This window comes from Acidovorax sp. K2F, from assembly GCF_025246485.1.
In the GTDB taxonomy this organism is placed as follows: domain Bacteria; phylum Pseudomonadota; class Gammaproteobacteria; order Burkholderiales; family Burkholderiaceae_C; genus Acidovorax; species Acidovorax delafieldii.
The window spans coordinates 57,672-112,860 of sequence record NZ_JAOBSQ010000055.1; the positions used below are offsets into that span (position 1 = coordinate 57,672).

The window sequence follows — 55,189 nt, forward strand, 5'->3', positions numbered from 1 at the left end:
TGGGCTGGGGCTTTCAGCTGCAGTCGCCCGCCGTGGTGGCATCGCTGGCGGCGCTGTTCACGCTGATCGCGCTGAACCTGGCGGGCGTGTTCGAGTTCGGGCATTTCCTGCCGTCCTCGGTGGCCAGCCTGCAGGCACGCCACCCGGTGGCCGACAGTTTTCTCACCGGCGTGCTGGCCGTGGCCGTGGCCTCGCCGTGCACGGCGCCGTTCATGGGCGCATCCCTGGGCCTGACCGCCACGCTGCCCGCACCGCAGGCGCTGGCCGTGTTTGCAGCACTGGGCCTGGGGCTGGCGCTGCCATACCTGGCGGCCAGCTTTGTGCCCGCCGTGGCGCGCGCCCTGCCGCGCCCCGGCGCGTGGATGGACACCTTCCGCAAGCTCATGGCCTTCCCCATGCTGGCCACCGTGGTCTGGCTGGTGTGGGTGCTGGGCCAGCAAAGCGGCATTGACGGCGCGGGTGCACTGCTGATCCTGCTGGTGGGCCTGTCGCTGGTGGTGTGGGCCCTGTCGCTGGCCGGGCGGGCGCGGGTGTGGATGGCCACGGTGTCCATCGCGGCCATGGCCTTGCTGGTCTGGTCTTTTGCGCCGCACATCACCAACGTGCCCACCACGCAAAGCGCTACCCAGGCTTCGTCGGCCACCGGCTGGCAGCCCTGGGCACCCGGCGCGGCCGAGCAGATCGTGGCCGGTGGCCGCCCCGTGTTTGTGGACTTCACCGCCGCCTGGTGCGTGACCTGCCAGTACAACAAGAAGACCACGCTGGCGGATACCAACGTGGTCGCCGACCTGCAAACCAAGAACGTGGCCCTGCTGCGCGCCGACTGGACGCGCCGCGACCCCGCCATCACGGCCGCCCTGGCGTCGCTGGGCCGCAGCGGTGTGCCGGTGTACGTGTTCTATCGCCCTGGCAAACCGCCGGTGGTGCTGACCGAGGTGCTCAGCGTGGACGAGGTGCGCGCCACCATCGCCCAGCTGTAGATCGCTGCCAGCCCACCTTTCCGCTTTCGACCACCCGCCAACCCTTCAGGAGACCCCGCCATGAAGCTGCTTCGCCGTACGTTGATTGCCACCGCCGCCCTGGTTGCCCTGGGCGCACAGGCCGCCGCCACCGTGGGCCAGCCCGCGCCCGACTTCATGCTCAAGGACACCAACGGAAAGACCGTGCGCCTGTCGGACTTCAAGGGCAAGCATGTGGTGCTGGAGTGGACCAACCCCGGCTGCCCCTTCGTGCGCAAACACTACGACAGCGGCAACATGCCCGCCACGCAGAAGGACGCCACCAGCCAAGGCGTGGTGTGGCTGTCCATCAACTCCACCGAAAAAGCCAGCAGCGACTACCTGGAGCCCGCCAAGCTGATGGCCTGGAAGCAGGAGCGCAAGGCCGTCCCCACCGCCGTGCTGATGGACGAGGAAGGCACCGTGGGCAAGAGCTACGGCGCCCGCACCACGCCACACCTGTACATCGTCAACCCACAGGGCCAGCTGATCTACGCGGGCGGCATCGACAGCATCCCCTCGGCCCGCCCGGCCGACATCGAAAAGGCCACCAACTACGTGAAGGTGGGGCTGGGCGAAGCGCTGGCGGGCAAGCCGATCTCGGCGGCGACGACGGCGCCGTATGGGTGCAGCATCAAGTACAAGTCGCCGGCCTGACCGGCTGCGGTGACGCTGGTCCACGGTCCCGGGGCATGCGTACACTGTTTGCATGCTCCACACCCCCGACACCATCAGCACCCTGCGCCACCTGCTCACCGCCTGCCGCACCATTGCGGTGGTGGGTCTTTCGCCGCAGTGGCACCGCCCCAGCTACTTTGCCGCCAAGTACATGCAGGCGCATGGCTACCGCATCGTGCCGGTCAACCCGCTGGTGGCGCGTGAGGGCGGGCAGATTTTGGGCGAGACGGTGTACGCCAGCGTGACCGAGGCGGCCGCCGCGCTGGTCGCGCAAGGCCAGAAGATCGACATGGTGGACTGCTTTCGCAAGAGCGAGGACATCCCGCCGCTGGCCGACGAAGCCGTCGCCATCGGCGCACAGTGCCTGTGGCTGCAGCTGGGCGTGTTCAACGAGGCCGCCGGCCTGCGCGCCGAGGCGGCGGGCCTGCAGGTCATTCAAAACCGCTGCGTGAAGATCGAACACGCGCGTCTGTTTGGCGGCCTGGGCTGGATGGGCGTGAACACGCGCGTGATCAGCGCCAAGCGCTTGCGGCAGCTGCCTTACTAGCAAATTGATAGCTGCCAGCGCATATTGCACTAGCGCTTGCGGCCGATTCCATTCAAATTCCTTCACCCAACCCCCTGCGCAGCACTGCAGGCTGCGCCACCGCCATGACCGAGCCCACATCCAACGGTGCCGACCGACACTTCGGCTTTGGCACCCGCGCCATCCACGCTGGCGCGCAGCCCGACCCGGTGACCGGCGCGCGCGCCACGCCCATCCACCAGACGACCAGCTTTGTGTTCGACAACGCCGAACACGCGAGCAGCCTGTTCAACCTGCAGACCTTTGGCAACGTCTACAGCCGCATCAGCAACCCCACGGTGGCGGTGTTCGAAGAGCGCATCGCCAGCCTCGAAAACGGCCGCGCCGCGCTCGCCTGCGCCAGCGGCATGGCCGCGCAGATGGCGGCGCTGCTGGCCATCCTCAAAACCGGGGACCACATCGTGGCAGCCAGCACGCTCTACGGCGGCACCGTGGGGCAGCTGGGCGTGGGCTTTTCGCGTCTGGGTATTGAGACCACATTCGTGGACCCGGCCGACCCCGAGAACTTTGCGCGTGCGGTGCGGCCCAACACCCGTGCGTTCTATGGCGAGACCATCGGCAACCCGCTGGTCAACGTGCTCGACATCGCCGCCGTGGCCGAGGTGGCGCATGCGCAAGGCGTGCCGCTCATCATCGACAACACGGTGGCCAGCCCCTACCTGTGCAACCCCTTGCAACTGGGCGCCGACATCGTGGTGCACAGCGCCACCAAGTACATCGGCGGCCACGGCACCACCATGGGCGGCGTGGTGGTGGAAGGCGGCAAGTTCCCGTGGGACAACGGCAAATTCCCCGAGATGGTGGAGCCCAGCCGTGCGTACCACGGCGTGAAGTTCTACGAGACCTTCGGCGACTTCGGCTACACGATGAAGGCGCGCATGGAGGTCAACCGCACCTTTGGCGGCGTGCTCTCGCCCATGAACGCGTGGCAGCTGCTGCAAGGCGCCGAAACACTGCACCTGCGCATGCGCGAGCACTGCCGCAATGCGCTGGCCGTGGCGAAGTTTCTGCAGAGCCATCCGCAAGTGGCGTGGGTCAACTATCCGGGTCTGGCGGATTCGCCGTATTTCGACCTGGCGCAAAAACAGTTCCGCGCGGTGGATGGCGCGCCGGGCGCCTCGGGCATCCTCACGTTTGGCGTGAAGGGCGGCGCGGCGGCGGGCGAGAAGTTCATCGACGCATGTGAATTCTTAAGCCACCTCGCCAACATCGGCGACGCGAAGACGCTGGTGATCCACCCCGCATCGACCACCCACCGCCAGCTGAACGAAGAGGAACTGGCCCGCGCGGGCGTGAGCGCGGACATGGTGCGGCTGTCGGTGGGGATTGAAGACCTGGACGACATCCTGTGGGACGTGGACCAGGCGCTGGGGCGCGCAGCGGGCTGATCGCCCAACAACCTACACGGGGCCGACCGGCGCGCCCAACCGCTGCGACAAGCTCCGCGCCGCCTCGCGCAGATGCTGCGCCGCCGGGCTGGCCGGCCCGGTCTGCAGCGTGGCGCTGGGGCCGATCACGGCGATGCACAGCACCAGCTGCCCAAACCCATCAAACACCGGCGTGGCCAGCGCGCTGATGCCGGGCAGGAGCTGGTCCGTCACCTCGCTGATCTGGTGCTGGCGCACAGCCTCCAGTTCGGCCGCAAATGCAGGCTCGTCCAGTGCTCCCGCAAACCCTTCGGCCGCTAGCGCAGCCGCAGCGCGCTCGCGCGGGCCGAAGGCCGCAAACACCTTGCCCGTGGCCGTATGCCGCACCGAGGCCGTGGTGCCGTGGCGCATGGCCACATACACGGCGGTGGGGCCCTCTTCCACACGAATGATGGTGGGGCCGTTGTCGCCCCAGACCGAGGCCGACACGGTGTAGCCGATGCGCTGGGCCAGCGCGGGCAGCTCAGCAATGGCCAGGCGCACCGGGTCCACCTGCTGCAGGCTGATCAGGCCCAGCTGCATGGCCAAGGGGCCCAGGCCGTAGTGGCCGCTCACGGCGTCCTGCTCGATCAGGCCCAGCTTGCCAAAGCTCACCAGGTAGGGGTGCGCCTTGGCGGCCGTCATGTCCGCCGCGCGGGCCAGGTCCTTGAGCGCCATGCGCCGGCCGGTGCGCGCCAGCACCTTCAGCAGCTGGCCGCCCACCTCCACGCTCTGGATGCCGCGCGGGCTGCGGGGCGTGTCTTCGTCGTCGGCGGGAGGCAGGTCGGGGGTCGTCATGGGCATGGGGCGATTGTCCACGCAGCACAGCATCCACACGCCCTTCGGGTTTACACCTAAACAAATGCGTTAGACATGAACGAATTTCTTGCCTAACATCAACGCATTCCGTTTAGATAAACGCATTCACCATTAACAAATCACCACCATGAGCACCGTCAAAACCTTTGCCTCTGCCGCCGACCTCGAAGTGAAGAAGGTGAGCTTCGACAAGCTCTCCGACCACGCCTATGCCTACACGGCCGAGGGCGACCCCAACACCGGCATCATCATTGGCGACGACGCAGTGATGGTCATCGACACCCAGGCCACGCCCGTGATGGCGCAGGACGTGATCCGCCGCATCCGCGAGGTGACGGACAAGCCCATCAAGTACGTCCTGCTCTCCCACTACCACGCGGTGCGCGTGCTGGGCGCAAGCGCTTACGGCGCCGAGCACATCATTGCCAGCGAGGACACGCGCGACCTGATCGTGGAGCGCGGCCAGTTCGACAAGGACAGCGAGATCGGCCGCTTTCCGCGCCTGTTCCAGAACGTGGAGAGCGTGCCGGACGGCCTGACCTGGCCGACCATGACCTTCAACAGGAAGATGACCCTGTGGCTGGGCAAGCTGGAGGTGCAGATCCTGCAACTGGGCCGGGGCCACACCAAGGGCGACACGGTGGCCTGGCTGCCGCAGGAAAAGATCCTGTTCAGCGGCGACCTGGTGGAGTTCGACGCCACGCCGTATGCGGGCGACGCGTATTTCCAGGACTGGCCGCAGACGCTGGACAACATTGCGGCGCTGAAGCCCGAGAAGCTGGTGCCCGGCCGGGGCGCCGCGCTGCAGACGCCCGAGCAGGTGCAGGCGGGCCTGGCGGGCACGCGCGCCTTCATCAGCGACCTGTACGAGAGCGTGAAGGCCAGTGCGGCCAAGGGCGAAGACCTGCGCAAGGTGTACGAGGCCACGTTTGCCCAACTGCAGCCCAAGTACGGCCACTGGGCGATCTTCAACCACTGCATGCCGTTCGACGTGACCCGTGCGTACGACGAGGCCACGCAATACCCCGACCCACGCATCTGGACCGCCGAGCGTGATGTCCAGATGTGGAAAGCCCTGGAAGGCTGATCCGCCGAGGCTGGAGGAGACAAAAGATATGAACCCCAGAGACATTCCCACCGAAGCCTTCCACGCCAGTGGCGCCGAAGTGCAGGCCATCGACTTCGGCTATGTGCGCTCGCCCGACCAAGACCGCGCCACGCCTGCACAGCACCCCATCGTGGTCATCGGCGCGGGCCCTGTGGGCCTGTCGCTCGCCATCGACCTGGCCCAGCGCGGGCAACGCGTGGTGGTGCTGGACAACGACCACAAGCTCTCCATCGGCTCGCGCGCCATCTGCTTTGCCAAGCGCACGCTGGAGATCTGGGACCGCCTGGGCGTGGGCCAGCGCATGGTGGACAAGGGCGTGTCGTGGAACCTGGGTAAGGTGTTCCTCAAAGACGAGCAGCTGTATGAATTCAATCTGCTGCCAGAAGAAGGCCACGAGCGCCCCGCCTTCATCAACCTGCAGCAGTACTACGCCGAGGCCTACCTGGTGGAGCGTGCGCTGCAGTTGCCGGGCATCGACATCCGCTGGCACAACAAGGTCACTGCGGTGCAAAGCCGCGCGGACGGCGCGCTGCTGAGCATCGACACGCCCGAGGGCGCTTACCAGATCGATGCGCAATGGCTGGTGGCTTGCGACGGCGCACGCTCGCCCACTCGGCAGATGCTGGGGCTGGAGAGCAAGGGGCGCATTTTTCAGGACCGCTTCCTGATCGCCGACGTGAAGCTGGCGGATGAGGCGAACTTCCCCACCGAGCGCTGGTTCTGGTTCGACCCACCCTTTCATCCCAACCAGAGCGTGCTGCTGCACCGCCAGCCCGACAACGTCTGGCGCATCGACTTCCAGCTGGGCTGGGACGCCGACCCCGAAGAAGAAAAGAAGCCCGAGAACATCATCCCGCGCGTGAAGGCGCTGCTAGGTGCGGATGCACAGTTTGAGCTGGACTGGGCCAGCGTCTACACCTTTGCCTGCCTGCGCATGGACCAGTTCGTGCACGGCCGCGTCATCTTCGCGGGCGACAGCGCCCACGGCGTTTCGCCCTTTGGCGCACGGGGCGCCAACAGCGGCGTGCAGGACGCAGAGAACCTGGCCTGGAAGCTCGATTGGGTGCTCCAGGGCCGCGCCAGCCCCGCGCTGGTGAGCACCTATGGCCCCGAGCGTGAATACGCGGCCGATGAGAACCTGTGCAACTCCACCCGCGCCACCGACTTCATCACGCCCAAGAGCGAGGTGAGCCGCCTGTTCCGCGACGCGGCACTGCACCTGGCGCGCGAACATGCGTTCGCAAGGCGCATCGTCAACAGCGGGCGCCTGTCGGTGCCGGCCACGTTGCACCAGTCGCCACTGAACACGCCGGATACCGATCACTTCGCAGGCACCCAGGTGCCCGGTGCCGTGCTGCTGGACGCGCCGTTGACGAAGCAGGGCCAGCCCACCTGGCTGCTGCGCGAGCTGGGTCCGGACTTCACGCTGCTGGTGTTTGGCCCGGCTCCGGCATGGGCCCATGACCTGCCCGGTGTGAAGGTGCTGCAGATCGGCATCGACGTGATCGACCACCAGGCGCTGGCCGCCCAGCGGCTGGATGCGCTGCCGCGCACCGTGTACCTGGTGCGGCCCGACCAGCATGTGTGCGCACGCTGGCGCACGCCCACTGAAGCCGCGGTGCGCAGCGCGCTGGCCCGTGCCACGGCTGAAGCCGTCTGACCAGGAAGACGAAAAGGAACATGCCCATGCTGAACACCCAACCGAACCTGCAGGCCTGCGACGATTTTTATGAAGCGCTGATTGCGGCGCACCAGGGCCTGTCCACGCCCGAGAGCCACGCCATGAACGCTCGCCTGGTGCTGCTGCTGGCCAACCACATCGGCGACCAGGCCACGCTGCAGCACGCGCTGCAAATGGCGCGCGGCAGTGCCGTGCCCACGGTCGACCGGCGCACCACTCCGGCCATCACGCCCGTGGTGCCCACCCACGCGGTGGCGGCCTAGCCCGCACCTTTTCACCTGGCACTTCAGCACCGCGCAGACGGTGCGGGGTCCGACCCGCCTTGAACTTTGACCACTACGGAGACAACACCACCATGCAGCGCAAACATTTCCTCGCCACCTTTGCGGGCCTGGCACTGGCCACCACACTGCCCCTGGCCCAGGCCCAGGATTCCAAGCCGCTCGAATGGGTGGTGGGCTACGCGGCGGGCGGCGGCTCGGACATCGTGGCGCGCACCATTGCCGAGTCGATGTCGGCCACGCTGGGCCGCCCCATCATCATCAACAACAAGCCCGGCGCGGGCACCAACATCGCCGCAGAGTACGCCGCGCGCAACAAGGACTACGGCAACCTGATGTTCTCGGCCGACTTCGCCACACTGGCGGCCAACCCGTTCCTGTTCAGCAAGCTCGCCTACAACGCCGAAAAGGACTTCCAGCCCGTGGGCCTGCTGGTGCGCTTTCCGATGTTTTTGGTGGTGTCCAACAGCGTGCCAGCCAAGAACCTCAAGGAGTTCATGGCCTGGGCCAAGGGCCAGGCCGATGGCGTGAACTGGGCGTCGGCCGGGCCGGGCAGCCCGCACCACCTGGTGGGCGAGCTGTTCCGCGAGCAGAGCGGTCTCAGGCTCACGCATGTGCCCTATCGCGGCGCAGCGCCGGCCATCCAGGATGTGATTGGCGGCCAGGTGCCTGCGATGTGGATCGACAGCGCCACGGTGTACCCGTTCCTCGCGGGCAACAAGGTGCGCGCCATTGGCGTGGCCAGCCCGCAGCGCGTGACCACCATGCCCGATGTGCCCACGATTTCCGAGCAGGGCCTGCAAGGGTTTGAAGGTTTTGCGTGGCAAGGCCTGGTGGTGCCCACCGGCGCGCCGGCCGATGTGGTGGCGAACTTCAGCAAGGCACTGCAGACCGCCCTGGCCGATACGCGCACCAAGGCGCGCCTGCAGGCACTGGGTGTGGAGCCCATGCCCGGCACCGCCGCCCAGATGGGCAGCTTTGCGCGCACCGAGCGGGAGAAGTGGGGGCGGGTCATCACCAAGGTGGGCGTAAAACTCGACTAACCCCCCAAGCGGCTGCGCCCCCCCTGCGGGGGCGCCCACGTTGCGGGCCGAATACGGGGCTCAGCGGCTGCGCGCCAGCCTTCGCTTGCGGTGCAAGGCGGGCGCGAGCCACAGCAGCTGCACCGTCACATAACCCAGCACTGCGAGCAGCAGGCCCAGCGTGGGCAGGCCGATCAGCAGCGGCGTGCCCAGTGCCTGCATCCAGGTTCCCAGGGCCTGCACCGTGAACTCCCCACCCGGCGCCACGCTGCTCCAGGCGGGCAGGGTCTGCGCGCCGGGCATCACCAGCGCCCCGAGGTAGAAGGCCATGACATACAGCGGCACGGTGGTGAGCGGGTTGGTATAGAAGGTGGCCACGCCCCCGGCCACCACGTTGCCGCGCAGCCAGGCGCACACCAGCAGCGTGCCCGGGATCTGCAGCGGCCCTGGGATCAGGCCGCAGAACATGCCAGCCGCCACCCCGCGCGCCAGCGGCTGGCGCTGAAAGCGGAACAGCGCGCGCTGCTCCAGCCAGGGCTGGAACTGCGCCAGCCAGCTGCGGTCCAGCAGTTGCCGGGCCCGGGGTTCCAGGGCCCGCAACCAGCGGCGCAGGCGACACAGCGGCTGCATCATGCGACGAACGCTACCGCAGTGCCGGCGCCCCACAAGGTGGTGAGGCCCACCAGCAGGTTCACGTCGCGCGGCTCGTTCTCAGCGCGGTAGGCCATCGCAGTGGCTCCCACAAGGCCCAACAACATGCACAGCATCACCGATTCGATCAGATCCATGACTCAAGTCTCCGGGTTTGGCAGCGATCAGGCCTTGGGGGGCAGTGCGGGTGGGGCACCCTTGGCGGCCTCGCCCGAATTGCGCAGCGACAGGAAGATCGACCCGGCGATCAGCGTGGCCGTGACCAGCAACGCATAGCCAATCGGAATCTTCACAAAGTCGATGAGCAACATCTTGCCGCCGATGAAGACCAGGACCAGCGCCAGGCCGTAGGCCAGCAGGTGGAAGCGGTCGGCCAGGTCGGCCAGCAGGAAGTACAGCGCACGCAGGCCCAGGATGGCAAAGATGTTGGCTGTGAGCACGATGAACGGGTCGCTGGTGATCGCGAAGATGGCCGGAATGCTGTCCACCGCAAAGATGATGTCGGTCGTGCCGATCAGGATCAGCACCACGAACAGCGGGGTGTAGTGCTTGACGCCATTGATCATGGTCGAGAGCTTTTCGCCGTCGAACTGGTCGGTGATGCGGATGCGCTTTTTCAGGAACCTGAGCACCGGATTGGTGGCGATGTCAGGCTCCTGCCCGGCGGCAAACCACATCTTCACGCCCGTGACGACCAGGAACGCACCGAACACATACAGCAGCCAGTGGAAGGTGGCCAGCAGCCAGGCACCTGCCAGGATGAGCAGCGTGCGCAGCACGATGGCGCCGATGATGCCGATGATGAGCGCGCGCTTTTGGTACTGCGGCGGCACGGCAAAGTAGCTGAACAGCATCAGGAAGACGAAGATGTTGTCCACCGACAGGCTCTTCTCCACCAGGTAGCCGGTGATGAACTGCATGGACACCGTGTTGGCGATCTCGCGACCCTGGCTGCTGTCCAGGTACCACCACAGAATGGCTACGAACACAAAGGCCAGTGAGAACCACAACAGGCTCCAGCGCGCGGCCTCGCCCATGGTGACCTTGTGCGCGCCCTGGCGCTCCATGACCAGCAGGTCCACGCCTATGGCGATGACCACGAAGACGGCAAATCCCGCCCACATCCACCACGTTCCGATTGTTTCCATCGAGTTTCTCCAAAGATGCCCTCACACGCCCAGGCACGCCGGACGCCCAAGCCCCGGACTGTAGGGGCTGGGGTACTTCTTTAAAACCTGTGATCACAGTAGTATTGGTTCGGTTTTTACGAACCAAACACTTTTTTTACGGCCCCATCACAAAGAGATCATGAGCCAGAGCTTCAACTACCGCCATCTTTTCTACTTCTGGGTGGTCGCCAAGGAGGGCGGCATCGCCCGCGCCGCCGAGCGGCTGGACATGGCCGTGCAGACCATCAGCGCCCAGGTGCGCGAGCTGGAAAAGTCGCTGGGCGTGAGCCTGCTGCGCACCGAGGGCCGCAACCTGGTGCTCACCGATGCGGGCGTGGCCGCGCTGCACGAGGCCGACCACATCTTTGCGCTGGGCGAGCTGCTGCCCGTGCGCGTGCGCGAGGCCGCCAGCGGCCAGACGCTGCGGCTGAACCTGGGCATCTCCGACGGCATTGCCAAGCTGGCCGTGCACCGGCTGCTGACGCCCGTGCTGGACGAGCCGCACCTGCGCCTGCTGTGCCATGAGGGCGAGTTCCAGCCCCTGCTGGGCGAGCTGGCGCTGCACAAGCTCGATGCCGTGCTGGCCGACCGCGCCGCGCCGCCCAACCCGGCCCTGCGCACCACCAGCCAGCTGCTGGGCACGAGCGCCATTGCCTGGTATGCGCCCCCGCTGTGGGCCGAGGCGGCGGCCAACAACTTCCCGCACAGCCTGGCTGTAGTGCCCGTGCTGCTGCCCACCGACCACGCCGCGATGCGCGCACGCATCGACCACTGGCTGGAGCGCGAGCGCATCCGCCCGCGCATTGCCGGGGAGTTTGAAGACAGCGCCCTTTTGAGCACCTTTGCCGCCACCGGCATGGGCGTGATGCCCGCGCCGGTCTCGCTGGGCGAGCACCTGGCCCAGACCCACGGGCTGGTGCAGGTGGGTACCGCACCCGACGTGCAGGAGCAGTTCCACCTGATCTACAGCGCCCGCAAGGTGATGCACCCGCTGCTCACGCGGCTGCTGGAGGCAGGCCAGGGCGGAATGCTATTGAATTAATAGCTATCAGCATATACCGATCTGGCGCTTGGGGCCCAAAAGACGCAAAAATCTGGCGCAATGCCCTCGCAGGCCCCGTCAATCGCGCCCGGCCCGCTCGATGTGCTGCGCCGCCGATGCCGGGTCGGAAAAGCACAGTTCGTGGCTGCCCTGGCACTCCACCAGGCGGAACAAACCCAGCCGCTCCGACAGGCGCGGGTGCCACGGCAGGCTGTGGGGCAGCGCGGTGTCCTGCTGCGCGTTGAGGTAGCTCTTGCCCACCTCCAGCGCGGCCAGCGGCACGGGCAGCTGCGCCGGTTCGGTGAAGGTGCGATAGGGGTGGGGATTGAGCAGCGCATAGGTGCTTTGCGCCAGGGCCTCGTCGGCATCGTTGATGAAGGCCTCGCGCCAGATGGGGTACGGCAGCATCACGGCATTGCCACTGCTGGCTGCCACCTGGTCGAACAGCGCGCGGTAGTGGGGTGGCACCAGGTCGTTCAGGCACTCGCCCGGCTGCGGCACAAAGGCGTTCCAGTACACCAGGCGGCGGATGCGCCCGGGCAGGCGCGCAGGCATGTGGCTGATGACCATGCCGCCGTAGCTGTGGCCCACCAGCCGCACATCGGTCAGGCCCTGGCCTTCGATGAAGGCCGCCAGCGAATCCACCGCATCGGACAGGCCCGTGGCCGCGCGGTCGTCGCCGGGGTTGTTGCCCGCGAGCGTGGGGCAGTGCACGGTGTGGCCGCGCGCCCGCAGGTGCGTGGCGGTGGCTTCCATCTCGGCACCGGTGTGCCATGCGCCATGGACCAGGACATAGGTATCCGGCATGTGTGTGTCTCCTTGGGGTTGTGTTGCAGGACCGGGCAAACCGCCCTGCCGCTACCTTAGAAACACCGGGCGGCGCTGAATGGCCCGCGCGTGCCAGCCCGCTGTGCGGGGTGTGCCAAAGCTCCACCACCGGGCAGCACGGCAAGCCGAAGCCACAACGACCCAAAGGATGGGGAGACGGAATCAGCCGCCGCGCCGCCACTGCGCGGGCGACATGCCCATGGCGCGCTGAAAGGCGCGTGCGAAATGCGAAGGGTCGGCAAAGCCGCAGCGCCGCCCGATCTCGCCCACTGCCACATGGGCCAGCTGGGGGCGGCGCAGCAACTCGCCTGCACGCGCCAGGCGCAGTTGGCGCAACGTGCCCGCAAAGGTGTGGCCCTGTGCTGCAAACGCCCGGTGCAGGGTGCGCAGCGACACGCCCGCCTCCTGCGCCAGCGCGGGGGCTGAAAGGCTGGGCTGGTCGATGCGCGCCCGCAGCAGCGCGCACAGGTGGGCATGCAGGCTGCGCGCAGCGGTCGGCGCCGGTGGCTGGGGTGGCTCCAGCGCAGCGCACAGCAGCGCGCCCAGGTGGTCGGACAGCAATGCGGGCGGCAGGGCCTGCGCCGAGGCGGGGTCGCGCGCCAGCTGCACGGCCAGCGCCCCCAGGCTCTGGCCCCAGCCCTGGTCGCGCCAAGCCACGCGCGGCCCGGGCGCCTCGGCCTGCTGCAGCCACTGTCCCACCCAGGCGCGCGGCAGCTGCAGCGACACGCAGTGGACACCGTCGGGAAAGTGCAGTTCGTACGGTCGGGCCGAGTCCAGCAGCACCACATCGCCCGGCCGCAGGTGGGCCACATGGCCGTCCTGGCGCACATGCCATGCGGTCTCGGCCTGGCCGATCAGGTAGAAGGGCAGCTGGCGGCTGCGCGCAATGCCGGCGGGTGTGCGAAACACGTCCTGGGTAGAAGCCCGCACGCGGTTGATGGACAGCGTCTCCACCGGCAGGCTTTGCAGCTCGCCGCCAAACAGCGGTGCCTCGCGGGAGCTGCAGTCCATCTCCAGAAACGCCTCGCAGATCGCGCCCACCCAGTAGTCCAGGCGCGCGGGCGGCGCCACCACGTCGGTGGTCCACTGGCGCACAGCAGCGGGAGACGAGGGCGCGAAGGCGGCGGCGGGCATGGCGCCCAATCTACCGGCAAGCGGGCCGGGCAGGCAACAGGGCCAGCCCTCCCGCCCACACTCCTGACGACCTGCCCGCCAGGCTCAGCGCTGCGGCATGTCCTTGACCGAATACCCCAGGCTCACCGTGGCATCGTCAGGAATGGCGGGCATGGACACATTCCACGCCTCCCACGCGGCGCGCATGGTCTGCAGGCGTTCGGGCTCCACAGGCGCGCGGTTGGCGCGCTCGCGTTCGTCGTCGGCCAGGTTGAACAGGTAGTCGTTGCCATCCACGCGCAGGTACTTCCACACGCCCTGGCGCATGGCGCGCTGGCCCCGGTGGTTCATGCGCCAGAACAGCGGGGGCTCTTCGTGCAGGCTGGCATCGCGCAGCAGCGGCATCAGCGAGCGGCCGTCCAGCGGGTAGTCCGCATGCGCGGCGGCGCCTGCTGCGTCGAGCATGGTGGCGGACCAGTCCATGGTCATGCAGGTCTGCGCGCTCACGCCGCCCGGCGCAATCACCGCAGGCCAGTGGGCGATCCAGGGCACGCGGATGCCGCCTTCGGTCAGGTCCATCTTGCCGCCCACCAGCGGCCAGTTGTCCGAGAAGCGCTCGCCACCGTTGTCGCTGGTGAACACCACCAGCGTATCGCGCGCCAGGCCCTTTGCCTCCAGCAGCGCCATGATGCGGCCGATGCCCTCGTCCATGTGGTGGATCATGCGGCGGTAGGTCTCGATGTTGCCGCCGTGCAGGTGGAACAGGTTCGTCTTCACCTCCTGCGCCAGCGCCTCGTCGTCGCGCGTCTCCCAGGGCCAGTGGGGCGCGGTGTAGTGCAGGCTCAAGAAGAACGGCGTGCCGGCCTGCGCGCCCGGCGCCATGCGCTGCACATAGTCGAGCGCGTGGTCGGTGATGAGGTCGGTGAGGTAGCCGTCCTGCTGCTTTTCCTCCTCGCCCAGGTACAGGTCGTGGGCGCCATTGGAGCTGCAGTGGGTGAAGTAATCCACCCCGCCCGACATGGGCCCGAAGAACTCGTCATACCCCGAGCGCAGCGGCCCGAACGCAGGTGGATAGCCCAGGTGCCACTTGCCCATCAGCGCCGTGCGGTAGCCCGATGCGCGCAGCAGCGACGGCAACGTGGGATGCTCGGGCGGCAGGCCCAGGGTGGTGCTGCCCCGGCTTTTGCTGTTGATGGGTTCCTCGGCCGCGCCACGCAGGCGGTACTGGTAGCGCGCCGTCATCAGCGCAAAACGTGTGGGCGAGCAGACAGGCGAATTGGAATAGCCCTGCGTGAGCTTGAGGCCATTGGCCGCCAGCTGGTCAAGCACCGGCGACACGGGGCCAAACGCCGCGTCGCGCCCACCGTAGCAGCCCAGGTCGGCATAGCCGAGGTCGTCGGCGACGATGAAGATGATGTTCGGGCGGGGTGGTAGGGTCATCTCGAAATCCAGTTTCACTCAACATGGCGCGCAGTCTTCGCGACAGGCGGGGGCGGCAAGCAAGGGCCGCCCCACAGCGAGGCCGCCGTCTCCCTCCGGGGGAAGCGGCGCAGCCGCTCAGGGGGGCTTCCTTGCTATGGTTTGAAGCCCGAGCGCTGCACGACCGGCGCCCATTGCGCGCGGTAGGCCTTGAGCATGGCCTCGGTTTGCGCCATGGTCGCCACCACGGGCTCCATCTTGGCGGTCTCGAACTTGCGCTGCGTGTCCGGGTCTTTCATCACCTCCACGATCAAACCGGACAAACGTTCGGCCTGGGCCTTGGGCATGCTCATCGGGGCAAAGAAGGTGTTCCAGCCAGTGGCGGCCAGGTCCATGCCGCTTTCCTTGAAGGTGGGAATCTTTGCATCGAGCGGGCTGCGCTTGGCGCTCGACACGGCCAGGATGCGGATCTTGCCGGCCTCGTGCTGGGGCAGCAGGCTGTCAAACGTGTCGAACGCCACGGGCACCTGGCCGCCCAGCAGGTCGTTGAGCAGCGGCGCGGAGCCCCGGTAGCCCACCACCTCGGCGCGCACCTTGGCGGCGTCGCCCACCATCAGGCCAAAAAAGTGCGGCAGGCTGCCCGTGGCAGGCACGCCGAAGTTGGCCTTGTCGGGGTTGGCGCGCAGCCACGCCATCAGGTGAGGCAGTTCCTTGACCGGCACGGCACTGCCCACGGCCACGCCAAATTCATAGCTGTTGACATGGCTCACGGGGCGGAAGTCCCGCTCGGGGTCGTAGCCCGCATCGGGGAACACCAGGGGTGCCACCAGCATCACGGCGGGGTTGGCCAGCAGCAGCGTGGGCTGGTTGGCGGGCGCGGCCTTGACAGCCTGGGCCGACAGGCGGCCGCCCGCGCCGGTCTTGTTCTCCACGATCACGGGCGTACCGAGCTTGCTGCCCAGCTTGTCGGCCACGATGCGGGCCACGCGGTCGGTCGCGCCGCCGGGGGCGTAGCCCACCACGATGCGCAGCGGGGTGTCCTGGGCATGCGCCAGGGTGGCGCACAGGGCCAGCACGGCGGTCAGGGCAGAGGTGGCAAGGGTTTTCCACATGATCGGTTTCTCCAGCGTGGGCAGACGGGCCCGGCAGCAGGGCTGCCCGGGTTGATGGGCGCAATGTATTGGGCACACAATCAATTGATCTAATCAATCATCGCCCGGATATACCCTGATGCCCGCGCCTGCACCGGCCCCCCACCCACCCGCCGCACCCGGCCACCGGCTGGCCCACCCGCAGGCCGCCAACGACCTGCTGATGTACCGCCTCAATCGCCTGATCGCGGTGGCGGGCAGTCTGGTGGTGCGGCTGTGCGAAGGCGGCTACGGCATCACCCGCCGCGAGTGGGGGCTGATGATGATGCTGGCGCAGCACCCCGGCATGCCCCCGGCCGAGCTGGCCCAACGCCTCGGGTTGGACCGGGCGCGCACCTCGCGCGCCATCACCTCGCTGCTAGCCAAGAAGCTCATCACCCGCGACGCCATGCCTGGCGACCGACGCCAAGCCCGGCTGTCGCTCACAGCGGCGGGCCAGACCGTGCACGACGAACTGTTTCCGCAGGTCAAGGCGCTCAACCAGGAGCTACTTGCGGGCCTCAGTGCCGAGGCGGTGGCTGGGCTGGACCAGACCCTGGCCGACATGCAGCAGCGTGCCGAGACGCTGGTCGCCACCCGCACCGACGTGCCGCGCACCTACCGGCTGCGGGGCGGGCGGCATGTGGATTGAGGGGGTTTGCAGAATGGAGTTGCCCCAAAACGGGGAACCGGCGATATCCTCAAACCCGCCCTGAGCTACCCGCCCACGGCGCACCCGCGCTCCCCACGTCCCACAACGGCCCACGCACACCCAACGCCCACCCTCCATGTCCCAGCACTCGACCTCTTTGTGGAGCCCCTTGCGCCAACCCGCGTTCCGGGGCCTGTGGATTTGCGGCGGCATCTTTTTTGTGGGCAGCGGCATGCAGAGCATGGCGGCGGCCTGGCTCATGGTGGAACTCACGGGTTCGTCGTTCCTGGCAGCCCTGGTGCAGACGGCGGTGTTCATGCCCATGTTTTTGCTGGCCCTCCCTGCCGGCGTGCTGGCAGACACGACCGACCGGCGCCGGTTGATATCGGGCGCACTGCTGGCGCAGGCCGGGGCGTGCGCCTTGCTCACGCTGCTGACGCTGGGGGGCTGGAGTGGCCCGGCGTCGGTGCTGTTTCTGGTGTTCATCTGCGGCTGCTGCACGGCAGTGCTCACACCCGCGTGGAACTCGTCGGTCATCGACCCCGTGCCGCGTGACGAATGGCCCCAGGCCATCACCGCCGTGAGCATTGCCTACAACGCCGCGCGCGCTGTGGGGCCCACGATGGCGGGCCTGGTGTTTGCGCAGCTGGGCGCGGGCTGGGTCTTTGCCGTCACGGTGACCACCACGCTGGTGATGTGGGAGTCCATCCGCCGCTGGCCGCCCAAGGCGCACCCGCCCTCCAAGCTGCCCGCCGAACGCCTGTGGGGCGGCACCCTGAGCGGCCTGCGCTTTGCCTGGCACTCGCGCATGATCCTCGCTCAACTGGTGCGCGTGATGGCTTTCAGCGCAGCGGGCTCGGCCCTGTGGGCGCTGCTGCCGGTGATTGCGCAGCGCCAGCTCGGCACAGGTGCACAGGGTTTTGGTCTGCTCATGGGCTGCCTGGGCACGGGCGCTGTGGCGGTCGGCCTGGTGCTGGGGCGGCTGCGCGCGCGTTTTGGGCTGGAGGCCATCGTCGGCGCCGGTGGTGTGGTGTTTGCGGTGGCCATGCTGGTGGCGGCGCTGACCCACATTGCCTGGGTGGTCTACATCGCCATGCTGTTCGCGGGCGCTGCCTGGATGTCGGCCATGTCCACCTTTAACACCGCCACGCAGGCCAGCGCCCCGCAGTGGGTGCGCTCGCGCGCCGTGGCCATGCACATGGTGGCGGCGCTGGGCGCGTTTGCGATGGGCTCGGCCTTCTGGGGCGCCTCCTCGGACCTGATCGGACTCATGCCCACCCTGTGTGTGGCCGCCGCGCTCATGGGCGCGGGCCTGCTGCTGGCCCGCCCCATGCCGCTGCGCATGGGCGCGCTGCACGAGGTGACCCAGGCCACGCCCTGGGACGAACTCTTCATCGAGGCGGAGCCCCTGCCCGAAGCGGGGCCCGTGGCCGTGGAAGTGGGCTACCGCATTGCCCCCGGCACCGATGCTGCCTTCCTCGACACCATCAGCCGCATGAAGGCCCCGCGCCGCCGCGATGGCGCCACCTTCTGGCGCATCTACAAAGACCTGGGCGAGCCATCGCGCTATGTGGAGCGCTTCATCGTCGAGTCCTGGGCCGACTACTTGCACCAGCGCGCCCGCGCCACCATGGCCGACCAGGCCCTGGAGACCGAAGTGCGTGCGTTTTTGGCGCCGGGCGAAGTCGTGCGGATGTCGCACTACATTGCAGAGCGATAGATGCCCTTGAGCCGACCCGTCGTGGTTTCGGCTTGATGCGCGTCAATTTCCGCAGCCGGATCGGGTGCCGAGGCCGGCGGTCTGCCTGCGACAATCGCACCATGACCTTCGCCCCCCTTGCCAACGACACCTTCCTGCGCGCCTGCCGCCGCCAAGCCACCGACTACACGCCCCTGTGGCTCATGCGCCAGGCGGGGCGCTATCTGCCGGAGTACAAGGCCACGCGCGCCCAGGCGGGCAGCTTCATGGGCCTGGCCACGAACGTGGACTACGCCACCGAAGTGACCTTGCAGCCGCTGGAGCGTTTCCCACTCGACGCCGCTATCCTGTTCAGTGACATCCTGACCGTGCCCGACGCCATGGGCCTGGGCCTGTCGTTTGCCGAGGGCGAAGGCCCGCGCTTTGCCAAGGTGGTGCGCGACGAAGCGGCCGTGGCCGAGCTGGCCGTGCCCGACATGGACAAGCTGCGCTACGTGTTCGACGCCGTCACCAGCATCCGCAAGGCGCTCAATGGGCGTGTTCCTTTGATCGGCTTCTCGGGCAGCCCCTGGACACTGGCCTGCTACATGGTCGAGGGCAAGGGATCGGACGACTACCGCCTGGTCAAGAGCCTGATGTACGCCCGCCCCGACCTGATGCACCGCATCCTGGCCATCAATGCCGACAGCGTGGCCGCATACCTCAACGCCCAGATCGACGCGGGCGCACAGGCTGTGATGATTTTTGACAGCTGGGGCGGCGTGCTGGCCGACGGTGCCTTCCAGGAGTTCAGCCTGGCTTACACCAAGCGCGTGCTGGCACAGCTCAAGCGCACCGGCGTGGATGGCACCGATGTGCCGCGCATCGTCTTCACCAAAGGCGGCGGCATCTGGCTGGAGGACATGAAGGACATCGACTGCGAGGTGCTGGGCCTGGACTGGACGGCCAACCTGGGCAAGGCACGCACCATCGTCGGCGGCCAGGTGGGCGGCCCCGGCAAGGCGCTGCAGGGCAACATCGACCCCAACGTGCTGTTTGCGCCGCCTGCGCAGATCGTCACCCAGGTGCATGCCGTGCTCGACAGCTTTGGCAAGCCCCACACCGACCGCAACACCACCGGCCCCACGCACATCTTCAACCTGGGCCACGGCATCAGCCAGTTCACCCCGCCCGAGCATGTGGCGGCATTGGTGGAGGCTGTGCACAGCCACTCGCGCGCGCAGCGCCAGGGCTGACACCCCGGGCGAGGCATCCAGACCGCCCGGCACGCCGCGCAGGGACCAGGTGATGGCAACGGAACACCCCGTACCGCCGCCAGCGGAGTCCCCCACTGGCCCGCAGGCACTGCCCGCCTCGGCCCTGCAATCCCCACCCGGCGCGCTCGCAGACTGCGTGCGCGCCTTTTTCTGGCGCGACCTGGGCCGCCAGCCGCTATACACCCCGACGGACACGCGCGTGCCGCCCAGCCCCTACCCCGGCATCATCTGGCTCACGCGGGGCACGGCCCAGCTCGTGGAATGCGCGGGCGCGACCGCCGCAGCGGCCCTACCGGCCATCACGCTGTCGGGCGCCCACCGACATCCGTACCACTCGGTCTCCTCCCGTGATGGTGATTCGTTCTGCCTGGCGTTCCAGCCCGGCGCGCTCGGGCTGCTTACCGGGCAGGACCTTGCGCCGATGACCGACAGGGTCACGGACGCAACGACCTGGCTGCCCACAGCCTGGCACCCTTTCCTCGCGGCCGTCCACGCGGCGCCCGACCATGGGGTGCGCCAGGCGCTGTGCGTGGACTTCCTCACCCCACGCTGGGCGGCCGTGGCCGACCGGCATACTGCCTGGTTGGAGGTGTTGCGCCAGGCTTGGCAGCGCGGCGCACGCCAGGCCCTGGCCTCTGCGCTGGACTGGACGCCCCGGCACCTGCAGCGCCGCACCCGGCAGCTGGCGGGCCTGCGGCCTGGCGAGATCGAACGCATGCTGCGCGCCGAACATGCCCTGTTGGCCATGCGAGACGGCAACGCCGGTGCCCTCGATGCCGCCCTGCGCCATGGCTACGCCGACCAGGCGCATTTCAGCCGCGAGGCGCGCGCCCTGTTCGAAAAGCCCCCCGCAGCGCTGAAGGCCCACACCCAGCAGCCGGGCGACGATGCGGACTGGCTGCTGCGGCGCAGTTGAAGCCGCCGCCCGCTGGGGTCTGTCGATTACCGCTGGATCACCTGGGGCCGCTTGATCTTGGCCTGCAGCTGCAGGATGCCGTAGAGCAGCGCCTCGGCCGTGGGCGGGCAGCCGGGCACATACACATCCACGGGCACGATGCGGTCACAACCCCGCACCACCGAATAGCTGTAGTGGTAATAGCCGCCGCCGTTGGCGCATGAGCCCATGGAGATCACGTAGCGCGGCTCCGGCATCTGGTCGTAGACCTTGCGGATGGCGGGCGCCATCTTGTTGGTCAGGGTGCCGGCGACGATCATCAGGTCGCTATGGCGGGGGCTGGAGCGCGGGATGATGCCAAACCGGTCCAGGTCGTAGCGCGCCATGGCGGCATGCATCATCTCGACCGCGCAGCACGCCAGCCCGAAGGTCATGAACCACAGGCTGTCGGTGCGTGCCGCCTGCACCACCTCGTCCAGCCGGGCCAGCACAAAACCGTCGCGCTCCATGGTGGGCGCATCTGCCATGGGGGAAGAAGAGTAAGTAGCCATGGCGGCATCGTCGCCACAAGTCGCCGCGCCGTCTTGAAGCAAAGCGACATGGACCGCTGTGACACCAAGAACGCCAGACACTCCGGGCCCTGCGACAATCCCCGGGCATTTCGCAGCAGATCCGGCGTCCCCGCCAGCGCACTTATGCACAAAATTGGAGCATCCTCGTACCCGGCGCGACTTCGTACGGCGACTTGCAAACAAACCTCGTCACGACGCTAAGTGATTGATTTATATGGCATTAAATCCCCTGCTTTTTTGACAGGCAATCCAGCCAAAGCACGAATTGACAAGGACTTGCGGAGCAAACCCAAGGGATATCAACAAAGTTATCCACAGAAATTCTGAATTTCTTACAAATCCCCTGTCAAATCAAGCACTTGCAGGCCATATCGAAGAAACGCATGAACATGGACTCGCGCCGCTAGCACAAAAAGGGGGCAACCTGTCCTCTTGACGAAGTCCTGCTGTCCGACTTATGCACACAAAACGTGATGCAGCGCAACATGGAGACGCTGAATCGGCCTAGCACAAAAATCCGGGGCAAATTTCTTCAGATGATTGATTCATAACGATTTTTTTGGAGTGCTGTATTTCCGGGCAATCTGTTCGCAGCCAGCATTCATGCGGCTTGGGCGGGGGTCGGGACAGGATGTCAACAAAGTTATCCACAGAAATCCGGGATTACTCACACACCTACGGCAAATCAAGCACTTAGCCGCCAAAGCTCCAGATCACATCCACAACGCGCACTAAGCCTATCTCTCCTCCATAGCTCGTGTCTATGTCCTTCTCCCTCGTCCACGTTGCCCTGCAGACGCCATCGCACAGCGGGGTCGGCGACCTGCTGAGCTACACCAGTGAGCGCCCGCTCTCACCAGGTACGCTGGTGCGCGTGCCCTTGGGCACGCGCGAGGTGCTGGGCGTGGTATGGGACGCCGACGAAGCCCCCGGTGAGCTGCCCGATGGCGCCACGCTGCGCCCCATTGCAGGTGTGCTGGATGGCGTGGCGCCCCTGGATGCGTCCTGGCGCCGACTGGTGGGGTTTGCGGCGCGCTACTACCAGCGCGCCTTGGGCGAGGTGGCGCTGGCCGCCCTACCCCCCCAATTGCGGGACCTGGGCCCCGAGCAGTTGGCACGGCGGCTGCGGCGCCCGGCCAAGGGCGCAGGAGATGACTCACGCACTATTGAAAACATAGCACTCAGCGCAGAACAAGAAAGCGCCAGGGCCCGAATTTCCTCAGAAAAAGGGCCTTTCCTGCTGTTTGGCAGCACCGGCAGTGGCAAGACCGAGGTGTATCTGCGTTGCGTGCAAGAGATGCTGGAGGCCGACCCTGCCGCCCAGGCGCTGGTCATGGTGCCCGAGATCAACCTCACGCCCCAGCTGGAAGAGCGCTTTGCAGGCCGCTTCGCTCCGCGCTTCGGCCCCGGTGCCGTGGCGTCGCTGCACAGCGGCATGACCAACCCGCAACGCCTGGCCAGCTGGCTGGCAGCGCACAGCGGCAGCGCGCGCATCGTGCTGGGCACGCGCATGGCGGTGTTCGCCAGCCTGCCCGGCCTGAAGCTCATCGTGGTGGATGAAGAGCACGACCCCAGCTACAAGCAGCAGGAGGGCGCGCGCTATTCGGCCCGCGACCTGGCCATCTGGCGCGGACGCGAGCAGGGCGCGAAGGTGATCCTGGGCTCGGCCACGCCGTCGCTGGAGAGCTGGTACGCCAGCCGCCCGGCCACGGCCGAAGACCCAGAAGGTGGCCGCTACGTGCGGCTGCACATGCCCAGCCGCATTGGCGCCGGTGCCCTGGCCCGTGTGCGCCGGGTGGACATGAACCAGCAGCCCCGCCGCACCGTGTTCAGCGCGCCGCTGCTGCAGGCCATTACCGAACGCGTGGCGCGTGGCGAGCAGAGCATGATCTTGCTGAACCGCCGGGGCTACGCGCCCGTGCTGCACTGCGTGGACTGCGGCTGGAAGAGCGACTGCCCGCACTGCAGCGCGCACCAGGTGTTCCACAAGACTGACCGTACCCTGCGCTGCCACCACTGCGGCCACACGGTGCGCGTGCCGTTCCATTGCCCGGCCTGCGGCAGCCCCGACATCCACCCCATGGGCAAGGGCACTGAGCAGCTGGAGGAACAGCTCGGCACGCTGCTGCGGGAGGTGCTGCGGCCCGACCGAACGCCCGCCCGCATCGCCCGCATCGACGCCGACACCACCAAGGCCAAGGGCGCGCTGGAGGCCCAGCTGGCGCAGGTGCATTCTGGCGAGGTGGATGTGCTGGTGGGCACGCAGATGATTGCCAAGGGGCACGACTTTCGGCGCATCACACTGGTGGCTGCGGTGCAGCCCGACGGTGCGCTGTTCAGCAGCGACTTCCGCGCCGCCGAGCGGCTGTTTGCACTGCTGATGCAGGCAGCAGGCCGCGCCGGGCGCGACGCCGCCTACATGGCAGCACAAGCGGTGCATGGCACGCAGCCCGAGATGTGGGTGCAGAGTTTTCACACCCAGCACGCCGTGTTCGAGGCGCTGCGCAAGCACGACTACGAAGCTTTTGCCGCCCAGCAGCTCAAGGAGCGCGAAGAGGCCGCCATGCCCCCGTTCTCGTACCAGGCGCTGGTGCGGGCCGATGCGCGCACGCAAGAGGTTGCGCAGGGCTTTCTGACTGCGGCCACCGCCGCCGCCCACGCCACGCAGTTGCCGGGCTTGCCCGATGGCACGGTGATCCTGTTCCCGCCTGTGCCGCTCACGATCCAGCGCGTCGCCAATGTGGAGCGCGCCCAGATGCTGATGGAAAGCAGCAGCCGCACCACCCTGCAGCGCTTTCTGGCCGCATGGCAGCCGATATTGCAAGCCACACGCAGCCAGCCGGAGCACAAGGGGCTGATCCGCTGGCTGGTGGATGTGGACCCGCTGGCGATCTGAGGCGCACCCGCAGTCTGTCGCAGCGGCCAAAAACAAAGGGGGCTGCGCTTTTCAACGCGGCCCCCACGTCGTCAGAGCGTGGTTCGCCGTTTACAGCGCGCCGTCACCCAGCACGATGCCTTCACGGCGAGGGTCCACGCCGCCTTCCAGCCGGGTCTGGCCGTTGCGGTTGACCCGCATGATGGTGGAGACGCCGCTCGACTGCGCGGCATTGTTCACCGTGTGGCCCTTGGCCTTGAGGCCGTCGATCAGGCCGGTGAGGTCCAGCGCCGTGTTGGCACCATCCACGTTGGTGGTGGGGCTGTTGGTGGCGCCAAAGTTCACCAGCGATGTGGCTTGTTGAGCGTCTAGGTTCCAGTCCACCGCGCCGACCACGGTCTTGAGCACGTACTGGATGATGGTGCCGCCGCCGGGCGAGCCCGTAGCCATCACGAAATCACCCGGCTCCGTGCCCTTGAACACCAAGGTGGGTGCCATGGTGCTGCGGGGGCGTTTGCCGGGAGCCACGCGGTTGGCAATGGGCACACCCGCACCATCGGCCGGTTGCGCCGAGAAGTCGGTGAGCTGATTGGTCAGCAGAAAGCCGCCCACCATGTGGAACGAGCCCATGCTGGACTCAACCGTGGAGGTCATCGACACCACGTTGCCATAGGCATCCACGATGGAGAAGTGCGTCGTGCCGCGCTCCACCGTCTTGTCCGCGCCCAGAGGCACATCGCCCAGCGCCCCCGCAGACGCCGTTCCCAGCGACTTGCCGTCCGGCTGGATCAGTGCCGCGCGCTGCTTCAGGTAAGCCTTGTCCAGCATGGTGGACACACCCTTGCCGGGCAGTGGGATGAAGTCGGTGTCAGCCACGTACTTGTCACGGTCGGCATAAGCCAGGCGCTCCGCCTCGGATACCAGGTGCACACCCATCACGCTCGGCACGCCGCCTTCATTGGAGGGATTGGTGGGGCCGTGTTTGGAAAGGTCGAAATTCTCCAGAATGCCCAGCGCCTGCGCGATGGCGATACCGCCCGACGACGGCGGCGACATGGTGCAGACGTAGTAGCTCGCGCGGTAGGTGGTGCACACCGGCTCGCGCTTCTTGGCCTGGTAGTTCTTGAGGTCGTTCACCGTCATCAGGCTGGGGGTGATGGGCGTCTTGGCCGCATCATCGCCCACCGCCTGGGCTGCCTTGGCCACGATGGCCTCGGCCAGCGGGCCGGAGTACATCGCGTTGGCACCGCCGCTCGCCAGCGTGCGCAGTGTCTGGGCGTAGGGCAGGTTGGTCGTCACCGTGCCGGTGGCCTTGGGGGTGCCGTCGGCGTTGAAGAACGCGGACACCGCATTCGCGTCCAGCGCCAGGCTGGCGGCGTTGCCCTTGATCGCGTCGCCCATGCGGCCCGGAATGCGGTAGCCGTTGGTGGCCAGCTGGATGCCTTCGTCAAACAGCTTTTCCCAGCCCAGCTTGCCATGCTCCTTGTGGGCCATGTCCAGCATGCGCATCACACCCGGCACACCGATGGAGCGGCCACTGCGCCGGGCGCTGGGCACGGGCGCAGCGGACGAGGCATCACCCTGGTCCTGGCGCACCAGGTAGTAGCCGTTGGCGGCTGCGGGTGCGGTTTCACGGCCGTCGTACGCCACGACCTTCTTGGTGTTTGCGTCGTAATACATCATGAAGGCGCTGCCCGCCAGCGTGCTGGACTGCGGCTCCACAAGGCCCAGCACAGCCTGCACGGCTACGGCGGCGTCCACCGCAGTGCCGCCGGCCTTGAGCACGTCACACCCGGCTTTAGTGGCCAGCGGGGTGTTGGCCACCACCATGTACTTGCTCGATTGCTTGGCCTTGTAGCCCAGGCGGTAGCCCGATGCCGCCTCGGGCGCAGCCGGGTCGCCCGCCACGCCGGACCCCACCACCACGGCCGAGCCAGAGCTGGACACCACCGAGCAGCTCTGGGCATTGTTGTCCACGGCCAGGTCGTTGCCCGAGCCGCTGCCGCAGCCCGAAAGCACCAGCGCAACGGCCACGGGCGTGAGTGCCCACAGCGCGATATTCCTCTTCCTCATAGTGAATCTCCTGTTGTTGTCCGTTCGTGGGCATGGATTGACCACGTGGCATCGTCGGCGCAAAAAGCATGCCGTGTCGAATGTTTTTTCGTATCGTTTTCTCAAGGCAGCCATCTCAGGAAGGCAACGACAGGCAAGCCAAGGCGGCGGCACGACAGCGGCACGGCCACATTGTCTGGACGACGCCTGCGCGCGAGCCCCGCATGAAAAATCGAAGCAAATCCGGCGGTAGCGCTAGTGCATCATGCGCTGGTAGCTATCATTTTTGATAGTCCGAGTCCCCGCTCTGGCTTAGAGCCTGCACCTACACTGCCCCGTACCGCAGCAGGAGACCCCATGACCCCCGAACAATTTGCAGACGAACTGGCCCGCGAAGGCTTTGAGCCCGCCGTCACCGTGACCCGCGAAGCCGGGGGCATGCTAGGTGACCACACCCACCCGTTCGAGGCCAAGGCGCTGATCCTGTCGGGTGATATCCGCATCGCCACGGCTGCGTCAGAACGTGTGTACCAGGCGGGCGATGTCTTTCACCTGGCGGCCGAAGAGCCGCACTCGGAGTTCTACGGCATGCTGGGAGTGCAGTATCTGGTAGGGCGCAAGACACCCCCGGCGGCCTGACACCGCCGCACCGCAGCAGCCTGGCGGCTCAGGTCAGCAGCGCGACGGCGGCGGAGAAGCTCAGAAACGCCAGCGCAGTGGACACCAGAATGATGCGCGCCACCCGCCCGTTGTTGGCGCCGAATTTCTCGGCCAGCAGCGACACGTTGCTGGCGCTGGGCAGCGCCGCCAGCAGCACCATCACCGTGAGCGCAAAGGGCGTGAGCGGCACCCCCAGCGCCATGGCCGCCGTGCCTGCGCCCCACACCAGCAGCGGGTGCACCAGCAGCTTGGCAAGCGCCACCGGCACGTAGTCCCGTGCAGGGACCTGCTCGTGCTGGTTCATCTGCGAGCGGGCCAGCACGGCCCCAATGGTGAACAGCGCGACGGGCGAGGCCGCGTCGGCAAGCATGGCGATGGTCTTGTCCACCGGACCCGGCAACTTGAACTGCAGGGCCGATGCGAGCGCGCCCAGCGCAATCGACCAGGGCATGGGGTTGGTGGCCATGCCCCTGAAAGCGCTTTTCAGCGCCACGCCCACGCCGTGGGTGCCCGCCCCATCCAGGCGCGAGAGCGCAATACACAGTGAACTGGTGATGACCATGTCCACCACGATGGTGACGATGGCCGGGCCCGCGCTCTGGGCACCCAACAGGGCCACCAGCAGCGGCACACCCATGAAGCCCGTGTTCGGGAAGGCTGCGACGAGTGCACCAAAGGCCGCGTCGTTCCAGCCGATGCGCGCGTTGCGCGTAAGCGCCACCGTGGCGCCCACCATGACCAGCGCACACAGCACATACACGCCTGCCACGGCCGGGTCCAGCAGTTGGTGGATGGGTGTGCTGGCGCCAAAGCGGTACAACATGCACGGCAGCGCAAAGTACAGCACGAAGGCGTTGAGCCCCGGGATGGCAGGTTGCGGCAGCACGCCGCGCCGTGCGGCGAGGTAGCCACAGAGCACGAGAGCAAAGAAGGGGAAGGTGACGAGCAGGACGGACAGCACAGCCCGATTGTCCTTGTTGCGCCAGCAGCCAGGGTCTGCGGCGCCCGGGGTGGTCAGCGCAAAGTCAGGTGGGTGGGCTCGCGGGTGGCGAGCGCAGCCATCCGCTTTTTGTTATTGCTTGCGCTGAATGATGAGGTTGCGCTTGGCATCTTCCGGGTAGGCAAAGGTGATGGCGCCGTTCTTGACCATGCCCATGACCAGCATGTTGCGCGTGATCGCGTCCTTGTCCTGCGCGCTGAAGGGCTTGTCGTAGGTGGTGACCACGCCGTAGTAGGTCTTCATCTTGCCCTCCAGCGATTCCTTGATGGCCTTGCCGTTCAGGTTACCGTCGCGGATGCCGAGGAACGAGTACATCAGCAGATAGGTGGCGTCGTAGGCGTTGGCTGCCGCCATGGGCACGGCCACCTTGCCTTGGTACTTGCGGGTGTAGCTCGACAGGAACGATGCCCGGCGCTCGTTGCTGGGCTCGGCGATGAAGGTCTGCACCATGAGCGCGCCCTCGGCCGCGTCCTTGGCGCCTTCGAGGAAGAAGGGGAAGGACAGCGGCCACGGCCCCACCTGCGGCACCTTCCAGCCCAGCGCCTTCTTGCCGTTGGCAATGGTGGCGTTCTCCGGCCCCACGGTGTAGCTGTAGACCACGTTGGCACCCGCGTTGCGCGCCGCAGTCAGCTCGGCCGTCAGGTCCTTCACCCCCAGGTCAAAGCGCGCCACATGCACGGGCTTGAGGTTCTTGGCGGCCAGTGCGGCCACCACATCGTTGTAGCCGCCTTCGCCATAGCCGGTCTTGTCGGCAAAGATGGCGACCTTGTCCCAGCCGCGTTTGACGATGTCGTCCACCAGGAAGGGCGCCTGGATCGCGTCGCGCGCCTGCACGCGGAAGATGTAGCTGTCGGGCGCGGGATATTTGGCCGTCACGGCTGTGCCCGTGGCGCAGGGCACGATGAGCGGGCTTTTGGCGTCCTGGAACAGGTCGATGGCCTTGAGCGCCACGCCGGTGTTGCAAAAGCCAATGGTGGCGACGACCTTCTCGGCAAGCAGTTCCTGCGACACCTTGCGGCCTTGATCGGGGTCGGCCCTGTCGTCCTTGATGACCAGCTCCAGCGGGCGACCCAGGTAGCCACCCACGGCATTGATCTCGTCCACCGCCAGCTTTATGCCATTGAGCATGGGCACGCCAAAGTCGGCCGACGGCCCCGTGAACGGCCCCACCACGCCGATGCGCGCGGGGGCGTTGCCCCCCACCTGCGCATGCGCCACCCGTGGCAGCAACGCCGCACCCGCCAGCACACCGGCAGCCGCCAGGGCGGACCAGGCGGTCCATGCAGGCAGTGGCAACCGACGGCGACCCGCCCGGGGCGCGGCGGCAGTCAGAGCGATGAAAGGCGGGGTGGCAGGGTTCATGGCGGTGCTCGGTTCACAACACTCCCCTCCCGACAAAGGGAAGGACTCGCCAACCAGTATCAAATTGTGAAAACAAAGCCCCTAGCGGGGTTTCCCGGAGCACAGGGCCCGCGCGCGGGTCCGGCAGCGGCTCCGTCAGCAGCCTGTCAGGCGCTGGTCGCGCATGGGGCGGCGGCCGATACCCTCGCACCGTAGCCGCCGGGGGCGCGCCGGTATCATTGCGCCCTTGCGCGGCACACCCCTCGGTTTGCACCCCGCGCCCGTGGCGCCCACCGCCCCGCGCCCTGCCCGGTTTCCGCCCTCTGCCTCTTCCTGCCCTCACCCTCTCCATGTCTGCCGGTCTCAATCTCGCCCAGCTCCAGGCTGTCCACTACACCGACGGGGCCTGTCTCGTGCTGGCAGGCGCGGGCTCGGGCAAGACACGGGTGATCACGATGAAGATCGCCCACATGATCGAGAAGGGCATGGACCCCAAACGCATCGCGGCCATCACCTTCACCAACAAAGCCGCCGCCGAGATGCGCGAGCGCGCCAAGGGCCTCATCGGCCGGCGCGCCAAGGATGTGCTGGTGTGCACCTTCCACGCGCTAGGCGTGCGCATGGTGCGCGAGGACGGCCATGTGCTGGGCCTCAAGCCGCAGTTCAGCATCCTCGACGCCGATGACGTGACGGGCATCCTGAAAGAAGCCTCGGGTGGCACCACCGACATGGCCACGGCGCGCCAGTGGCAGTGGGTGATCAGCAAGTGGAAGAACATGGGTCTGACCTCCGAACAGGCCCTGGCCCAGGCGGCGGACGACAACGAACGCATCATCGCCACGCTGATGGCCCGGTATGAAGAGCGCCTGGCGGCCTACCAGAGCGTGGACTTTGACGACCTGATCGGCATGCCGCTGCGGCTGCTGCGCGACTTCCCGGAGGTGCGTGCCAAGTGGCAAGCGGCCCTGGGCCATGTGCTGGTGGACGAGTACCAGGACACCAACGCCACGCAGTACGAGCTGCTCAAGCTGCTGGTGGGCGAAAAGGGACATTTCACCGCTGTGGGCGACGACGACCAGTCCATCTACGGCTGGCGCGGCGCCACGCTGGACAACCTCAAGAAGTTGCCGGTGGACTACCCCCACCTCAAGGTCATCAAGCTGGAGCAGAACTACCGCTCCACCAGCGCCATCCTGCGTGCGGCCAACAACGTGATCGGGCCCAACCCCAAGCTGTTCCCCAAAACCCTGTTCAGTGAACTGGGCGAGGGCGAGCCGGTGCGTGTGGTCGATGCCGACAACGAGGAGCACGAAGCCGAGCGCGCCGTGGCCCGCATCCAGAGCCTGCGCGCGGCCAGCAACCCGCCGCCGGACTGGAAGAGCTTCGCCATCCTGTACCGCGCCAACCACCAGGCCAAGCCGTTCGAGAAGGCACTGCGCAAGGCCAACATTCCCTACAAGGTCTCGGGCGGCACGAGCTTCTTTGACCGCGCCGAAATCAAGGACCTGTGCGCCTGGTTCCGGCTGTGGATCAACAACGACGACGACCCGGCGTTTTTGCGCGCCATCACCACGCCCAAGCGTGGCATCGGCCACACCACGCTGGCATCGCTGGGGGCCTTTGCCACCCAGCACAAGCAAAGCATGTTCGGCGCGCTGTTCAACGGCATGCTGCCTGCCGCTGTCCCCAAGCGCGCCATGGACGGCCTGCACGAGTTTGGCCGCTACATCAATTACCTGGAGTACAGCGCCCGCCGCACCCATGGTGCCGAAGAGGCACGCGCCTTTTTGAACGAATGGCTCAAGGAAATTGGCTACGAGCAGCACCTGTACGACAACGAAGACAGCGAAAAAGTGGCGGCCGCCCGCTGGAGCAACGTGATGGAGTTCTGCGACTGGATGGCCCAGCGCGCGGGCGGGCAGATCGACGACACCGCTGGCGCCGTTGTGGCCAAGGAGACCAAGAGCCTGCTGGAGGTGTCGCAGACCATTGCGCTGCTGTCCACCATCAGCGAGCGCGAGCAGGAGCAGGACATGGTCACGCTCTCCACCCTGCACGCCAGCAAGGGGCTGGAGTGGCCGCATGTGGTGCTGGTGGGCGTGACCGAGGGCATGCTGCCCTTCAAGCTCGATGACGACGAAGGCCGCCAGCAGAAGGTGAGCGACGACGTGCTGCAGCGCCTGCAGGAGGAGCGCCGCCTGATGTACGTGGGCATCACCCGCGCCCAGCGCACCCTGGCCGTGAGCTGGACCAAGCGCCGCAAAAAAGGGCGCGAAATGGTGGCCGCACAACCAAGCCGCTTCATCGCCGAAATGGGCCTGGACAAGACCACCGCCCGCGAAGACCCGCGCGAGAAGCTCAAGGCCCTGCGCGCCGAATTTGCTGCCAAAGCCCAGGCCACCACTGCGGCCGCCAACCCGGCGCCCACTGCTTGAGAGCGCGTACGCACATGGCACAACACCCCGCCACCGATACCACCCCACACCCCGCCCTGCCCCGTGGCCGCAGCGCCTGGGGCATTGCTGCGCTTTTGATAGCTATCAGCGCTTGTCCTACAGGCGCCATCGGCCAAAAAGCACCACAATCCACGGCGGCATGCCCAGCGGCGGCAGAGATGGATCACCAACACCTGCAGGGCCAGTGGCGCGCCGAGCTGCAGGCCCCTGCGCCGGGAGACAAGCCCACCACGGCCACGCTGCAACTGGGCCCGCACCCCGAGCTGGCACAGAGCGTGCGTGGCACCGTGGTGCGCAGCGGCACCACGGCCCAGGTCAGTGGTGACGTCGACGGCGGCGACCTGACCCTGGAAGAATCGATCAACGGCACCAACATCAGCGCCACCTGGACAGGCCAGGTGGTCGATGGAAGTTGCGGCAAGGAAATACGCGGAACATGGAACAACGCCCACCCCACCCCCACCACGCCGTCAGCACCGTTTGTGCTGCGCAAACAGGCGGCCTGGCAATGAGCGCCGTTGCGCGGGGTACCCCCGCGTCCCGTCTGCACCGCCCGCTGGCCTTGCTGCTCGCAGCCCTGGCCCCGGCCGGCGCGGCCTTTGCGCAATCAGCACCTGCCGCATCCGCCGGGACCGACGCGGCCCTGCGCCGCTGCACCGCCCTGTCCAGCGACAACCAGGCGCGCCTGGCCTGCTTTGACGCCTGGGCGGCCGAACAGGCCCAGGCCGCTCCTGCAGGAGCGCAGTCCTGGCAAGCCCCTGCTGCTTCGGCGTCGGCCAGTGCCAGCGGCGCAAGCTCTTCGTCGGCCGTGCCCCCGCCGGTGGACGCCACGCTGCCTGCCACCCGCATCATCGACGTGGCGCGCACCGAAGGCTGCCGCGACCCGCAGTACAGCGATCTCTCCCGCTTCTGGGAGCTGGAAACGGGCACGGACTGCGGCACGTTCAGCTTCCGCGGCTACCGCCCGATCACGGTGTCGGTGGTGGCGTCGAGCAGCGTGAACCGCCAGCCCGCGTCGGATGCCGACGGCAACTCGGCCACCGACTCGACCCCGTACCGCCGCACCGAAAACCGCATCCAGCTGTCCGTGCGTACCAAGATTGCGCAGGGCCTGCTGACCCAGGGCCACCCCACGCTCAAGGACTCGCTGTGGTTTGGCTACACGCAGCAGTCGTACTGGCAACTGTTCACCCCCGAGATCTCGCGCCCCTTCCGCGCCACCGACCACGAGCCCGAGCTGATGTACGTGTACCCCACCACGGCACAACTGCCGTTTGGCTGGAAGTGGCGCTACAGCGGCATCGGCCTGGTGCACCAGTCCAACGGCCAGAGCAAGCCGCTGTCGCGCAGCTGGAACCGCGCCTACCTGATGACCGGCATCGAACTGGACAACCGCTTTAGCGTGAACGCCCGCATCTGGAAGCGCATCCCCGAAAGCGCAGGCAGCGACGACAACCCGGGCATCAGCGACTACATCGGCCGGGGCGAGTTGTCGCTGCTGTGGAACGTGAACAAGGACAACACCCTGGGCGCCACGGTGCGCCACACGCTGGCCAGCAGCGACCGGGGCTCGGTGCGTGTGGAATGGCTGCAGGCCCTGGGCACCGGCCTGTTCGGCAGCAAGAGCAACCTGCGCCTGCACACCTCGCTGTTCAGCGGCTACGGCGACAGCATGATCGACTACAACCGCAAGCGCACTGTGTTCAGTGTGGGGTTGAGTCTGGTGGATTTCTAGCAGAGACACCCCCCTGAGGCGCTGCGCGCCTTCCCCCCGCTCTCACATCGCAACGCGATGTGGGCAGGGGGACGCAGCCCTCGCTGCAGGGCGGCCCTGGCTTGGCTGCCCGCGCCTGGGGCCGCGCCAGTTGCATACGCCTTGGACGAAGCACCAGCCAGCACCAGCCAGCAGTAGCCCAAGGCGGGGCGAAGACCCTCACAACTCGTTACGACATCGTCCTCAAGTTTCTCCGGATGACGCCGACGCGCGGCCACAATGGCACGCGCACAGAAACCGGCGTGGCCCCCTGTGAGAGGCGCTCAATAAGAGCCCCTTTCCCACCGTTTTACCTGCCATTGCCTGCCGCGTGCCCCTCGACAATGCCGACAAAGAGGAACACACCCATGGACATGCAATACCAGCTCAAGGCAGGCAGCTATTACCTGTATGACATGCGCGAGGCGCCCAGCGCCGTCACGGGTGAACGCCGCTTCAAGCTCAAGACCGACACGGTGGCCATTGCGTTCGATGTGCACACGGGCGAGGTGCACCAGCACGGCAGCCCTACGCGCATCCAGTCCTGGGCCAACAACACGCGCCGCCGCCTGCGCGCTGCCGGTGCACAGGACGTGGCCAACGACATCGTGGTGGTGTCAGGCCCGCTGCCCGTGGACGAGCTCAACAAATGCCTGTGGGTGCGCGGCTATGTGCGCCGCATGTTCTCGCGCCTGGCCACCCTGCCCCATGGCAAGCTGCAGCGGCCCTCGGAGCCGTTTCGCAAGGCGGCCTGATCCGGGCAACCTCTCCCACACATTCCTATCAGGGCCGCGCACAGCGGCCCTTTTCGTTTGTCCTGTCTTTTTCTATCAGGGCGGGCGCCAAAGGGGTCAGGCTTCGGCGTCCTCGACCGCGTCGCTGTCCACCCCCTCCAGCACCTCGGCATGCTTGACGATGGTCACCGGCACCGGACTGGCATGGGCCACCTCCTGCGACACCGACCCGAGCAGCGCGCTGGTGATGGCGCCCTGCCCCTTGGCACCGATGACGACCATGTCGCAGCCCGAGCGCTCGATCATGTCCACCAGCGTGTGCGCCACATCGCCCACGCCCACATCGGTTTCGTAGGCCACCCCGGCGGCATCGAGCAGCGCGCGCGCTGGCCCCATCAAATGCTGGCCCGCCTCCAGGCTGGCGGCGGCGATCAGGTCGGGATCACGGGTGGTCACCAGTTCGTACAGCGTGGCGGGCTCCTGCACGTTGGCCAGCACCATCGTGGCCTGGAGCCCCTGGCGAACCAGCGCCAGCGCGTGGTACACGCCATCCAGGGAGAGTTCGGAGCCGTCCACGGCGATGAGTATCTTGAGCATGGGGTTCTCCTTGAGTGAGTACAGACCAGTGTAGCGACGCCATCGGCCAGCGCCAGTCCAATCCCTTGCGGCAGGTCAGCCCGGCCCGTCTGGGACAATGCGCCCCATCATGCTGCAGTTCGACCTCCTCAAAACCGACCCCTCCAGCCACGCACGCCGTGGCCAGCTCACGCTCAACCACGGCGTGGTGCAGACCCCCATCTTCATGCCCGTGGGCACCTATGGCACCGTCAAGGGCGTCATGCCGCGCAGCCTGCACGACATGGGCGCGCAGATCATCCTGGGCAACACCTTCCACCTGTGGATGCGCCCGGGCCTCGACGTGATGCAGAGCTTTGGCGGCCTGCACGGCTTTGAGAAGTGGGACAAGCCCATCCTCACCGACTCCGGCGGTTTCCAGGTCTGGAGCCTGGGCGCCATGCGCAAGATCACCGAAGAGGGCGTGACCTTTGCCAGCCCCGTGAATGGCGACAAGCTCTTCATGTCGCCCGAGGTGAGCATGCAGATCCAGACCACGCTCAACTCCGACATCGTGATGCAGCTCGACGAGTGCACGCCGTACGAGACCAAGGGCCACAAGACCACCGAGGCCGAGGCGCGCAAGAGCATGGAAATGAGCCTGCGCTGGGCAAGACGCAGCCAGGACGAATTCCACCGCCTGAACAATCCGAACGCCCTCTTTGGCATCGTGCAGGGTGGCATGTTCAAGAACCTGCGCCAGGAGTCTCTGGAGCGCCTGGTCGAGATGGACTTCCCCGGCTACGCCGTGGGCGGCGTGAGCGTGGGCGAACCCAAGGACGAGATGCTGGACATCATGGCCCACACGCCCCACCGCCTGCCCGCACACAAGCCCCGCTACCTGATGGGCGTGGGCACGCCCGAAGACCTGGTGCAGGGCGTGGCCGACGGTGTGGACATGTTCGACTGCGTGATGCCCACGCGCAACGCGCGCAACGGCACGATGTTCACGCGTTTTGGCGACCTGAAGATCCGCAACGCACGCCACAAGGCCGACCACAAGCCCATGGACACCAGCTGCACCTGCTACGCCTGCGCAGGCAGCTCGGGCGTGTCGTGGGACGACGGCGGACGTGAAGGCTTCTCACGTGCCTACCTGCACCACCTGGACCGCTGCGGCGAAATGCTGGGCCCCATGCTCACCACCGTACACAACCTGCACTACTACCTGAACCTGATGCGCGAGGTGCGCGAGTCGCTGGAGGCCGGCACCTTCGCCCAGTTCCGCGCACAGTTCAAGGCCGACCGGGCGCGCGGCGTGTGAGCTGCGGATATGCCTCCCGCCAGAATGCTATGTTTTACATAGCGCCTCAGGCATGATCCACTAGCGCATCGGGCCAAAATCATTCCAAAACTCCTGCGTCACCTGCTGCACTGGCCCCTGCGGGCCCTCACGGGCCTGGGCAGCGGCCTGCTGGCGCTGCTGATCCTGTTCGAGGAATGGGGCTGGGAGCCTCTGCAGCGCCTGCTGGCGCGCATCGGCCGCTGGCCGGGGCTGCGCTGGATCGAAGGCTGGGTGCGCTCCCTGCCGCCCTGGGCTGCGGTGGCCTTGTTTGCGTTGCCTACGGCCTTGCTGCTGCCGATCAAGCTGCTGGCGCTCTGGGCCATCGGGCGCGGGCATGTGGTGCTGGGCATGCTCGTCATCGTGCTGGCCAAGGTGGTGGGCACGGCGGTGGTGGCGCGGCTGTTCACCCTCACGCAGCCTGCGCTCATGCAATTGCGCTGGTTTGCCTGGACCCACGCGCACTGGATGCAGCTCAAGCATGCCGTGCTGGAACGTGCCCGCGCCTCATGGGCCTGGCGCGTGGCGCGGGTGATCCAGCGGCAGTGGAAGAAGCGGTGGCGCCAGCGCTGAGGAGCCCCCCCCGGAATCCACCCTGCGCCGCGCTGGCATCTGTCACCTGTCACTTCTTTCGGCCACCATACGGGGGGACGGAGACCACCCGATCTGATCCGCTCCAACAACTGCCATCACACGACCGCCACGCAGCGCCATGGGTTTACAGCTTGACCTCCCTACCGTCCTCCTGCTCTACAAGACCGCCTTGGTCGCCGGCGCGCTGAGCATCTTCCATGTCAGCCGGCATTCCTGCCGTCCGCAAGGGCTCCGGCCGCTGTCGGCGGCCTACCTGCTTCTGGCCGTCGGCGCCGAGCTGGCGGGCCAGGGCGAGTACCAGGTGCTACCCCAGTGGCTGTGGACGCACACCAGCCTGCTGCTGGGCACGCTGGGCTACATGCTGGTCTGGGCCAGCGTGCGGACCCTGAGCGGGCGCCGGCGGGTTTCGTTGCCTCTGCTGGCGGCAGTGCCGGGCGGCTGGCTGGCGCTGGGCATCGCCACACAATTTCCGCTCGACAACCTGCTGCGCGCGGGCGCCTTCCACCTGACGGCCGCGCTGGCACTGGCGGCGGCGGCCCACGAGGTCTGGCGCGACCGCCATACCGAGCCCCTGCCCTCGCGCGGGTTGCTGGCCGGGCTTTTACTAATTAGTGCCGGCCTGTTTGCACTGCAGCTGTTTCTCATCGCCACGCACGCCACCAGCCCGCTGGGGTTTGCCCGTGCGTTCTACGCGCAGATGTTCTGCCACTTCGGCGTAGCGCTCATGGTGTCGTCCCTGTCCAACGAGCGGGCCGAGGTGCGGCTGCAAAAGGTGGCCCAGACGGACACGCTCACCGGCATCGGCAACCGCCGCTGGCTCATGTCCATGCTGCCGGCGCAGCTGCCAGTGGGTAGCGCCATCGCGCAGCTGGACCTGGACCACTTCAAGCACATCAACGACCGCTTTGGCCATGCGGCGGGCGACCGCGTGCTGCGGGCAGCGGCCGAGGCCCTGGGCGGCGAGTTGCGGGGGTCGGACCTGCTAGCCCGCTGGGGCGGTGAAGAGTTTCTGGTGTACCTGCCCGACGCAACGGCAGAGCATGCGGCGGCCGTGGCCCAGCGCCTGTGCAGCGCGGTGCAGAACATCCGCCTCACAGAAGCGGGGGAGGGCATCCCCGTGACCGTGAGCATCGGCATGGTCTGCGTGACCTCTGGCGGCGGCAACTGGGCCGAATGGCTGGGCGCCGCCGACCAGGCGCTGTACGACGCCAAACACGCAGGCCGCAACCGCGTGGTGGTGGCCGCAGGGCGCCGTGCTTGATCCCGGCCTGCCGCACAATCCCGCCCCATGCGTACCGCCCTCCAAGCCCCCTTGAATGAAGCGCTGGAACTGGCCTTCAACCTGGCCCCCGTCGGCATGTGCGTGACGCGCGAGCGCTGCATCGAGATCTGCAACGACGCCTTTGCCCGCATGTTTGGCTACGAACAGGCCGAGCTGCTGGGCCAGCCGCTGGCGCCGCTGTATCCGTCGCTGGACGAATTCACCCACACCGGCAACCTGGGCCTGCCCGCCATGATGGACACCGGCAGCTACAGCGACGAGCGAGTGATGCGCCGCCGGGACGGCACGCTGTTCTGGTGCCATGTGGTGGGCCGCGCGCTGGACCGCGCCCAACCGTTTGCGCGCGCGGTGTGGATGTTTGAAGACATCTCGCACCGCCGGGTGGTCAGCACCCCGCTCACGGTGCGCGAGCGCGAGGTGGCGCAGCACATCGTCACCGGTGCCACCAGCAAGCAGATTGCCCGCCACCTCCACATCAGCCACCGCACGGTGGAGGCCCACCGGGGACGGATCATGCGCAAGCTGGGGGCCACCAGCACGGGCGAATTGGTGGCCCTGCTGTTGGGCATGCCCTGACACCGGGGACAATCGGGGCCCGCACGCCTTCGCTGCCGACATGCCGCCCACCCTGCCCCGCCTCTTTGCCCCCGCCCGGACCGTTCCCCCGCCCGTGGCCTGGGCCGCCCTGGCGCTGTTGATCTTCACCGCCTGCCTGGTGGGCATCTTTGCGCGTCCCATCGGCTTTTTGTCGGCGTTCTGGCCTGCCAATGCACTGCTGCTGGGGCTGCTGGTGCGCTACCCCCATCTGGCACGGCCACCCGCCTGGGTGGCGGCGGCAGTGGGCTATGTAGCGGCCGACCTGGCTACCGGCAGTGCCTGGGGCATGGCCCTGTGGCTCAACGCCGCCAACCTGCTGGGCGCCACCGCCGGCTGGCTGGTGCTGCGGGGGCTGGACGAGCCCATCCTGCGGCTGCAGCGCACCGTGGCGGCGCTGTACCTGCTGCTGGCAGCGCTGGTTGCCAGCGCAGTGGGTGCGCTGGCAGGCTGCGGCGCGGCACCGGTGTATTTCGACTCCCCGTGGACGGACCTGCTGTCCCTGTGGTTCAGCACCGAGCTGATGAACTACATGCTCATCGTGCCCGTGGTGCTGGCCGCTCCGCGCGCGGCAGACCCGCCCTCGCACACCCCGGACACGCCGCTGTTCTGGCGTGTTGCGCCCGTCAGTTCGCTGGTGCTGGCCGAGGGCATCCGCACGCTCATCGGCGGGCCCGGCATGCTGGCTTTTGTCGTGCCAGGGCTGCTGTGGTGTGCGCTGAGCTACAGCGCCTTCACCTCCAGCCTGCTGTCGCTGGTGGTGTGCCTGTGGACCATGGCGGGCGTGGCCACTGGCGTGCTCAACTTCACGCCAGCCCATGCGGGCGATGTGTTCTCGCTGCGCGTGGGCGTCACGCTGCTGGCCCTGGGGCCCCTGGCCGTGGCCTGCGCCAGCGCGGCACGCGCCGAGGCCCTGCGGCGCCTGCACCATGCCGTGCGCCACGACGACCTGACGGGTGTGCTGGCACGCCGCGCACTGCTCAAACAGGGCGATCGTCTGCTGGAGCGCTACCAGCGCGAATCCACCGGGCTGGCGGTGATGATGGTGGACGTGGACCACTTCAAGCAGGTCAACGACCAGCACGGACACGGCGCGGGCGACCGGCTGCTGGTCAGCATTGCGCAGACCATGGCGCGCGCGTTGCGCGCCGACGACGTGCTGGGTCGCATGGGGGGCGAAGAGTTTGCCGCCGTGCTGCCCGGCGTGTCCCCCACCGAGGCCCAGGCCATTGCCGAGCGGGTGCGCAGCGCCGTGGAACGGCAGGCGCTGGATGCGACGCAGGGCGGCCCCCAGCGGGCCACCGTCAGCATCGGCCTGGTGCACAGCGCCACCCTGGGCGCGGATGCCGACATGGACACCCTGCTGCTGGCCGCCGACACGGCCCTGTACCGCGCAAAGGCCGAGGGGCGCAACCGGGTGATGGTGGGCTAGGCCCGCCTGGGCCGCAGCGCGGCCTGCCTCACTCTTGCGCCAGTTTCACGCCCGCCCCAGTGCCGCAGGCATGGCAGAACCGCGCAAACGCGCTCTTGCGGGTGCTGCAGTGGCCGCAGTGGTCGAACAGGCCGATGCCGCAGTGCGGACAAAAATCGATCTTCTCGTTTTTCAGGTCCACGGGCCGCTCGCAGCCGGGGCACACGCTCTTGGCCAGGCGGGCCAGGGCCACGTCGTAACTCAGCTCCTTGCGGCGCTCCTGGTCGGGCAAGGCTTCGGCCAGCTTCTGGCGCTCCAGATAGCGGTTGAGCGCCTGGATCGCATAGCGCCCCACCACAGCCGTCACGGCAATGCCCACCACGTAGCGCACGTAGCCGCCGTAGCTCGGCAGGTAGGGCACCAGCTCCACAAAGAAGGCAAACAGCGCAAAGAAGATAAAACCCCACACGAACGGCCAGTAGGTGCTCTTGCGCTTCTTGACGAACAGCCAGCCGGCGGCGGCCAGCAGCGGCAGCGTGAGGGCCAGGCGGTACAGGAACACGCGCAGCTCGACCTTGCGGCGCTCGGCCCCGAGCTTCACGTAGCCGTCGGACTCCATCTGATTGAGCTGCTCCTGCCGGGCGGCTGCCGCCTGGCGGGCATCAAGGGCAGCCTGCTGCTGCATCTCCACCGCCTGCTGGGCCTTGCGCTCCACCAGCTTGAGGGCATCGAGCGCCTGGGTGCGCGCGATCACCTCGGGATCCTGGTCAGCGCGCTGCGTGGCGCTGCGCGTGGACAGCCAGTTGTTGAAGCTCTCCCGCTCAGCCTGCACCTCGCTGCGCACCTTGCTGCGCTGCAGCTGGGCCTGCTCCAGCGCGGTCTGCGCGTCCTGCTCGGCCTGGCGTGCTGTTTTGACCTCGGCGCGCAGCTTGTCGGCTGCGGCTTTGTCCAGAAAGTCGTCCACCCGCAGCGGTGTCTCGACCTTGGGCAGATCGCCCACGATGGTGCCGCCCAGCCCGATGAGGAAGCTGGCAAACACCAGCGCCACCAGCCACAGGCCACGGCGGAACCATTTTTCGGACAGTCTCAGCGACTTGCTCATGTTCTTCTCCTCGGTGGCGCTGTGCGCCGGGTTGGGTGCGCGCGGTAGCGCACCGGCAAATGCTCTTCTTTTTATAGCTTTCAGCGCATGTATTGATTGCGCCTGCTGGCATTTTGATTCAATTTTTAATCGCCAGCACCACCGGTGTGGCTGCCAGCTGGGTGCGCTGCATCCATGCCAGGACTGAGTCGACGGTCACGGTCTCAATGCGGTCCGAGAACCGCTTTTCGTTCGGATGGTCGTCAAACGCAATGTTGGCCGACCCGACCCGCCCGCCCATGCGCGTGAGCGGCCCCAGCCTGAGCGTGGTGGGCTCATACCCCTTGAACTGCAGCCAGGCCTGCGCCTGGTCGCGCGAGCGCAAGGTGGCGGGCTCCATGGCCATCGCCAGGGTCTCCAGCGCCCACTGGTTGGACTGCTGGTATTTGCGGCTCCACGCGTAGCTGACCATGCTGTAGGGCGGGTGCTGCAGCGTCTTGGTGCGGCCCTTGTCCTGCAACACGGCCAGGAGGCGCTGCTGCACCTCGGGCGTGGGCACGGCGTACACGGCCTCGTAGCGCCACAGATCGTCCAGAAAGAATTCGCCCAGGCCCTGGCGGTACAGGTGGCCCACCGCCGTGCCACATTCGTTGAGCTTGTGCGCCACGCGCCACGGGCCTTCGGCCGTCTTGTAGGCCCAGCCAAAGTGCGAATAGCGCAGGCCGTATTTGGAGAGGTCCTGCCCCGCACGGGCCAGCGCCACCACCTGTGCGCCCGACTTGGCATGTTCGGCATCCAGCGCTACCGAGGTCTGCTCGGCCAGCTTCATGCCGCGCTCGATCACCTGCGGCGGCACGGGCTTGCGCGACTCGCACGAGCGGCCAGCGTGGGCCGGCGTGGCGGCCAGCAGCGCGACCCCAGCGAGGAACACCATGCCCACCACGGCAGGGATGCGCTGCGCGGGACTGCGGTCAAGGGTCAGGTTTCTCACCATCGTGCCGCTCCTCAAAGACGTTCGTTGTGCAGCAAGGCGCGGCCGATGGCATTGGGCACAAAGGCAATGGCCTCGCCTGCCGCCGACAGGATCACGCCCGTGCCGATCACGCTGCAGGTGACCAGGGTGCCCACGGCATAGGCCGATCCCGCCGCACCACGGCCGACCACCTCCACACTCACCTGCGCACCATCCGAGGCACGCTCCAGCAGGTACACCGTGCCCACGGCCGAGGCCTCCACCGCCCGCACCGTCAGCACCGCGCCGCCCACCGACAACGCCGCCGGCACCGTCACCACCGCACCGGCGGCCGCCGAGGCCACCGACGCCGTGCCCACCACCGAGGCCACGGGCAAAAGCGACAGCGCGGCAGAAGCCTCGCTCTGGGCACGGGCCGGCGCAGCAGCCACCAGGGCCGCACACACCACACCAGCGGCCAGCAGAGCGCGGGGCAGGCGAGCGGCAGAGCCCCACGAAGAAAACATGGCATTCATCATCATTCACTCCTCAGGGTACGGCCCGCCCACACCCAAGATGCGGAGCAGACCGGGTCGAAAGACCAGAAAGAACCAGAAAGAACCAGAAAGAACCAGAAAGAAATTCGTCCAGAAGGGCGGCTGCTTGCCGCCTGTGCACACCGGGTGCGCTCAGTTCACGCTGCTGTTCTGGGCAGCGGCCTGGGCGGCTTCGCGGCGGCCTTGCAGGCGGGCGTCGAGCAGGTCGGCCTCATGGCGGTCGCGCAGCATCTTGGCCAGCGTGAAGGCGGTGGTGATCAGGTACAGCCAGCTCACGCCCAGGAACGCCTTGTAGGTCACGTTGATGTCCATGCTCAGCAGGCCCCAGCCCGTGAGGCCCATGGCCACCGCAAAGCCCCCCCACACCACCAGCTTCCACATGGGGGTGTCACCACCGCCACGGCGCGAGGCGCTTTCGTTGTCCCGCACAAACTTGGCCAGCACAAACGCGGCCGAGAGGCAGAACACGTAGCCCATCACCATGAACGCCTGCTCCAGCTGCTCGCCTGGCAGCCACGCCAGACCCACGGCGCACAGAAAAACCGCGATGCCGAACGAGACCCACACCTGCAGCTGCCAGGCCTTGGTGTCACGCTGAACAACGATGGGAGAAGAAGACATTGCTGTGGTGCCCTGAAGGGCGTTGGTTGAACACGGAACGAATGGTGCCCAGACGTAACTTGCGTGTCTGCATTGAACCGTAACAGTGGCCACCCGCAGGCTATCCGGTATCGTTTTACGGTACTTTTTCTCAGAAAATTCGGTGCAAGCCGTTGTTCAGGCCCTACGCGGCCCTCGCCACGCACCTGCGCGACAGAGGCAGCAGGCACGGCCACAGAGAATGGCAGCCTCTCCGGGCAAGGCAACTTCTGCCCGCCCCCGGACCTTGTACTTCTGACGGACGGAGCCCCCACCATGACCAAACCTTTTGACCTCGTCGTCCACGGCGCCACCGGCTTCACCGGCCGCCTGGTGGTCGAATATCTGCTGCAACGCTACCCCGCCGGCAGCGGCCTGCGCTGGGCCATGGGGGGCCGCAATGCCGACAAACTCGCCGCCGTGCGCGACGAAGTGGGCGCCCCCGCCGACACCCCACTGATCGTGACCGACACCAGCGACCCCGCCAGCCTGCAGGCGCTGATGGACGCCACGCGCCTGGTGCTGACCACCGTAGGCCCCTACCAGCTGTATGGCAACGAACTGGTGGCCGCCTGCGCCAAGGCCGGGGTGGACTATGTGGACCTGTGCGGCGAGCCCGCCTGGATGCGCCAGATGATCGACGCGCATGAAGCCGCCGCCAAGGCCAGCGGCGCGCGCATCGTGTTCTCGTGCGGGTTCGACTCGATCCCGTTCGACCTGGGCGTGTTCCTGCTGCAAAAGGAATTCCGCCACCGCTTCGGCCACCCCGCACCCCGCGTGCGCGGCCGGGTGCGCAAGATGAAGGGCACTTTCTCAGGTGGCACCGCCGCCAGCCTCAAGGCCACCATGGCGGCCGCTGCCACCCAGCCCGGTGTGCTGGACCTGCTGAAAAACCCCTTCTCGCTCACCCCCGGGTTTGAAGGTCCGCGCCAGCCTTCGGGCAACAAGCCCATGGTGGACGAGGCTTTGGGCGATGGCGTCTGGGTGGCCCCGTTCGTGATGGCCGCCATCAACACGCGCAATGTGCACCGCTCCAACTTCCTGCTGCAGCACGCCTACGGCACCGACCTTGTCTACGACGAAATGCTCATCACCGGCCCCGGCGAAAAGGGCGAGGCCATCGCCAACGCAGTGGCGGGCGACAAGTCGCTGGGCTCGGACAAGGGCCCCAAGCCCGGCGAAGGCCCTTCGCGCGAGGAACGCGAAAACGGCTTCTACGATGTGCTGTTTTTGGGCACCGACGACGCAGGCCACACCCTGCGCGTGGGCGTGAAGGGCGACCGCGACCCGGGCTATGGTTCCACCTCCAAGATGATCACCGAAGCGGCGGTGTGCCTGCTGCAGGAAGCCACGGAAACGCCTGGCGGCATCTGGACCACGGCCCCAGCGATGGGCGACCGGCTCATCGCGCGGCTGCAGGCGAATGCGGGCTTGGACTTCGCGGTCGAGACGCCCTGAACGCGCCGCAGACCAGCGCCCGCATCGGCTGAGGGCCCGGCGCGTCACGGGAGCGCTGCGGCACACGGCGCCGCCCACCAGTCCGGCGCCTGCCCCGCAGCGCGTCCCGTGGCGCGCCCTTTTTTTGTCGCCCCCTACTTCACTCCACCACCGCCCTGCAGCCCGCCCAGCACGCTTGTGACCAGGGACTGCAGCGAGCCGTCGTTCCGAAAACCGGCCGCCTCCGCGCGGGGCGTGTGCAAGGCGGGCAGGCGGCCAAACAGCGTTTCGATATGGGCCTCAGGCACATACCGAATCCACTCGGCCGGATCGGCATCCACCGCGCGGGCAATGGCCTGCACGACCTCTTCCACCGAAGAGCGCAGCACCGGAGGTTGCCAGCACCGTTCGGCCGGCAGGCCCTGCGCGGGCAGGCGCGCGGCATGCATCAGGTTGTCCAGACAACACTCCAGCGACATCCACCACGCCGTGGCCTGCGGCGACACGGGGCACATGTAAGCCTGCCGCGCCTGCAGGGCATGGAATATCTGGCTCATGAATGCGGAGCCATAGCCCGTTTCTGCCGGGGGCCGCGCCACGATGCCGGGCAGCCGCAGGCTGCGGCCATCGATATCGCCACGCCGGCTGTAGTCCGCCACCAGCAATTCCGCCATCCACTTGTGCACCCCGTAGCTGAGCGTGGGCTGCGGCCACTGGCGCTCATCGACCGCCTGGGCGCCCAGCGCGCCATACACCGCCACCGAGCTGGCAAACACCAGCCGCGGGACGGGTGCCCGCCCTGCGCGCACTGGGCGCGCCAGCCCTTCGCACAAGGCCACGGTATCCAGCAAATTGGCCTGCACACCCAGCGCAGGCTCACGCTCGGCCAGCGATCCCGGGACACTGGCCAGGTGGAATACGCAGTCGGGCGGATCGTCTTCCAGGGTTTCGAACAAAGCGCGATCGGCAAAGCTACCGACGTGCCATTGCACGCCCGGCGCGCAAGGCGCAGCAGGCCCGACGCGGTCCACCAGCGTCAATCGCAAGGGCGTACCGGGCACGAGTGGGGCGGACTGCAACCGCTCGGCCAGGGCGGCACCAATGAACCCGCCAGCACCGGTAACAACCACATGCATCAGCGTGCCCCCGTGCCTGCAGCCACCACGCGCTGGTGCACCACACCAAAAGGCCCCTCACGACCATCGGGCCAGCGCGCCTGCATGCGCACGGTATCGCCGTAGCGCATGAACGGCGTCTTGGCGGCGCCCTCGTCCAGGATCTCGATCACACGCCGCTCGGCCAGGCAGGCTGAGCCTGCATCGCGGGCCTGGTTGGACACGGTTCCCGAACCGATGATGGTGCCTGCCGTGAGCCGCCGTGTGCGGGCCGCGTGGGCAATGAGCTGGCAGAAGCTGAAGTTCATTTCGCCGCCATGCGGGTGGCCAAACCATTGGCCGTTGGAGTCCACATGCAGCCGCAGATGCACCCGCCCGTTCTGCCAGGCATCGCCCAGTTCATCCGGCGTCACGGCCAGCGGGGCAAAGCTGGTGGAAGGCTTGGCCTGCAAGAATCCAAAGCCCGTCTTCATTTCGTGCGGGCCCAGCGCGCGCAGGCTCCAGTCGTTGATCTGCACCACCAGGCGGACGCAATTCAATGCTGCTTCAGGCGTCACGCCCATGGGCACCGGGCCACAGACGACGCCGAACTCGCCTTCGAAATCGATGCCATCGGCTTCGCTGGCCATCGGTACGTCGTCGTGCGGGCCCAGAAAGTCGTCACTCGCGCCCTGGTACATGACAGGGATCGTGTCGAAATGCGGAATGGGCGGCGTGTTGAAGGCGCGCTCCATCAAGCGTCCATGGTTGAGGAACGCCGACGCATCCAGCCACTGCGGGCTGCGCGGCAAGGGGGCGCTGCATGCGGCGGGATCGAACGTAAAGCTGCCGGTTGCCGTGCCCGCCTCCAGCGCAGCAGCGCGCTCGCGCAGGGCGGGCTCTACAGCATCCCAGTTCTGCAAGGCTGCCAGCAAGCTGGTCGCTATCGGGGCGGTTTCGACGGCCTGCAAGCCGGTGGAAGAAACCAGTACCAGGCGGCCGTCCAGGCTGCCGTCTTTCAGAGTTGCAAATCGCATCGCCAGTCCTATCAGGAAGAAGGTGTTTCCAGTCGCAGCCCCGCCGCCCGGATCACGCGGGCATAGCGGTCGGTCTCTGCAGTCAGAAATGCGCCAAACTCACGCGCACTCTGGGTGGGGGCATCGGCACTGCCCAGCAGGGCCAGCTTTTCGCGCAGCTCGGGCTGGGCCAGGATGCGAACGCATTCGGCATTGAGCCGCGCGATGGCCTCGGTGGGAAGGGCTGCAGGCGCCAACAAGCCAAACCAGCCCGTGACCTGAAAGCCTGCCAGTCCCGGCGTTTCGGCCACGGTGGGCAGATCGGAGGGCAAGGCAGGCGAGCGCTGCGCGCCGGTCTGCGCCAGCAGGCGAATGCGCCCGTCCTTGACCATGGGGGCCACGGCCAGGGCGCTGTTGAACATGAGGTTCACCTGCCCGGCCGCCAGATCATTGAGGGCGGGCGCAGCGCCTTTGTAGGGCACGTGCAGCAACTGCACTCCGGCCTGCTGCGCCAGCATCTCGCCCGCCAGGTGCAGCACATTGCCGACCCCGGCCGATGCGTAGCTGACCTGCCCAGGCTTGCGCCGAGCCAGGTCCATCAGGTCGGACAGACTGCGCACCGGCAGGGCTGCAGGCACGGCAATCACCATGGGCCCGGGGCTGGCCACCAGGGCTACGGGGGCAAAGTCGCGCTGCGTGTCATACGGCAGCCGGGGGTAAAGGCTGCCGTTGATGGCGTGAGCGGCGCTGACCCACAGCAGCGAATGCCCGTCGGTGCTGCGGGCTACGGACTCCGAGGCAATGATGCCGTTGGCACCCGCGCGCGACTCCACCACCACCGGGCTGCCCAGGGCCAGGCCCAGCTTGTCGGCCAGCAGGCGGGCCACCAGGTCCGAACTGCCTCCGGCCGCGAACGGCAGGACGATGCGCAACGGCCGTGTGGGCCAGGTGGCTGCCCAGGTGCTCATGGGCAGCGCCAAGGCACTGGCCAGCAGGGTTCTTCGGTTCAGCATGCCGTGCATGGTTTCAACTCCCATCGCTGATGGTGGTGCCGCCGTCGACCACCAGGTTGTGTCCGGTCACAAAGGCCCCGGCGGGGCTGGCCAGCATGGCGACCACGCCAGCCACTTCCTCGGGTTCTCCGGCGCGCCGCAGCGGCGTGGCCTGGATGCGCCGCGCCATGAAGGCGTCGTCGGCCATGAGCCGCTCAGCCAACGGCGTGCAGATGAGGCCGGGCGATACGGCGTTGACCCGTACGCCCATGGGTCCCCATTCCACAGCCAGGTTGCGCGCCAACTGGGCCAGCGCCGCCTTGGTCAGCCCGTACAGGCCCATCGACCGGTTGCCGCGCAGGCCCGCGATGCTGGAGATGAGCACCGCGCTGCCGCCGCCCCGCGCTGCCATGCCAGGCAGCACCAAGGCACACAGCCGCGCTGCGGCGCACAGGTTGATGTCAAACACCTGCTGCCAGTCTGCATCGCTGGCATTGGCCAAAGGCCCCGCAGGCCCCTGGATACCGGCATTGCAGACAAGGATGTCCAGCGGCCCGGCGCGCTCCACCAGCGCAGCGATGGCCGCAGGCACCGCCATGTCGGCAGCGATACCGATGGCGTTGGGCAACGACGCAGCGACCTGCTCACAGGCCAGCGCATCGCGGTCAGAGACCACCACCCGGGCGCCCTGCTCGGCCAGGGTGCGCGCAATCGCCAGACCCAGGCCCTGGGTGGCCCCCGTAACCAGGGCGGTGCGACCCTGCAGATCAAAGAGACTCATTCGACCTTGATCCCGGCTTGGCGAATGGCCAAGCCCCATCGCTGCGATTCGCTCTGGATGAACTCGCCAAATGCAGAGGGCGCCAGCGGTGCAGGCTCCAGGCCCAGCGGCCGGTAGCGGCCCAGCACCTCAGGCGACTCCAGCGCCGCCACCACCGCCTTGTGCAGCACTTCGACCACCGGCGCAGGCGTGCCCGCGCGCACCATCACACCGTTCCAGCCCGGAGTGTCGAGGTCCGCATGCCCGGCTTCGGTCAGCGTGGGCACCTGGGGCAGCACCTGCAGGCGCAGCTCGCTGCCCACGCTGACCAGCGCGCGCAGCTTGCCTTCGCGCACCAGCGGCAAGCTGGATGCCACCACATCGCACATGAAATCCAGGCGCCCGGCCATCAGGTCCTGCAGCGCGGGCGCTGCGCCCTGGTAGGGCACATGGGTCATGCGCGAACGCGTCTTGATGCGCAGCTGCTCGGTCCACACATGGGGCTGGCTGCCCTGCCCGTACGAGCCATAGTTGAGCCCATCACCCGCAGCCGCCGCGCGCAGCAGGTCGGCCAGAGTCTGGAACGGACTGCCCGCAGGCACGACCACGACCAGCGGCGACTTGAACAAGCGCGTCAGGGGGGCAAAGTCCTTGAGAGGGCTGAAGCTCAGCTTGGCGTACAGAGCCGGGTACATGGCCAGCGGGCCGATGTCTGCGTACAGCAAGGTGTGGCCATCGGCGGGCTGCTGCTTGACGTACTGAGCCGCCAGTTGCGCGGCACCTCCGGGCTTGTTTTCCACGACCACGGCTTGCTGCATGCGCTCTCCCAGCTTCTGCACCAGCAGGCGCGACATCGCGTCGCCAAAGCCCCCGGCCGGGTAAGGTACCACCCAGCTCAAAGGGCGCGCGGGATACGGGGCCTGCGCCCACGCCCAGGGGACCACCGCTGCGGACGCTGCAGCGCCCAGCCATTGACGGCGCGTGCTCATGGCTGCTCCTTGGCAGGTGCGGCCACTGACTCATCAAAGCGCCCGTCCACCAGCACAAACAGCATGCGGCACGGCGCGCCCGAACGGTTGGCCCATGCGTGGTTGGTACCCCGCTGCACCACCACGCTGCCGGGGCGCAGTGGCACTTCGCCTTCGTCCAGCACCAGCGTCAGTTCGCCTTCAATCACCACGCCGTAGTCCACCGATTCGGTACGGTGCATCAGCGGGTGGGGGGAGTCGGTTTTCACCGTGGAGGCGGCCGCATCGCCAATCTGGCTGAAGGCGTCATGCATGCGCTCGGCACCCCGTGCGAGGAACTCGGGCGTATCGGGCGGAATGTCCACGAACCGGATGCGCGTGCCACCCTGCGGGGGCGGCAGCACCAGCGGACCGAGCGTAGGGTCCGGGCCGTTGTCCACGACGGCGGGCGATTGCAATGTGCTCCAGACCTCATGGAACACCGTACCGGGAATGGCCGCAATCTCGACCACGGTGGGCAGCGGCCCCTGGCTGGCGACCACGGCCCGGCCTTGAGTGTTGTGGCCCGTGACCACGCGGTGGATGGATGGAAAACCCATGAACGGACTCCTCAGTCTTCAAAAATGGCGACCGCGCGCGTCCAGCCTGCCGAGGCACCGCGGATCTTGTGGGGGAAGCAGCTGATCGTGAACCCCGTGGCCGGCAGCGCCTCTAGGTTGTGCAACTTCTCAAGATGGCAGTAGCCGATGTCGCGGCCCGCCTTGTGGCCCTCCCAGATCAGGGCCTTGTTGCCTGTCTCGGCCACGCGCTGGGCGGTGTACGAAAACGGCGCATCCCAGCTCCAGGCATCGGTGCCCGTGAGGCGCACACCGCGCTCCAGCAGGTACATCGTCGCTTCGTAGCCCATGCCACACCCCGCGCCCAGGTAGTCCTTGTGCCCGTAGCGCGACCCAGCGCGGGTGTTGACCACCACGATGTCGAGCGGCTGCAGCGTGTGGCCGATGCGGGCCAGCTCGGCCTGCACATCGGCGGCGGTGGCGACGTAGCCATCGGGCAGGTGGCGAAAGTCCAGCTTCACACCCGGCTGAAAGCACCATTCCAGCGGCACCTCGTCAATGGTGATGGAGGGACGGGCTCCGCCGTTCTTCGCGTCCTGCGTGGAGTGGAAGTGCCACGGCGCATCCAGGTGCGTGCCGTTGTGCGTGGTCAGCGTCACCCATTCGGCGGCAGCTGCTTCGCCATCCGGGTAGTCCTCAGGCTGGGTGCCCGGGATCATGGCCATGAACTCGGGCAGCGTGTCGGCGTGCTTCTGGTACGTGATCTTGGGCGCCAGGGGGGGCGGGTCGGAGAGGACATCGTTTTCCAGGTAGATGGAAAGGTCCACAAAGCGGCGTTGGGGTTTGGTCATGGCAGGGGTACAAAGCTCACTCAGGCACCACGCCCACGGTTCGGGCGAGGGCCTGGTGGATCTGGATTTCGGATTGGTAGAAGTGGTCCAGGGCGGCCAGTGACAGAGGCTCCTGGGGCTCGGTGCCATTGGCGCGCAGAAAGCTCTGGACCTCGGTGTCGCGCAGGGCCACACCAAAGGCCTGGTGCAGGCGACGCACCGCCGCGTCGGGGGTATTGCGCGCCACCAGCAGCGCGCCCCAGGCGGTGTATTCAAAGCCCTTGAGCGCCGCAGACTGCTGGCTCAATGGCGCGACGTGCGGCAGCAGCGCAGGCGCATTGGCGGCGGTGCTGCCGAAGGCGCGCAGCTTGCCCGTCTCCAGCATGTTCAGCGACGCGCCGCCCAGCGGCACAAAGGACAGATCGATCTGATTGCCCATGAGGTCTTGCACGACCGGTGGCACACCCCGGTACGGCACATGCACCAGCGGCACGCCACACAGGCGCGCCCACTGTGTCCCCATCAGGTGGATCATCGAACCTTGACCGATGTGCCCAAAGGTCAGCGGCTTGCCAGCGGCCGCCGCTTGCCGCGCAATATCCAGCAACTGTGCATGGGTGGTGGCGGGCATGTCGGTCCGGCCTGCCAGCACGTAGCTGGTCCGCCCCAGCGTGCCGATGGCACGCATCTGCTCGGGCTTGTACCGCGCGCTGGCCAGAGACAAGGGCGTGAGGATGGGCTCGGTCTGCGACGCAACGACCAGCGTTGCACCATCGGCTGGCGCGTTCAGCATTCGCTGCACACCGATGGAGCCCCCAGCGCCCGGCAGGTTCTCGATGACGATGGTCTGACCCAGTTCGCGCTGCATCACTGTCTGCAGCTTGCGGGCGAACACGTCGCTGGGGTTGCCCGCAGGCTGGGGCACGATGAAGGTGACGTGCCGCCCCGACTGCGCGCGGCCCCACGGCGCAGCCATGCCCGCTGCCGCCGCCACCAGACAGGCGCGGCGGCTGAGCCGAGCCTGCTGGGTCTGCACTGAGGCAAAAGGCGTGCTCATGCCATGCCTTTCACTGCGACTGCAGTACCCGGAGCACGATGAATGCGTGCAAATGCATAGACCGCCACTGCATCAATCACCAAGGCGGCCACCCCCAAGCTGCCATAGCCCCAGGCCTTGACCAGCGTGCCACCGAGGATGGGCCCAATGGCCGCACCAAACATCAGCATGGCAGGAGTCGCGGCCAGCGCACGGCCACTGGGGTCCAGCCGCGCCAGCACGCCAAAGGCAAAGGTGTGCGTGAAGATCATCACGGCCGCAAACACGGCGGCGGCCGCCGCATAGGGTGCAAACATGGACGAGTTCATGATCACCACCACCAGCAAAGCCTGCAGCGCAGGTCCCGCCAGCAGCACGTTGCGGGCTGCCCAGCGCTTTTCCAGCACCGCCGCCAGGGCCGCAGGGAAGAGGTTGACCACCCCCAGGGCAATGAGCACCCCGGTGACCGCCTGCAGGCCATAACCACGGTCGCTGCCCACGCGCTCCAGAAAGCTGAAGGTCATGGACTGCACCAATCCCAGGGCCGCGATGCCTGTCACGCCCCACCAGACGGCGGCAGGCAAAGGCGTGGCAGGCGTCCGTGAACGCTCCGCACCACCCGCTATGTCAGGCGCGGGAAACGCCACTGCCGCAGTCATCGCCCCCACCGCCATGACACCGGCAAACACCTGGAACAGCACCGGCCCGCCCTGCTGCGCCACCAGCACCGGCGTGCCGCCAAGGAACACGATGGCAAACACCCCCAGCGCCATGCCCACCAGCGCGAACAGGCGGTGGGGGTTCTGGCTGCGGGCGATGGTGCCATGCGTAACGCTCAGGGCCGCGCCCGCAGCCACCCCGGCAACGCCGTGCAACAGGGCCAGCAAGGCAAACTGTTGCGTGGTGGAGGCTGCGGCAAATGCCACGGCAGCGCCAGCAAACCCTGTGGTAGCCACGCTGCGCCCACGCAGCAGCTGGAAGAACGGCGCCAGCACCAGGCTAGCCGCGACCGCCCCGGCCAGAAACAAGGTAGCCAGCAGGCCCGCCTGCTGCGGGTCGAAGTGGTACACCGAGATCAGCGTGCCCACCCACACCGGCAACGCGACCAGATCGACCATGCCCGCGCAATGGCCCACCATCAGGGCCACGCGGCCCCGCAGCGAATTGGTTGTGATCATGGCGACCTCGCTTCAGATGGGCTGGGCCAACGCCATGAGGGACTCCCGCATGATGCGTGAGTGCTCTTCCTTGTCGCCCCCGTCGATCTCGATCTCGCCCAGGCGTGCCGAGTTCTCCACCACCATGCGGCAGCGCTCCCAGCGGCGGCTTTCAAAGGCCGCCAACGCAGCCGGCACGTCGCCCGCTGACTGCGCCAGTTCATCGGCCAGTACCAGCGCGTCCTCGATGCCGATGCAGGCGCCCGATGCAAGGTGGGGCGTGGTGGCGTGCACCGTGTCGCCGATCAGCACCACGCGCCCACGGGACCAGGGTCGGGGCATGAGCAGCCCTTCCAGCGGGCGGTACACGATCTGCGAGTCCGGGCCGATCTGGCTGCGGATAGCCTGCAGCGTGGGGGCAGTAAAGCCCTCCAGCAGCGCGCGCAGGGCGTCCACAAACGTCGCTGGATCGACATGGTCGTTGGTGGGGCGCGGCTCGGTGACGAAGAGGTACATCTCGGTCTTGGAGACCGGGTTCACGCCGGGTTTGATCTGGGGCCCCATCCACATGGTGGCCGTCTCGATCTCTGGCGGCCGGGGCAGCACGGCGCGCCACACCGCCTGGCCGCTGTAGCGCGGCCGGGGGGCGTTTTCAAACACGGCTTCGCGCACCTTGGAGTAGAGCCCGTCCGCGCCGATCACCAGGTCATAGCGCTGGCGCTGGCCGTCGGTGAAAGTCACCAGCACCCCGTCAGCCTGCTGGTCGATGGCAGCGAAGGTGCAGCCCAGACGGACATTGGCGCCCGCTGCGCGGGTGGCCTCGGCCAGGATGCGGGCCAGCACCGGGCGCAGGATGGCGCCGCCACCCGGCACATCGTCGCCCGCAATGCGGGGCGTGGGCAGCGTGGCCACCAGGGGGCCATGGGGGAGGTGCAGGTTCACGCCGTCCGAGGCGTTGCCCTGGGCCAGAAAGGCCTCCAGAACACCCAGGCGCCGCAGCGCCCGCAGCGTCGCGCCCCCCAGGCTGATGCCGGCGCCATAGCTGCGCCAGCCGGGGTCGATCTCGACCAGATCCACCTTGGCGCCCTGCTTGCTCAGCTCAATGGCCGCTGCCATGCCGGAAAATCCGCCGCCAATAACCAGGATGCGTTGGGAAGATAGGCTCATGGGTTTGTCTCCTTGTTCATTTTTTTGGATTCGCCAGATGGACGTCGCCATTGGCTTGCAGGACCAGGGGTACGGGGGTGAGCGCATCGCCCAGGCACGGCCCCAGAGTGCACACCCCGGTGACGATGTCAAACAGTGCGCCATGGGCCGCACAGACGATGCGGTCACCGGCCGTGTTCAGATACCGGTCCTTGCGCCATGCCATCGGGACGCCATCGTGGGGGCAGACGTTGGCATAGGCATGCAACCGCAGGCCCTGCCGCACGACGATGACCGTGTCCTGGCCGTGGCCTGCGGGGTCAAAGCCCCGCGAGGCACCGTCGGGCAGGTCGCTCCAGTGGCACAGCTTCATGGTGCCGGCTCAATGGTGCGCCTGCGCTGGCGGCGGGCCCGAGGGCGCCCACTTCTCGCGGTGCTGGAACAGGAACAGCTGCGAGGCATCGGCGCTCATCGGCACCTCCCGCGGCGCCCAGGTGTTGTCATGTTGGTCCATGTCGGCGTCGTATTCGACATGGCAGCCCAGGGGCGAGTTGAAGTACCAGAACCAGTTGCTGCCGAACCGGTGGCGCCCGGGGCCCCAGAAGCTCTGGTAGCCCTTCTCCACAAAGCGGGTGCCGGCCAGCAGCAACTCAGTGGGGCCGCCCATGTGGAAGGTGAAGTGCTCGCAGCCTTTCATGAACGGGGGCGTCTGGATCATGAACAGCGTGTGGTGGTCTTGCGTGCCCGCAGGGCGCAGGAAGGGGCCGACGCCCGTGAACCGGTCTGTGCAGACAAAACCCAGGCGGGCATAAAACGCCTCGGCCTTGGCCGCGTCCGGAACGAAGTACACGACATGCGACAGCGAGCGGGGTCGCGCCACCAGGTCTGGCGGCAGACCCAGCGCGTTGGGAGCCCGCTGCGGCGCGGCCCCGGGGGCGTTGACGGATTCGGCAGGCATCGACAGCGGCTTGCGCACGGTGACCTGGAACGCGAGGGCAAAGCCCAGGTCGTCCGTGGTGCGCAGCACGCCGCCCTGGCGCACCACCACGCGGTCGCGGGTCAGTTCGGCCTCGATGGTATCGAGCGTGGCCGCGTCGGCTACGCCGTAGACGGTTTCGCGCAGCAGGCTGGCTGTGCCCAGCGAAGGCGGCAACTCCGGGTCGTCATGAGCGCGTATTTCCACGGCTGTCCCGTCCAGCGCCTCGAAGCGCCCGCCCTGTGCCGTCACCCCGACCGGGGTCAGCCCGTAGTCCGTCAGGTACTGCGCGCAGGCGGCGATGTCGTCCACGCCAAAAACCAGCGCGTCGGGTCCA

General features: G+C 67.4%; 54 protein-coding genes (2 of these 54 only partly in view). 25 read left to right on the plus strand and 29 right to left on the minus strand.

Features of this window, described 5'->3' with window-relative positions; translation table 11 throughout:
* The 4 genes from N4G42_RS21600 to N4G42_RS21615 form a co-directional block, all read left to right on the plus strand.
* Positions 1–980: the end of a protein-disulfide reductase DsbD gene (locus tag N4G42_RS21600; RefSeq protein ID WP_260668685.1), read on the plus strand. Its footprint begins 1,273 nt before the window's first position; 980 of the gene's 2,253 nt are visible here — the last part of the coding sequence; its start codon lies off the left edge, out of view; it ends in the stop codon at positions 978–980.
* Between the two features lie 60 nt (positions 981–1,040).
* The gene (locus tag N4G42_RS21605; protein WP_260668686.1) at positions 1,041–1,655 is read left to right on the plus strand and encodes a thioredoxin family protein; all 615 of its coding nucleotides are present in this window, start codon (positions 1,041–1,043) and stop codon (positions 1,653–1,655) included.
* A gap of 52 nt (positions 1,656–1,707) precedes the next feature.
* The gene (locus N4G42_RS21610; RefSeq protein WP_260668688.1) at positions 1,708–2,223 is read left to right on the plus strand and encodes a CoA-binding protein; all 516 of its coding nucleotides are present in this window, start codon (positions 1,708–1,710) and stop codon (positions 2,221–2,223) included.
* 104 nt (positions 2,224–2,327) lie between these two features.
* Positions 2,328–3,650 carry an O-acetylhomoserine aminocarboxypropyltransferase/cysteine synthase family protein gene (locus tag N4G42_RS21615; protein WP_260668690.1) on the plus strand — a complete coding sequence of 441 codons (1,323 nt, stop codon included), beginning with the start codon at positions 2,328–2,330 and terminating at the stop codon, positions 3,648–3,650.
* Positions 3,651–3,662: 12 nt separating this feature from the next.
* Here N4G42_RS21615 and N4G42_RS21620 read toward each other — a convergent pair whose 3' ends face one another.
* Complete coding sequence (locus N4G42_RS21620) at positions 3,663–4,472, minus strand: IclR family transcriptional regulator (protein WP_260668691.1); 810 nt, start codon at positions 4,470–4,472, stop codon at positions 3,663–3,665.
* A gap of 142 nt (positions 4,473–4,614) precedes the next feature.
* Between N4G42_RS21620 and N4G42_RS21625 the strand changes: the two genes are divergently transcribed.
* From N4G42_RS21625 to N4G42_RS21640, 4 genes are all read left to right on the plus strand, one after another.
* A complete protein-coding gene (locus N4G42_RS21625) occupies positions 4,615–5,574 on the plus strand; it encodes an MBL fold metallo-hydrolase (RefSeq protein ID WP_260668692.1) in 960 nt (319 codons plus the stop codon).
* Positions 5,575–5,602: 28 nt separating this feature from the next.
* Entirely contained in the window at positions 5,603–7,255 is a 1,653-nt protein-coding gene (locus N4G42_RS21630) for an FAD-dependent oxidoreductase (protein WP_260668693.1), read from the plus strand.
* Between the two features lie 26 nt (positions 7,256–7,281).
* Positions 7,282–7,539: a DUF2783 domain-containing protein gene (locus tag N4G42_RS21635; protein WP_260668694.1), complete on the plus strand. Its 258-nt coding sequence runs from the start codon at positions 7,282–7,284 to the stop codon at positions 7,537–7,539.
* 92 nt (positions 7,540–7,631) lie between these two features.
* Positions 7,632–8,600 carry a Bug family tripartite tricarboxylate transporter substrate binding protein gene (locus tag N4G42_RS21640; RefSeq protein ID WP_260668696.1) on the plus strand — a complete coding sequence of 323 codons (969 nt, stop codon included), beginning with the start codon at positions 7,632–7,634 and terminating at the stop codon, positions 8,598–8,600.
* 60 nt (positions 8,601–8,660) lie between these two features.
* On the opposite strand, the gene N4G42_RS21645 is transcribed toward N4G42_RS21640, so the two are convergent.
* Genes N4G42_RS21645 through N4G42_RS21655 form a run of 3 tightly spaced genes read right to left on the minus strand, consistent with a single transcriptional unit; the run spans position 8,661 to position 10,378 of the window.
* Positions 8,661–9,212, minus strand: coding sequence for a DUF2062 domain-containing protein (locus tag N4G42_RS21645; protein WP_015015949.1), 552 nt, complete (start codon positions 9,210–9,212; stop codon positions 8,661–8,663).
* Complete coding sequence (locus N4G42_RS21650) at positions 9,209–9,367, minus strand: hypothetical protein (RefSeq protein ID WP_200947636.1); 159 nt, start codon at positions 9,365–9,367, stop codon at positions 9,209–9,211. Before N4G42_RS21650 ends, N4G42_RS21645 begins: the two co-directional genes overlap by 4 nt.
* 27 nt (positions 9,368–9,394) lie before the next feature.
* Entirely contained in the window at positions 9,395–10,378 is a 984-nt protein-coding gene (locus N4G42_RS21655) for a TerC family protein (protein ID WP_146872094.1), read from the minus strand.
* Between the two features lie 160 nt (positions 10,379–10,538).
* On the opposite strand from N4G42_RS21655, the gene N4G42_RS21660 reads away from it, so the two are divergent.
* Positions 10,539–11,441: a LysR family transcriptional regulator gene (locus N4G42_RS21660; RefSeq protein ID WP_056065575.1), complete on the plus strand. Its 903-nt coding sequence runs from the start codon at positions 10,539–10,541 to the stop codon at positions 11,439–11,441.
* Positions 11,442–11,519: 78 nt separating this feature from the next.
* On the opposite strand, the gene N4G42_RS21665 is transcribed toward N4G42_RS21660, so the two are convergent.
* The 4 genes from N4G42_RS21665 to N4G42_RS21680 all read right to left on the minus strand — a co-directional run bounded on the left by N4G42_RS21665 (position 11,520) and on the right by N4G42_RS21680 (position 15,913).
* Positions 11,520–12,248, minus strand: coding sequence for an alpha/beta hydrolase (locus N4G42_RS21665; protein ID WP_260668697.1), 729 nt, complete (start codon positions 12,246–12,248; stop codon positions 11,520–11,522).
* A gap of 183 nt (positions 12,249–12,431) precedes the next feature.
* Positions 12,432–13,403, minus strand: coding sequence for a helix-turn-helix domain-containing protein (locus N4G42_RS21670; protein ID WP_260668698.1), 972 nt, complete (start codon positions 13,401–13,403; stop codon positions 12,432–12,434).
* 84 nt (positions 13,404–13,487) lie between these two features.
* Complete coding sequence (locus N4G42_RS21675; protein ID WP_260668699.1) at positions 13,488–14,822, minus strand: sulfatase; 1,335 nt, start codon at positions 14,820–14,822, stop codon at positions 13,488–13,490.
* A 134-nt stretch (positions 14,823–14,956) separates the two neighbouring features.
* On the minus strand, positions 14,957–15,913 hold the full coding sequence (locus N4G42_RS21680; protein WP_260668700.1) for a Bug family tripartite tricarboxylate transporter substrate binding protein: 957 nt from the start codon (positions 15,911–15,913) through the stop codon (positions 14,957–14,959).
* Between the two features lie 118 nt (positions 15,914–16,031).
* On the opposite strand from N4G42_RS21680, the gene N4G42_RS21685 reads away from it, so the two are divergent.
* The 4 genes from N4G42_RS21685 (at position 16,032) to N4G42_RS21700 (ending at position 20,454) form a co-directional block, all read left to right on the plus strand.
* Complete coding sequence (locus tag N4G42_RS21685) at positions 16,032–16,583, plus strand: MarR family winged helix-turn-helix transcriptional regulator (RefSeq protein WP_260668701.1); 552 nt, start codon at positions 16,032–16,034, stop codon at positions 16,581–16,583.
* A gap of 136 nt (positions 16,584–16,719) precedes the next feature.
* Positions 16,720–18,303: an MFS transporter gene (locus N4G42_RS21690; RefSeq protein WP_099729143.1), complete on the plus strand. Its 1,584-nt coding sequence runs from the start codon at positions 16,720–16,722 to the stop codon at positions 18,301–18,303.
* A 101-nt stretch (positions 18,304–18,404) separates the two neighbouring features.
* Complete coding sequence (gene hemE, locus N4G42_RS21695) at positions 18,405–19,517, plus strand: uroporphyrinogen decarboxylase (RefSeq protein ID WP_260668702.1); 1,113 nt, start codon at positions 18,405–18,407, stop codon at positions 19,515–19,517.
* Between the two features lie 52 nt (positions 19,518–19,569).
* Positions 19,570–20,454, plus strand: coding sequence for a helix-turn-helix transcriptional regulator (locus tag N4G42_RS21700; RefSeq protein WP_260668703.1), 885 nt, complete (start codon positions 19,570–19,572; stop codon positions 20,452–20,454).
* A gap of 26 nt (positions 20,455–20,480) precedes the next feature.
* Here N4G42_RS21700 and N4G42_RS21705 read toward each other — a convergent pair whose 3' ends face one another.
* The gene (locus N4G42_RS21705; RefSeq protein ID WP_369817519.1) at positions 20,481–20,942 is read right to left on the minus strand and encodes a NuoB/complex I 20 kDa subunit family protein; all 462 of its coding nucleotides are present in this window, start codon (positions 20,940–20,942) and stop codon (positions 20,481–20,483) included.
* 826 nt (positions 20,943–21,768) lie between these two features.
* Between N4G42_RS21705 and priA the strand changes: the two genes are divergently transcribed.
* Positions 21,769–23,901, plus strand: coding sequence for a primosomal protein N' (priA, locus tag N4G42_RS21710; RefSeq protein WP_260668704.1), 2,133 nt, complete (start codon positions 21,769–21,771; stop codon positions 23,899–23,901).
* A gap of 90 nt (positions 23,902–23,991) precedes the next feature.
* Here priA and N4G42_RS21715 read toward each other — a convergent pair whose 3' ends face one another.
* Positions 23,992–25,953 carry a gamma-glutamyltransferase family protein gene (locus N4G42_RS21715; RefSeq protein WP_260668705.1) on the minus strand — a complete coding sequence of 654 codons (1,962 nt, stop codon included), beginning with the start codon at positions 25,951–25,953 and terminating at the stop codon, positions 23,992–23,994.
* A 336-nt stretch (positions 25,954–26,289) separates the two neighbouring features.
* On the opposite strand from N4G42_RS21715, the gene N4G42_RS21720 reads away from it, so the two are divergent.
* Positions 26,290–26,571: a cupin domain-containing protein gene (locus N4G42_RS21720; RefSeq protein ID WP_056065545.1), complete on the plus strand. Its 282-nt coding sequence runs from the start codon at positions 26,290–26,292 to the stop codon at positions 26,569–26,571.
* 28 nt (positions 26,572–26,599) lie between these two features.
* Here the strand turns inward: N4G42_RS21720 and N4G42_RS21725 are convergent, their stop codons facing one another.
* Both N4G42_RS21725 and N4G42_RS21730 read right to left on the minus strand, forming a co-directional pair.
* Positions 26,600–27,553, minus strand: coding sequence for an AEC family transporter (locus N4G42_RS21725; RefSeq protein ID WP_056065542.1), 954 nt, complete (start codon positions 27,551–27,553; stop codon positions 26,600–26,602).
* A 111-nt stretch (positions 27,554–27,664) separates the two neighbouring features.
* A complete protein-coding gene (locus tag N4G42_RS21730) occupies positions 27,665–28,954 on the minus strand; it encodes an ABC transporter substrate-binding protein (protein ID WP_108497659.1) in 1,290 nt (429 codons plus the stop codon).
* Positions 28,955–29,283: 329 nt separating this feature from the next.
* On the opposite strand from N4G42_RS21730, the gene N4G42_RS21735 reads away from it, so the two are divergent.
* The 4 genes from N4G42_RS21735 to N4G42_RS21750 all read left to right on the plus strand — a co-directional run bounded on the left by N4G42_RS21735 (position 29,284) and on the right by N4G42_RS21750 (position 33,897).
* The gene (locus tag N4G42_RS21735) at positions 29,284–31,368 is read left to right on the plus strand and encodes an ATP-dependent helicase (RefSeq protein ID WP_260668706.1); all 2,085 of its coding nucleotides are present in this window, start codon (positions 29,284–29,286) and stop codon (positions 31,366–31,368) included.
* A gap of 14 nt (positions 31,369–31,382) precedes the next feature.
* Positions 31,383–31,901 (plus strand): hypothetical protein, encoded by a 519-nt coding sequence (locus N4G42_RS21740; RefSeq protein ID WP_260668707.1) that lies wholly within the window; start codon positions 31,383–31,385, stop codon positions 31,899–31,901.
* Positions 31,898–33,124 carry a phospholipase A gene (locus tag N4G42_RS21745; RefSeq protein ID WP_056747935.1) on the plus strand — a complete coding sequence of 409 codons (1,227 nt, stop codon included), beginning with the start codon at positions 31,898–31,900 and terminating at the stop codon, positions 33,122–33,124. The genes N4G42_RS21740 and N4G42_RS21745 overlap by 4 nt, the downstream gene beginning before the upstream one ends.
* A gap of 386 nt (positions 33,125–33,510) precedes the next feature.
* A complete protein-coding gene (locus N4G42_RS21750; protein WP_056065534.1) occupies positions 33,511–33,897 on the plus strand; it encodes a hypothetical protein in 387 nt (128 codons plus the stop codon).
* Between the two features lie 96 nt (positions 33,898–33,993).
* Here the strand turns inward: N4G42_RS21750 and N4G42_RS21755 are convergent, their stop codons facing one another.
* Positions 33,994–34,473 carry a universal stress protein gene (locus N4G42_RS21755; protein WP_260668708.1) on the minus strand — a complete coding sequence of 160 codons (480 nt, stop codon included), beginning with the start codon at positions 34,471–34,473 and terminating at the stop codon, positions 33,994–33,996.
* Between the two features lie 109 nt (positions 34,474–34,582).
* Here N4G42_RS21755 and tgt point away from each other — a divergent pair, with 109 nt between their 5' ends.
* The 5 genes from tgt (at position 34,583) to N4G42_RS21780 (ending at position 39,675) form a co-directional block, all read left to right on the plus strand.
* A complete protein-coding gene (tgt, locus tag N4G42_RS21760) occupies positions 34,583–35,755 on the plus strand; it encodes a tRNA guanosine(34) transglycosylase Tgt (protein ID WP_056065832.1) in 1,173 nt (390 codons plus the stop codon).
* A gap of 252 nt (positions 35,756–36,007) precedes the next feature.
* Positions 36,008–36,346, plus strand: coding sequence for a hypothetical protein (locus N4G42_RS21765; RefSeq protein WP_233250604.1), 339 nt, complete (start codon positions 36,008–36,010; stop codon positions 36,344–36,346).
* Between the two features lie 139 nt (positions 36,347–36,485).
* On the plus strand, positions 36,486–37,628 hold the full coding sequence (locus N4G42_RS21770) for a sensor domain-containing diguanylate cyclase (protein WP_056747933.1): 1,143 nt from the start codon (positions 36,486–36,488) through the stop codon (positions 37,626–37,628).
* Between the two features lie 27 nt (positions 37,629–37,655).
* Entirely contained in the window at positions 37,656–38,225 is a 570-nt protein-coding gene (locus N4G42_RS21775; protein ID WP_260668709.1) for a PAS and helix-turn-helix domain-containing protein, read from the plus strand.
* A gap of 40 nt (positions 38,226–38,265) precedes the next feature.
* Positions 38,266–39,675, plus strand: a complete 1,410-nt coding sequence (locus N4G42_RS21780) for a sensor domain-containing diguanylate cyclase (protein ID WP_146872081.1) — start codon at positions 38,266–38,268, stop codon at positions 39,673–39,675.
* Positions 39,676–39,703: 28 nt separating this feature from the next.
* Here the strand turns inward: N4G42_RS21780 and N4G42_RS21785 are convergent, their stop codons facing one another.
* From N4G42_RS21785 to N4G42_RS21800, 4 genes are all read right to left on the minus strand, one after another.
* Positions 39,704–40,756, minus strand: a complete 1,053-nt coding sequence (locus tag N4G42_RS21785; RefSeq protein ID WP_260668710.1) for a zinc ribbon domain-containing protein — start codon at positions 40,754–40,756, stop codon at positions 39,704–39,706.
* Between the two features lie 118 nt (positions 40,757–40,874).
* Positions 40,875–41,669 carry a DUF2145 domain-containing protein gene (locus N4G42_RS21790; protein WP_156379558.1) on the minus strand — a complete coding sequence of 265 codons (795 nt, stop codon included), beginning with the start codon at positions 41,667–41,669 and terminating at the stop codon, positions 40,875–40,877.
* 71 nt (positions 41,670–41,740) lie between these two features.
* Positions 41,741–42,226, minus strand: a complete 486-nt coding sequence (locus tag N4G42_RS21795; RefSeq protein ID WP_200938973.1) for a hypothetical protein — start codon at positions 42,224–42,226, stop codon at positions 41,741–41,743.
* A gap of 150 nt (positions 42,227–42,376) precedes the next feature.
* Complete coding sequence (locus N4G42_RS21800) at positions 42,377–42,865, minus strand: YiaA/YiaB family inner membrane protein (RefSeq protein WP_056065512.1); 489 nt, start codon at positions 42,863–42,865, stop codon at positions 42,377–42,379.
* Between the two features lie 294 nt (positions 42,866–43,159).
* On the opposite strand from N4G42_RS21800, the gene N4G42_RS21805 reads away from it, so the two are divergent.
* Positions 43,160–44,341: a saccharopine dehydrogenase family protein gene (locus N4G42_RS21805; protein WP_056065508.1), complete on the plus strand. Its 1,182-nt coding sequence runs from the start codon at positions 43,160–43,162 to the stop codon at positions 44,339–44,341.
* A 134-nt stretch (positions 44,342–44,475) separates the two neighbouring features.
* Here the strand turns inward: N4G42_RS21805 and N4G42_RS21810 are convergent, their stop codons facing one another.
* The 12 genes in view from N4G42_RS21810 to N4G42_RS21865 are tightly spaced (at most 16 nt apart) and all read right to left on the minus strand, a layout consistent with a single transcriptional unit that may run on beyond the window.
* Complete coding sequence (locus tag N4G42_RS21810) at positions 44,476–45,456, minus strand: NAD-dependent epimerase/dehydratase family protein (RefSeq protein WP_260668711.1); 981 nt, start codon at positions 45,454–45,456, stop codon at positions 44,476–44,478.
* Entirely contained in the window at positions 45,456–46,451 is a 996-nt protein-coding gene (locus N4G42_RS21815; protein ID WP_056065502.1) for a fumarylacetoacetate hydrolase family protein, read from the minus strand. Before N4G42_RS21815 ends, N4G42_RS21810 begins: the two co-directional genes overlap by 1 nt.
* Before the next feature lie 11 nt (positions 46,452–46,462).
* Entirely contained in the window at positions 46,463–47,452 is a 990-nt protein-coding gene (locus N4G42_RS21820) for a tripartite tricarboxylate transporter substrate binding protein (RefSeq protein ID WP_056065499.1), read from the minus strand.
* Between the two features lie 4 nt (positions 47,453–47,456).
* Complete coding sequence (locus N4G42_RS21825; protein WP_056065496.1) at positions 47,457–48,203, minus strand: SDR family NAD(P)-dependent oxidoreductase; 747 nt, start codon at positions 48,201–48,203, stop codon at positions 47,457–47,459.
* Positions 48,200–49,171 carry a Bug family tripartite tricarboxylate transporter substrate binding protein gene (locus N4G42_RS21830; protein WP_260668712.1) on the minus strand — a complete coding sequence of 324 codons (972 nt, stop codon included), beginning with the start codon at positions 49,169–49,171 and terminating at the stop codon, positions 48,200–48,202. The genes N4G42_RS21825 and N4G42_RS21830 overlap by 4 nt, the downstream gene beginning before the upstream one ends.
* The gene (locus N4G42_RS21835; protein ID WP_108500000.1) at positions 49,168–49,749 is read right to left on the minus strand and encodes a cupin domain-containing protein; all 582 of its coding nucleotides are present in this window, start codon (positions 49,747–49,749) and stop codon (positions 49,168–49,170) included. The genes N4G42_RS21830 and N4G42_RS21835 overlap by 4 nt, the downstream gene beginning before the upstream one ends.
* A gap of 11 nt (positions 49,750–49,760) precedes the next feature.
* On the minus strand, positions 49,761–50,558 hold the full coding sequence (locus N4G42_RS21840; RefSeq protein WP_260668713.1) for a cyclase family protein: 798 nt from the start codon (positions 50,556–50,558) through the stop codon (positions 49,761–49,763).
* A 16-nt stretch (positions 50,559–50,574) separates the two neighbouring features.
* On the minus strand, positions 50,575–51,594 hold the full coding sequence (locus N4G42_RS21845) for a tripartite tricarboxylate transporter substrate binding protein (RefSeq protein WP_099729124.1): 1,020 nt from the start codon (positions 51,592–51,594) through the stop codon (positions 50,575–50,577).
* The gene (locus N4G42_RS21850; RefSeq protein ID WP_260668714.1) at positions 51,591–52,751 is read right to left on the minus strand and encodes an MFS transporter; all 1,161 of its coding nucleotides are present in this window, start codon (positions 52,749–52,751) and stop codon (positions 51,591–51,593) included. Before N4G42_RS21850 ends, N4G42_RS21845 begins: the two co-directional genes overlap by 4 nt.
* A 12-nt stretch (positions 52,752–52,763) precedes the next feature.
* Positions 52,764–53,897 (minus strand): FAD-dependent oxidoreductase, encoded by a 1,134-nt coding sequence (locus N4G42_RS21855; RefSeq protein ID WP_260668715.1) that lies wholly within the window; start codon positions 53,895–53,897, stop codon positions 52,764–52,766.
* Between the two features lie 16 nt (positions 53,898–53,913).
* Positions 53,914–54,249 (minus strand): Rieske (2Fe-2S) protein, encoded by a 336-nt coding sequence (locus N4G42_RS21860; protein WP_260668716.1) that lies wholly within the window; start codon positions 54,247–54,249, stop codon positions 53,914–53,916.
* Between the two features lie 9 nt (positions 54,250–54,258).
* A protein-coding gene (locus N4G42_RS21865) for a VOC family protein (RefSeq protein ID WP_260668717.1) crosses the window boundary here: on the minus strand, positions 54,259–55,189 show its 3' portion. 11 nt of this gene lie beyond the right edge of the window; 931 of the gene's 942 nt are visible here — the last part of the coding sequence; its start codon lies off the right edge, out of view; its stop codon occupies positions 54,259–54,261.

What these genes read in the sequence shown, in the direction of transcription:
- N4G42_RS21605 (WP_260668686.1), top strand. Translation starts at nt 1,041, where the DNA reads ATGAAGCTGCTTCGCCGTACGTTGATTGCCACCGCCGCCCTGGTTGCC.
- N4G42_RS21610 (WP_260668688.1), top strand. Translation starts at nt 1,708, where the DNA reads ATGCTCCACACCCCCGACACCATCAGCACCCTGCGCCACCTGCTCACC.
- N4G42_RS21615 (WP_260668690.1), top strand. Translation starts at nt 2,328, where the DNA reads ATGACCGAGCCCACATCCAACGGTGCCGACCGACACTTCGGCTTTGGC.
- N4G42_RS21620 (WP_260668691.1), bottom strand. Translation starts at nt 4,472, where the DNA reads ATGCCCATGACGACCCCCGACCTGCCTCCCGCCGACGACGAAGACACG.
- N4G42_RS21625 (WP_260668692.1), top strand. Translation starts at nt 4,615, where the DNA reads ATGAGCACCGTCAAAACCTTTGCCTCTGCCGCCGACCTCGAAGTGAAG.
- N4G42_RS21630 (WP_260668693.1), top strand. Translation starts at nt 5,603, where the DNA reads ATGAACCCCAGAGACATTCCCACCGAAGCCTTCCACGCCAGTGGCGCC.
- N4G42_RS21635 (WP_260668694.1), top strand. Translation starts at nt 7,282, where the DNA reads ATGCTGAACACCCAACCGAACCTGCAGGCCTGCGACGATTTTTATGAA.
- N4G42_RS21640 (WP_260668696.1), top strand. Translation starts at nt 7,632, where the DNA reads ATGCAGCGCAAACATTTCCTCGCCACCTTTGCGGGCCTGGCACTGGCC.
- N4G42_RS21645 (WP_015015949.1), bottom strand. Translation starts at nt 9,212, where the DNA reads ATGATGCAGCCGCTGTGTCGCCTGCGCCGCTGGTTGCGGGCCCTGGAA.
- N4G42_RS21650 (WP_200947636.1), bottom strand. Translation starts at nt 9,367, where the DNA reads ATGGATCTGATCGAATCGGTGATGCTGTGCATGTTGTTGGGCCTTGTG.
- N4G42_RS21655 (WP_146872094.1), bottom strand. Translation starts at nt 10,378, where the DNA reads ATGGAAACAATCGGAACGTGGTGGATGTGGGCGGGATTTGCCGTCTTC.
- N4G42_RS21660 (WP_056065575.1), top strand. Translation starts at nt 10,539, where the DNA reads ATGAGCCAGAGCTTCAACTACCGCCATCTTTTCTACTTCTGGGTGGTC.
- N4G42_RS21665 (WP_260668697.1), bottom strand. Translation starts at nt 12,248, where the DNA reads ATGCCGGATACCTATGTCCTGGTCCATGGCGCATGGCACACCGGTGCC.
- N4G42_RS21670 (WP_260668698.1), bottom strand. Translation starts at nt 13,403, where the DNA reads ATGCCCGCCGCCGCCTTCGCGCCCTCGTCTCCCGCTGCTGTGCGCCAG.
- N4G42_RS21675 (WP_260668699.1), bottom strand. Translation starts at nt 14,822, where the DNA reads ATGACCCTACCACCCCGCCCGAACATCATCTTCATCGTCGCCGACGAC.
- N4G42_RS21680 (WP_260668700.1), bottom strand. Translation starts at nt 15,913, where the DNA reads ATGTGGAAAACCCTTGCCACCTCTGCCCTGACCGCCGTGCTGGCCCTG.
- N4G42_RS21685 (WP_260668701.1), top strand. Translation starts at nt 16,032, where the DNA reads ATGCCCGCGCCTGCACCGGCCCCCCACCCACCCGCCGCACCCGGCCAC.
- N4G42_RS21690 (WP_099729143.1), top strand. Translation starts at nt 16,720, where the DNA reads ATGTCCCAGCACTCGACCTCTTTGTGGAGCCCCTTGCGCCAACCCGCG.
- hemE (WP_260668702.1), top strand. Translation starts at nt 18,405, where the DNA reads ATGACCTTCGCCCCCCTTGCCAACGACACCTTCCTGCGCGCCTGCCGC.
- N4G42_RS21700 (WP_260668703.1), top strand. Translation starts at nt 19,570, where the DNA reads ATGGCAACGGAACACCCCGTACCGCCGCCAGCGGAGTCCCCCACTGGC.
- N4G42_RS21705 (WP_369817519.1), bottom strand. Translation starts at nt 20,942, where the DNA reads ATGGAGCGCGACGGTTTTGTGCTGGCCCGGCTGGACGAGGTGGTGCAG.
- priA (WP_260668704.1), top strand. Translation starts at nt 21,769, where the DNA reads ATGTCCTTCTCCCTCGTCCACGTTGCCCTGCAGACGCCATCGCACAGC.
- N4G42_RS21715 (WP_260668705.1), bottom strand. Translation starts at nt 25,953, where the DNA reads ATGAGGAAGAGGAATATCGCGCTGTGGGCACTCACGCCCGTGGCCGTT.
- N4G42_RS21720 (WP_056065545.1), top strand. Translation starts at nt 26,290, where the DNA reads ATGACCCCCGAACAATTTGCAGACGAACTGGCCCGCGAAGGCTTTGAG.
- N4G42_RS21730 (WP_108497659.1), bottom strand. Translation starts at nt 28,954, where the DNA reads ATGAACCCTGCCACCCCGCCTTTCATCGCTCTGACTGCCGCCGCGCCC.
- N4G42_RS21735 (WP_260668706.1), top strand. Translation starts at nt 29,284, where the DNA reads ATGTCTGCCGGTCTCAATCTCGCCCAGCTCCAGGCTGTCCACTACACC.
- N4G42_RS21740 (WP_260668707.1), top strand. Translation starts at nt 31,383, where the DNA reads ATGGCACAACACCCCGCCACCGATACCACCCCACACCCCGCCCTGCCC.
- N4G42_RS21745 (WP_056747935.1), top strand. Translation starts at nt 31,898, where the DNA reads ATGAGCGCCGTTGCGCGGGGTACCCCCGCGTCCCGTCTGCACCGCCCG.
- N4G42_RS21750 (WP_056065534.1), top strand. Translation starts at nt 33,511, where the DNA reads ATGGACATGCAATACCAGCTCAAGGCAGGCAGCTATTACCTGTATGAC.
- N4G42_RS21755 (WP_260668708.1), bottom strand. Translation starts at nt 34,473, where the DNA reads ATGCTCAAGATACTCATCGCCGTGGACGGCTCCGAACTCTCCCTGGAT.
- tgt (WP_056065832.1), top strand. Translation starts at nt 34,583, where the DNA reads ATGCTGCAGTTCGACCTCCTCAAAACCGACCCCTCCAGCCACGCACGC.
- N4G42_RS21770 (WP_056747933.1), top strand. Translation starts at nt 36,486, where the DNA reads ATGGGTTTACAGCTTGACCTCCCTACCGTCCTCCTGCTCTACAAGACC.
- N4G42_RS21775 (WP_260668709.1), top strand. Translation starts at nt 37,656, where the DNA reads ATGCGTACCGCCCTCCAAGCCCCCTTGAATGAAGCGCTGGAACTGGCC.
- N4G42_RS21780 (WP_146872081.1), top strand. Translation starts at nt 38,266, where the DNA reads ATGCCGCCCACCCTGCCCCGCCTCTTTGCCCCCGCCCGGACCGTTCCC.
- N4G42_RS21785 (WP_260668710.1), bottom strand. Translation starts at nt 40,756, where the DNA reads ATGAGCAAGTCGCTGAGACTGTCCGAAAAATGGTTCCGCCGTGGCCTG.
- N4G42_RS21790 (WP_156379558.1), bottom strand. Translation starts at nt 41,669, where the DNA reads ATGGTGTTCCTCGCTGGGGTCGCGCTGCTGGCCGCCACGCCGGCCCAC.
- N4G42_RS21795 (WP_200938973.1), bottom strand. Translation starts at nt 42,226, where the DNA reads ATGATGAATGCCATGTTTTCTTCGTGGGGCTCTGCCGCTCGCCTGCCC.
- N4G42_RS21800 (WP_056065512.1), bottom strand. Translation starts at nt 42,865, where the DNA reads ATGTCTTCTTCTCCCATCGTTGTTCAGCGTGACACCAAGGCCTGGCAG.
- N4G42_RS21805 (WP_056065508.1), top strand. Translation starts at nt 43,160, where the DNA reads ATGACCAAACCTTTTGACCTCGTCGTCCACGGCGCCACCGGCTTCACC.
- N4G42_RS21810 (WP_260668711.1), bottom strand. Translation starts at nt 45,456, where the DNA reads ATGCATGTGGTTGTTACCGGTGCTGGCGGGTTCATTGGTGCCGCCCTG.
- N4G42_RS21815 (WP_056065502.1), bottom strand. Translation starts at nt 46,451, where the DNA reads ATGCGATTTGCAACTCTGAAAGACGGCAGCCTGGACGGCCGCCTGGTA.
- N4G42_RS21820 (WP_056065499.1), bottom strand. Translation starts at nt 47,452, where the DNA reads ATGCACGGCATGCTGAACCGAAGAACCCTGCTGGCCAGTGCCTTGGCG.
- N4G42_RS21825 (WP_056065496.1), bottom strand. Translation starts at nt 48,203, where the DNA reads ATGAGTCTCTTTGATCTGCAGGGTCGCACCGCCCTGGTTACGGGGGCC.
- N4G42_RS21830 (WP_260668712.1), bottom strand. Translation starts at nt 49,171, where the DNA reads ATGAGCACGCGCCGTCAATGGCTGGGCGCTGCAGCGTCCGCAGCGGTG.
- N4G42_RS21835 (WP_108500000.1), bottom strand. Translation starts at nt 49,749, where the DNA reads ATGGGTTTTCCATCCATCCACCGCGTGGTCACGGGCCACAACACTCAA.
- N4G42_RS21840 (WP_260668713.1), bottom strand. Translation starts at nt 50,558, where the DNA reads ATGACCAAACCCCAACGCCGCTTTGTGGACCTTTCCATCTACCTGGAA.
- N4G42_RS21845 (WP_099729124.1), bottom strand. Translation starts at nt 51,594, where the DNA reads ATGAGCACGCCTTTTGCCTCAGTGCAGACCCAGCAGGCTCGGCTCAGC.
- N4G42_RS21850 (WP_260668714.1), bottom strand. Translation starts at nt 52,751, where the DNA reads ATGATCACAACCAATTCGCTGCGGGGCCGCGTGGCCCTGATGGTGGGC.
- N4G42_RS21855 (WP_260668715.1), bottom strand. Translation starts at nt 53,897, where the DNA reads ATGAGCCTATCTTCCCAACGCATCCTGGTTATTGGCGGCGGATTTTCC.
- N4G42_RS21860 (WP_260668716.1), bottom strand. Translation starts at nt 54,249, where the DNA reads ATGAAGCTGTGCCACTGGAGCGACCTGCCCGACGGTGCCTCGCGGGGC.